Consider the following 57671-nt stretch of genomic DNA (forward strand, 5'->3'; position numbering starts at 1 on the left):
TGATCAGAACGACAAGAGCCGTGTAACGGGAGACTGTTAAGCACGGTTCTGTGAGGGCCGGGGGGTGAGATTCCCCCCGGCTACTCGGCGATGGGTCGATGACCGGCCGCTGGCGGTTCATCTCCGATCATCGTGACCTGTACGGAGTACAGCGGCTGTGCCGAGTGCTGAGCGTGTCGGCCTCCTGCGTCAGTACTTCCCGAAGGGAACCGACCTCAGCAGGCACACTCGTGGCGACCTCGATGCTGTCGCCACAGCACTCAACAGCCGCCCTCGTAAGACCCTGGGATGGAGGACACCCGCCGAAGTCTTCAACGAGCAGCTACTGTTGATCCAGCAGGGTGCTGTTGTTGCAACGACTGGTTGAACCTGGGCAGTACACGGACGCGGCGTTCGCCGAGGTCTGCCGGGCGCACGGGATTCGGCGCTCGATGGGCCGGGTCGGCTCCAGCTACGACAACGCCCTCGCCGAGTCGTTCTTCGCCACTCTCAAGCGCGAACTGCTCTACGGTTCACGCTGGCTGAGCCGACCCCAGGCCCGAACCGCGGTCTTCTCCTGGATGGCCTGGTACAACCGAAGGCGACGCCACTCCGCCCTCGGCTACCGAAGCCCTGTCGACTACGAACGACAGCACGCCACCAGCGTCGATAGCCTGGACCTGGTGGCATAGCAGGCAAGTGTCTACGAAATAGGGCAAAGCCCGGACCATCGGCGGGCCGGCCCCGTACTGGCAGAGCTACCAGTACAACCTGCTCGGCGACCGCACCCAGACGGTCCGGCACGACGTCGGTGGCGACACCTACCGCGACGTGACCCAGACCAGCGTCTACCCGGGCAACGGCACCGCCCAGGCCGCGAAGCCGAACGCGGTCACCAGCGTCACCTCCCGCACCGGGCAGCCCACCACCACGATCACGTCGGCCATGGCCGGTGCCGGCGGCGTGAAGCTGTGCCTGGACGTCCGCAACGGCCTGACGGCCGACGGCACCGCCGTCGAGACGACCAACTGCAACGGCAGCCCGGCCCAGCGCTGGACCCGGCCCGGCGACGGCACCGTGCGGGCGCTCGGCAAGTGCATGCGACCCGCCGCCGGTCTCGTCGGCTGGGGCATCGAGCTCGCCACCTGCGACGGCAGCGACAACCAGAAGTGGCAGGACGGAGCCGACGGTGCCCTCGTGCAGAGCGCCTCCTCGCTCTGCCTGGACATCCCGGGGTGGAACGGCAACCTCGGCGTCCAGCTGGCGCTGTACTACTGCAACGGCGCCAACGCGGCCAACCAGCACTGGTCCTCCAGCGCCAATGCGCCCAGCGGCCCGTCCTACACCAGCACCCTGACCCCGCAGTACGACGCGCAGGGGAACACCACCAGCCGCACCACCACCGCCACCACCACCCTTCCGTCCGCCGTCGCGACCGGGTCCACCCCGCTCTGCCTCGACGCCGTGGGTGGCCGCAGTGACAACGGCACCGCGGTGCAGACCTGGGCCTGCCACGATGGAGCAGCGCAGCAGTGGACGGTCGGACAGGATGGCACGCTGCGGGTGCTCGGGGCCTGCCTGCGTCCGGCCGGGGGCAACATCGGGTCCGGCTCACAGCTCGAACTGTGGGCATGCAACGGGGCCGATGCCAGCCAGCAGTGGCGCACCGGTACCGACGGTGCACTGATCAACGTGGCGTCCAGCCTGTGCGTGGACATCCCGTGGGCCAACAGCAGCCCCGGAACCCGGGTGATGCTCTTCACATGCAACCAGGGCCCTAACCAGAAGTGGGGTCCAGCGGGCACCCAGTCCACCGCCGGCGCGACCCAGACCTTCACCTACAACGACGAAGGCCGCACCGAGACCGTCACCAACCCCATGAGGGCGGGCAGCAGCACCTCGCGGTACCTGTACGACTCGAACGGTGAACTGCTCATCCAGCGTGGCCCCGAGGGCACCATCCTCTACCTGTTCGGCGGCACCGAACAACTCACCCTCTCGCCCGACGGCACCATCGTCACCGGAAAGCGCTACTACTCCAACCCTGACGGCACCACCGCTGTCCGTGACAGTAACGGGAGCCTCACCTACGAGCTGACCAACCCCCAGAACACCTCGACCCTGTAGATCGACAGCGCCACCAAGAGCGTCACCCGGCGAGCCTTCGATCCCTACGGCAGCGCCCGAGGAACCGTCCCCACCTCGTGGGCCGACAACCGGGGCTACCTCGGCAAGCCTGTCGACAGCGGCAGCGGGTTGAACTTGCTGGGCGCACGCAACTACGACCCGTCCCTGGGGCGCTTCCTCACCGTCGATCCGATCTTCCAGGCCGGTGACCCCAACGAGATGGGGGGGCTACACCTACAGCGGAAACAACCCCGTCACAAGGAGCGATCCGTCGGGCCTGTGTGACTGGTGCGATGCGATAGCCGGGGGAATCGACTCGATTCTCTGCTTGGAGGGTTGCGCAACCGGCTACCTTCCGCCGAAGGGCCAGGGAGAATCCGCTCTACGGTGGCGGCCGATGAACGAGCGCGTCGAAGTGGTCATGCAGGATGGGGCAGCCGAGACCTGGACTCTCGGTGCCTCGGAAGATCCGCCGTGGACCGTCACGCTGACAACGGAATCCGGTGTCACGTACACGGGTGAGGGCGATGACCTGTTCCAGGCGCTACAGGAGGTGCGACGCCCGCTTGACGACCAGATGATCCGGTTGTGCTGCAATGGCGCTCGACGTAACGCCCATACCTCCGGCGCGACCAGTCGGCAAGGCGGATTCATGGTGTACCTGAACCACCGTTGGCGGCCGGCAACGATCCGTGACCTGGTGTACGTGTTCGGGCCTGCACAGCCCGAGGATGTCGCTACTGTCGAGGAGCAGGAACACTTCTGGAGGGATTTCATTGAGCGACGGTCGCCGGCTTGGCTGGTCGTACTCAACCCGGTCCGATGGTTCTACTACGCCACTCGCTCCTGGCAAGGGTTCGGCCGCCGGGGGCGCATGCCCATGGGCTGACGCTCCCGCTCGCGGTGTCGCTGACCGGCGGCAACCGAAACGACGTCGCGGAGTCGTTGGCGTTCACGGTCTGCACGCCGGGCCACCTCTCGAGCCTGGTGGACGAGATCGGAACTGTCCCCGGACACGGGCTGGTCATCGCCAAGTCGTGTGACATCGACGAGATCATCGCCACCGTCGACAGGATGGTGCTGCGGCAGACCGGGGAGGACTGGCGCGCTGTCGCCAAGAACCTCGGGGGAATCGGCATCATGGAGTTCGACGATCCGATCTTCTGATGACCTGATAGATACCTGGATTCGTCTCCGTGCCTTCGGAACATGACCGGTCACCATCGAGCGGGGCCGCCACCACCAAGGTGGCGGCCCCGCTGTCCTGCCGGCGCACTGCGGGAACTTCGGTAACAGCCACCGCCATACCCCTTCCGCACAAGGAGAAAGCATGCCCAAGGACATCGCCACGGTCTGCCTGGACGCGACGGCCGCCGACGATGTGACGGCCGCCCTCACCGAGGCCCTCGCCCCCTTCGCGCACGACGCCCAGCCGGTGGACGGCCGCTGGCAGGGTGAATGGGACTGGTGGCATGTCTACGGGGGCGACGGTGAGCGGGGCCTGGCCGTCCGCCCGGGCCATGAGAACGACCCGCGACTGATCCGCAGCCCCATCTGGTTGGACGGCTCCCCGCGCCCGGCGCAGCCCGCGCACCGGTGCGACGGCGGACCCCGAGGAGTCCTCGACCTCGACACCGAGCGCACGGCCGCCGCCGTTGCCGCTGCCCGGGAGTGGGACACCTGGTCCGAGTTCGCCGCGCGGTTCCCGCCCGCCCAGCCCCTCCAGGCGAAGTCCGAACGCAGCCCGTCCGGCGCCCCCGCGATCGGCTTGCCCTATCAGGAGTTCAGGGAACAACCGCTCATGCGGGCTCTGGCCGCCTGGCGGCAGTCCGACCCGAACGTCCCCGCATGGGCGAAGCACTCGGATCCCGTCGAGTACTTCGGCGAGAGCCGCGAACAGTACGCGCACCGAGCCGCCGTACGGGCCGAGACCACGAACGTCCTGGTCACCCTCGACGGCCGGTGGACCGATTGCTTCGAGTACGCCCCCACGCCGGAGGAACCGAACGCGGCCTACGCGTACTTCGACTTCGCGGACCGGTACCTCCGCGAACTGCCGGACGACGCCTTTATTGTCCGCGTCCGATTCCATTCGTGACACCGAGCGCCACCTGAGCGGGGCCGTCACCACCATGGTGGCGGCCCCGCTGTCATGCCGGCGCGTCGACGGTGTCCTGTCGGCGGTGACAGCGGTCTGTTCGTGCGCTGTCCGCGCGCTGTCCGTGTGTTGCAAGTGGCTTGCCGCAGGCTGGGGTTGAGACAGAGCAACCCATGGGAGGTCACCATGTCGAACAGCATCCGATCGCACTCCGCGGCGCGCACCACCTCCGTCCTGGTCTCCGGGGCCGGGATCGCCGGCACGGCCCTGGCGTACTGGCTGAACCGGTACGGGTTCCGCGTCACCGTCGTGGAGCGGGCGCCCTCGCTGCGGGGTGGCGGGCAGGCGGTGGACGTCCGGGGCAGTGCGCTGGCGGTGGTCGAGCGGATGGGGCTGCTGGGGGAGGCGAGGGCCCGCCGGACCGGGCTGCTCGGGATGTCCGCGGTGGACGCGGAGGGCCGGGAGCTGCGCCGCAGCACGGAGTGGACGGCCACCGGCGGGCCGATCGGCGGTCCGGAGGTGGAGATCCTGCGCGACGAGCTCGCCGAGCTGATCGCCGGAGCGGAGAGGAGCGGCACGGCAGCAGCCGGGCCCGGGGTCGAGTACCGCTTCGACGACTCGATCGACACCCTGGTGCAGCACCCGGAGGGCGTCGACGTCCGGTTCCGCAGCGGCGTCGAGCGGTCCTTCGACCTGGTGGTCGGCGCCGACGGCCTGCACTCGAACACCCGCCGGCTGGTCTTCGGCCCCGAGGCGGACTACCTGCACCCCATCGGTACCTACCTGGCCGGCTGGAGCGCGCCCAACCACCTCGGGCTCGACCGCTGGGAGATCGCCCACCGGAGCGACGACGACCCGAACTGGTTCAGCCTGGTGATGACCGTCCGCGACAACAGCGAACTGCGGGTCTTCGTCGGCTTCCACAGCGACGAGCCGCTCGACGACATGCTGCCGCGCGACCCGGCCCGGCAGCGCCGGCTGGTGGCCGAGCGCTCCGCCCACGCGCGCTGGGAGCTGCCGCGCCTCCTCCGGGCGTTGGAGGAGACCGACGCCTTCCACTACGACGTCATCGCCCAGATCCGGATGGCGAGTTGGTCCAAGGGCCGGGTCGTGCTGCTCGGCGACGCCGGGTACTGCTGCTCCCCGGCCACCGGCCAGGGCACCAGTGTGGCGCTGACCGCCGCCTACGTCCTGGCGGGTGAGCTGCACGCGGCCGACGGCGACCACCGCACGGCCTACCCCGCCTACGAGCGGCGGCTGCGCGACCACGTGGCCGCCAACCAGGCGATCCTCGAACTGACCGGGGACCGGAAGGCCCGGTCCGAGACCGCCGAGAACCTCGGACAGGTCGACCCGGCGCTGGAGGCGGCCTTCCGGGCGGCCCTCGACTTCGACCTGCCGGACTACTGACCGGCGAGGCGGGCCTCGCCGGTCAGGGCCTGGGGCGAGCGCGCCCCGGGCCCTACCGGGCGGCCGCCGGGGAGAGCTCCGCGGCGAGCCGGCGCAGCTCGGGCCCGTACTCGGGGTTGGCCAGCGCGGCGGCGAACTGGGCGCGCAGGTAAGCGGCGGGGTTGCCGGTGTCGTACCAGGTGCCGGCGATGACCTGCCCGTACACCGCCCGCCGGGCCGCGTAGGCGTTGATGGCGTCGGTCAGGTAGACCTCGTCCTCGGGCTTCTCGTGCCACCGGAGGGTGAGTTCGCGCAGTTCGTCGACGATGCCGGGGGTGATCACGTAGCCGCCGATCGCCGCGTACGAGGAGGGCGCGTCGGCCGGCTTCGGCTTCTCGACCAGGCCGGTGATCCGCAGCGAGCCGCCGCCCAGGTCCTCCTTCACCACCGGCACGCCGTAGCGGTAGGAGTCCTCGGGAGCCATCGGCATCAGCGCGAGCACCGGCGCGTTGGTCTGTTCGTACGCCCGGATCAGCTGCTGTGCGCGGGGGATCTCCGCCACGAAGACGTCGTCGGGCCAGAGCACCAGGCAGGGCTCGTCGCCGAAGTGGCGGGCGGCGTTCAGCACCGGGGTGCCGTTGCCGTACGGACCGTGCTGGTAGAGGTAGCTGATGTGGCCCTTGCGGGACAGCTCGCCGACCTCCTCGACCGCCGCGGCGAAGGCCGCCTTGCCGTCCCGGCGCAGCTGCTCGACCAGGACGGGGTTGGGGCGGAAGTGCTCCTGGATCAGGCCCTTGTCGCCGTTCACGACGATGGTGATGTCGGTGATGCCGCTCTCGACCAGCTCACGCACGGTGTGCTCGATCACCGGCTTGTCGCCGACCGGCAGCATCTCCTTCGGCGTGGCCTTGGTCAGCGGCAGGAGGCGGGAGCCGAGGCCCGCGGCGGGGATGACGGCTCGGCGGATCGTCCTGGGGGCCATGTGACGCCCTCTCGTTCGGCGGTGGAGCTGCGCCGGGGTGACGCGGCGGCACCGCCGACGCTACCAAGATCCGACGTGGCGTCGAGTGGATCGGCGGCGTACGGGAGTTGGCCCCGCGGCGGCCGTAGGGCGTCGCGCCGCACCGGAGTCCCGTCGTCCGCGTTGCGCTGCCCCCGCCCCAGGGTGTAAATACCCGTTACTTTGTAACGGTCCATCATGGGAGCCGGAGGGGAAGTTGACACTGGATCTGCGGCGACAGGGGTCGGTCGAGGAGGACATGGTCTTCTTCGCGATGCCGTACGAGGACAAGGAGTTGCCGAACGGCAGGACGGAGAACTTCGACGACCTGTACGAGGGCCACTTCGAGGACTGGATCAGGAATTGGGAGCTGCGCGCCGAGCGTGCCGACAAGGTCCCCGGCACCACCGAGAGCGCGATGGACGTCGCCTGGTCCGGGATCGACCGGGCCGGGATCGTGGTCGCCGACCTCTCCGTCCCGTCGACGTCCGTGGCCATGGAGCTGGCCTGGGCGCTGTGCCTGCGCAAGCGGCTGGTGGTGATCGCGCACAAGGGCGCCCAGGTGCCCAGCAACGCCCTGGGGCAGTTCCGGGTGGTGTGGTACGAGTGGAGCGTGCGGGGCCTGTTCGAGCTGCGCAAGAGCCTGCGGGCGGAGATCGAGGCCCTGCGCCGGCAGCCCCGCGCGCCGGAGATGGACCTGCGGCCGTACACGCCGGAGGACCGCCAGCGCGCCAGGGCCAGGGTGGAGGAGGTCAGCGAGGACCACATCCGGGTCCGTGACCTCCGCAACCCGCGCCGGATCGCCGAGATGCACAAGCGGGACATCGGCTACCACGAGACCATCCCGGACCACATGTCGCAGCGCTTCCACGTCGGTCGGGACTACCCCGGCTTCTTCGTGTACCGGGACAACGTGCTGGTCTTCACCCAGCAGGAGGGCGAGGACCCCTGGGACGGCTGGGAGCGGACCTACCAGCGCGGCGCCGTGTTCACCGCGCGGGTCTACCAGGTGAACAACGCGGGCGTCTGGGTCGAGCTGCCCGGGGGCGGCCGCTCCCGGATGCGGGCGCACGAGGCGGCGGGGCTGAAGGAGAACGACGAGGTGCAGGTGGCGATCCGGTGGATCGACCGGATGCGCCAGCGGATCGAGATCGGTGCCGCGAACCCGCCGGCCGGAACCTCCGTCGCCGCCCCGGCCGTTCCGCTGCCGGCCCTGTCGCTGGACGACTACCCGCGGCCGGGGGAGCGGCAGGGGGCCACCGTCGCCGTCGTCAACGAGTCCTTCGTCCTGGTGAGGCTGGACGACCACCCCGAGGTGCCCACGCTGGCGCTGCTGCACGCGCGGCGCATGCTGCCCGCGCTCCGCGAGGAGCTGGAGGCGGGCCGGCTGACGGAGGGCCGGCGGGTCCTGGTCGACGTCGAGGAGGTCGGCCCCTCGCGGACCAAGCCGGGCCGGGTCGACATCCGGGTGCGCGAGGTCGAGGGCGAACTGCCGCCGGAGGGCGGGTCGGTGGCGGAGGTGCCCGCGTGGTGAGCCCCGGCCAGGCACCGCCCGTCCCGCCGCCCGTCCCGCCGACCACCCCGTCGGCCGTCCCGCCGACCACCTCGTCGGCCGTCCCGCCGCCCGTCCCGACGACCACCCCGCCGCCCGTCCCGCCGACCACCCCGTCGGCCGCCCCGCAGACCGCCCCGCCGAACCCACCGACCCCGCTCGACGCGCGACTGTGGAACGGCCTGGTCGGCGCGCGGGAGTACGAGGCGGGCGAGAAGTACCAGGCGGCCGTCCTGGAGCAGTACAAGCTGTACGTGGAGATGGCGGACCGGGTCAGCGCCCGCCGCAGCCTGACCAACACCTTCTTCCTGACCGTCAACGCCGCCCTGCTGGCCGGGGTCGGCGCGGTCCGGGGCGGCGCGCTGGAGGGGCTGCCGACCTGGGGGCTGGTGGTGGCCGGCCTGGTGGCGGTGGGGCAGTGCGCGGCCTGGTTCCTGCTGATCGCGTCCTACCGGCAGCTCAACCGGGCCAAGTACCGGGTGATCAACGCACTGGAGCAGCGGCTTCCGGCGCGCGCGTACGATGCCGAGTGGGTGGAGCTCGGGGACGGCAAGACGATCCGGCGGTACCTCCCGCTCACGCTGGTCGAGCTGTGGATCCCGGTGCTGTTCCTGCTCTTCTACCTCACCGCCGGTGCCGTGGCGGTGAGCCTGGCCTGACGGCGGGACAGGGGCCGGGCAGGGGCCGGGCAGGGCCGCGACATGCCCGGCCCCGACATCGGTACCGCCCCGACGCCGGGTCAGATCCGGTGGTCGGTAGGATACGACGCATTCGAACGTGCGATCGTCGGGGCCTGGGAAGAGCGGGAAGATGAACACGCTGACGCGACGCGACCGACTCCGTCTCCAGATGTCGGAGGACGTGCGGGCCGTCGCACGGGACATCATCGCGGTGCGCGGGGTGGAGGCCCTGAGTCTCGCCGAGATCGCCCGGCGGGTGCAGGTGACCCCCGCGGCGCTCTACCGGCACTTCGAGAACCTGGCGGACATCGTCCGGCACGCCGCCCGCGACATCGTCGCCGACCTCGCACTGGAACTCCAGGCGGCGGTCGACGCGCAGGCCGAGAGCGACTTCGCGGCCCGGCTGATCGCCCCCACCCGGGTCTTCCGCCACTGGGCGCTCGCCCACCGCGAGGAGTTCAACCTGCTGTTCGGCACGCCGACGGCCACGGCGGCGGACGCCCAGACGGACATGAGCAGCGACTGGGTCCGCCGGCTCTCCGAGGTCTGGGGCCCGGTGTTCGTGCAGCTCTGGAACGCCCGCCCCTACCCGGTGCCGGCCGACGACGAACTGGAGCCGCTGCTGCGGCAGCAGATGGCGGCGTACCGCGCGGCGACCGGAGTGGAGATGCCGCTCGGCGCGGTGGTCGTGATGCTCTCCAGCTGGCGTTCGATCTACGGACAGGTGGCGCTGGAGGTGTTCGCGCACTTCGCGCCCCTGATCGTCGACCAGGAGCCGATGTTCGAGATGCTGATGCGGGACCTGATGGACCGGATGGGCCTGGGGGCGGACTACCGGCCGCCGACCCTCGCCGGAGCGTAGGTCGACGGCCGGCCCGGGTGAGGGATCGGCCGGCCCGCCCGGGAAGGCGCGGCCGCGGGCCGTCAGCCCTTGTTGCCCGCCTTCAGCACCTGCGCCGCCGCCACTCCCGCCGCGCTGAAGCCGTGCCCGCCGCCCTCGACCTCGGCCGCGACGGCGAGGTCGCCGCGGTAGGCGATGAACCAGCTGTTGTTCGCCTGGCCGCCGGCCTCGACGGTGCCGGTCTTGGCGCCGATCTGCCCGGACAGCCCGGCCATCGGGGTGCGGGCGGTGCCCTGGGTGGCGGTCTTGGCCATCATGGCGCGCAGGTCCCGGGCGACGTCGGCGGGGAGCTTGCCGGGCGCCGTCACCCGCTTCACGTCCTCGCGCAGCACGGGCTGGCGGAACGTCCCGCTCTGCACGGTGGCGGCGACCGAGGCCATCGCCAGCGAGTTGGCCTGGATCCGGCCCTGGCCGATGTACTCGGCCGCGGCCTCGTCCTTGTTCCCCGGCGGCGGGATGGTGACGTCCCGGCTCGGGACGCCGATGTGCCACTCCAGACCGAGCCCGAACTGCTCGCGGGCCACCGAGCCCAGCGCGCCGGGCTGGAGCTTCTCCAGACCCTTGTCGATGAAGCCGGTGTTGCAGGAGTGGGAGAAGTCGTCGGCGAGCGTGTAGGACGGGAAGTCGCCGGGCTCGTCGTTGTGCCAGGCGCGCGGGGAGTTGGTGGTGGCCTTGCACGGCACCACGGTGTCCGGGCTCACCCCGGCCTCCAGCAGGGCGGCCGAGGTGATCACCTTCATCGTCGAGCCAGGCGCCTGGCCGCCGGCGATCGCGCGGTTGAAGCCGCCCTGCGGGGCGTACGCCATCGCCAGGATGAAGCCGGTACTCGGCTCGATGGCCACCAGCGAGGCCGGATTGCCGTTCGCCGACTGCTGCTTGACCGCCTCCTCGGCCGCCTGCTGGAGGTCGGCGTCCAGGGTGAGCCTGACCTTCGGGGCGGTCGGCGGGGTCAGCACGAACAGCTGCTCCGGCTCCGCGCCGCCGCCCGCGCCCGAGAGCACCACGGCCCGGCCGGGCGCGGCGGTGCCGCCCTCCGGCGGGGTGATCTGGGGGAGGACGGCGCGCAGCGAGGGGAAGGCGTCGAGCGGCCGGCCCTTGCGGTCGGTGGGCTTGGACACGGCGTTGGGCAGCGCCTTCACCGCGATGGTCCGGCCCGGGGCGAGCTGGGGGTGGATCACCGAGGGCTTCCAGCGCACCACGGGCCGCCCGTCCTGGGACCGGACGAAGCTCAGCACGCTGTCGTACTCCCAGGCGTCCGGGATGCCCTCGAACTCCGCCTTCACCCGGAAGCCGAGGGCCGGCTCGCTCGGGGTGTCGGCCGGCGCGCGGCCCGTCCCGGTCAGCGCGAGCGAGTGGGCGCCCACCTGCTCGTTGAACGTGGCCAGCGCGGCGCGGGCGGTCTCCGGATGGTCCGTCAGGCCGGCTGCGGCGGCGATGTCGCCGCGGCTCCAGGCCGCCAGGAACTCCCTGGCCGCCGCCTCGGCCTGCTCTGCGGTCGGCGGGTCCTGCGGGGCCTTCGCCACGGTGGCGGAGCCCTGGTGGCCGCCGCCGGAGGGGTCGTTGTCCGTCACGGCGTTCAGCACGTTGTAGGCGCCGTAGCCGCCGACCGCCAGCAGGGCGGCGAACACCCCGCCGGCCGTCACCATCACGACCCGGCGCGCGGTCGAGCCGCGCCGGCCCCCACTGCCACCGTCCTCGCCGCGGTCCGGGTCGTCGAGGTTGTCGAGGTCGTACTCGACGTCGTCGTCGGCGAGTTGGTCGTACTCCTGATGACCTTCGTGCCTGTTGTCCCTGTGCTCCTCGAACACGCTTCCGTCCCCCCTGCGATCCTTCGTCTGCTGCGGGCCTGTCCCGTTCGGCGGATCGGCCCGCGGGCCCGAGGCCGGACGAGAGTCCGTTCGGGCGCGGATCAGCCTATGTCGAGACGGGTGGTCGGTCGACAGCCGGGCCGGTCCACCCCATCAATGCGGCGCGGGCCCGGAAGGTTGCACACGTCTTCGGGCCCGTCTCAGCCCAGCACCGCCGGCGTCGGCCCGTCCGGTCGCACCGTGATGCTGTACGCCGCCCCCGCCGGCCGCGAGCAGAACGCCAGGGGCCCCATCGGCAGCAGGAGTTCCAGCAGCGCCGTGGTCTCGCGCAGCGCGAACTGGATGCCCAGGCAGGCGCGGGCGCCCAGGCCGAACGGGAAGTACGCGCCGAGCTGCCCGGGACGGTCCGCGCCGGGGGCGAAGCGGGCCGGGTCGAAGCGCTCCGGGTCGGGCCACAGCGCCGGGTCGCGGTGGGTGAGGTACGGGCAGACCAGCACGTCCGTCCCGGCGGCGACGCGGTGCCCGGCGATGACGTCGTCCTCGACGGCGTGCCGGGGGAGCAGCCAGGCGGAGGGGTAGAGCCGCAGCGTCTCGCTCACCAGCGCCTGCGGATCGGCCGTCCGGGCCCCGGGGTGGCGGTCGAGCAGCAGGAAGAGCCAGGTGAGCGTGGTGGCGGTGGTCTCGTGGCCGGCGACGAGCAGGGTGACCAGCTCGTCGCGGATCAGCCGGTCGGTGTACTCGGGGTACCGCTCGCCCGCCTCGACCAGCACCCGGAGCACTCCGGGCTCCTCGGACGGGCCGGCCGAGCGCGCCGCGTCGATCGCCGCGTGGGCCACCGCGTCGATCCGGGCGAGGTCCCCGGCGACGGCGTCCCGGGCGTCCGCCGCGTCGGTCGGCAGTTTCGGCATCGCGGCCACCACCCGCTCCACCGACCGGAGTTCGTGGTCCGTCCGGTCGTCCAGCGGCAGCCCGGTGAGCGCCCGCCAGACGGTGTCCAGGGCGAAGCGGCGCATCTCCTCGCCGAGGTCGAAGGTCTCCCCGGTGCGCCGGTACCCCTCCCAGCGCTCGGCGGTGCGCTGAGCCGCCGCGGCGATCCGCTGCTCGTAGCGGCGCATCCCGGTGCCGGTGAACTGCGACTGCAGCAGCCGCCGTTGACGCTTCCAGGCGTCCCCGGAGGCGGACAGCACGCCGTCCCCGACCAGCATCCGGGCGCGGTGCGAGCGCTTGACGTACCGGTCCGGATGGCGGCCCAGGACGTGCTGCACGGCGGCCGGGTCCGTGACCAGGACGGTCGGCGTCGGGCCGAGCCGGAAGGCGGCGACGCCACCGACGCCGCGCTGGGTGCGGGCCAGCAGGTCGACGAGCTCGGCCTCTTCGGCCCGCCACTGCTCGACGACCTCGGCGGCCAGTTCCGGTACCGGGCGGGTGTCCGTGCTCACGGGGTGTTTCCTTCCGGTCTGCTGACGGTGCGTCCGTGCCGGACCGACTCTATGTCAGGGCGCCCCGGCCCGGGTTGCGCCGACCGGGCGGCGGGCGGCGGCCCGGGCAGCGCGGCACCCCGCCGCACGGCACCCGCCCGAGTACCGTGCGGCGGGGCCGACCGGCCCTGATCGCTGCGCGGATGGGAGAACGCATGCCCGGGACCCGGCACTTCGGAGGCGGCCCGACCGGCCGAGCGGCCCGGTGGCTGGTGGCCGCCCTGCTCGTACCGGTCCTCGCGGCCTGTGGCGGCGGCTCCGGCAACAACGGCCAGAACGGCAACAGCCAGAACGGCAGCGGGCAGGCCACGAGCCCGCAGCCCGACGACCAGCGGACCAAGGCCCGCGAGACCGAGGCGAGCTTCCAGGAAGCCGGCTCGGTGTCCGCCAGTGCACGGGGCTGGGGCACGAGGGCCGTCGTCACGCTGAAGAGCTCCTCGCCCACCCCGGTCCAGGCCCTCGTCAGCGACGTCACCGACTGCGCGAACAAAGCCGAGCACGCCACCCCGAGCCAGGCCACGACGACCGTGACCTCCGGCGGCAGCGAACCGCTGGTGTTCGCCCTCCCGACGTCGAGCGAGAAGAGTCGACCGATCTGCTACATGGTGGCCATCGGCGGGGAGAGCCGGGAGCTCAAGGCCGAGGGGGAGATCACCGGCACGTCCTCTCCCAGCCCGAGCACGCCCGCCACCGGTGCGACCGGTTCGGGCGGCGAGTCGAAGAGCCCCGGCGGGGTCGAAACCCCGACCCACGGCAACGGGGGGACCGGCACCGGGACCGGGGGCACCCCCTGAGCCCTGGCGGGGAGGACCGGCCCGCCGACGCGGAGGACCGGGCCGCCGAAGCGGGGGAGCGGTCGTCCGATGCCGAGGAGCGGCTGTCCGAAGCCGAGGAGCGGCCGGCCGCGAGCCCGTGGAGCGGCTGGATCAGCACGCTCGCGGGCTGGATCGCCCCGACCACCTTCGTCACCGCGCTGCTCTTCTTCTTCGGCTACGCCTACACCGACGCGCTCTACGGCTACTTCGGCATCGACGCCGCGACGATCGGCTTCTCCACCCAGGAACTGCTCCTGCGCAGTTCCCCGGCGCTCTACCTGCCCGCCGGGGTCGCGCTCAGCGGGGCGCTGGTGGCCGCCCTGGCGTTCCCGCTGGTGTCCGGCGCCGCCCGCCGCGGTGCGGGCGGTTCCCGGGTGCTGCGCCGGGTGTGCGTCGCCGCCGTCCTGCCGGTGGTCGCGCTGCTGACGCTCGGCCTGGCGGCGGGGTTCGAGGTCGTCGCCGCCGGTCCGATGGGCACCCCACTGCTGATCGGCGGCGCCCTGCTGCTCGCCCTCCTGGCGCGGCTGCTGTACGTGCGGGGCACCGACGCACCGTTCCCCGTGGCGGGCGAGCGGGTGGCGCTGGGCGTCACGGTGGCGATCCTCGCGCTGTGCGCGTACTGGGCGGTCGGCAGCTACGCCCAGCAGAAGGGGCAGGCCGACGCCGAAACGCTCTCCCACAACCTCCAGGTGCGGCCGGCCGTCCTGCTCGACACCTCGGAGCGGCTCGCACTGGACTGGCCCGGGGTGCGGGAGACGCCGCTGCCGGACGCGGGGGCCGGGTCGCACTTCCACTACCGCTACGAGGGTCTGCGGCTGCTGGCGCAGTCCGACAACCGGATGTTCCTGATCCCGCGGCGATGGCTCTGGGAGACCGGCAACGTGCTGGTCCTCCCGGTCGACGCCAGTGTCCGGGTGGCCTTCCACGCCGGCTGAGCACGCCCGCTGAGCATGTCGGCTGAGCATGTCGGCTGAGCACGCCGGCCCCCGGACACACGGCTGCGCCGCGGCCCGTCCCCTCGACGGACCGCGGCGCAGCGGCTTCACCGGGTGTCAGAACACCGTGGTCACACCTGCTGCCAGAGCGCGGGCACGATCGGCGGCTCCCAGCCGACCTGGGCGGTGTGGCCCTGGAGGCAGCGATAGCTGACCCCGTTGTAGGTCACCACGTCACCCGCCTGGTAGGTGGTGCCGGGGGTCCAGGTACCGCCCGGGTCGGTCGGGCCGTTGCCCACCACCAGGGAGAAGCTGGTGCTGTGGGTGGCCGAGCCGGTCCCGGTCAGGGTGATGCTGTAGGTACCGGCGGCGGTCGAGGCGGAGGTGGCGACGGTGAGCGTCGCCGAGCCGCCGGACTGCACCGAGGACGGGTTGAAGGAGACCGTCACGCCGGCCGGGGCGCCCGAGGCGGTCAGGTTGACCGTCTGGGCCGAGCCGGAGGTGGTCGCGGTGGCGACCGTCGCGGTGGCGGTCTCACCGGGCTTGACGGTGGCGGTGGTCGGGTTCACCGAGACGGAGAAGTCGTTGGTGGGCGTGCTGCCGCCGACCGAGGTCTTCCAGATGGTGTACGCCACGCCGTCGGCGTTGCGGTTGAGCACCGTCGCGTCGATGTTGGCGGTGGTGTCGCAGGACGAGTGGTAGCAGGAGTCGTAGGAACGGCCCGCGGTGCCGCCCCACTTGGCCGCCTGCGCCGAGGTCTTGGTGTCGCTGGCGCCGGCCGCGTAGCCCGAGGTCGGGATGCCGGCCTGCTGGAAGGAGTAGTCGTCCGAGCGGCCCTGGCCCTCGACGTTCTCCTCCGGCTTGAGGTTCAGCGAGTCCCAGTAGGCCTTCATCGGGGCGGCGGCGGTGGAGTTGAGGTTGTTGATGAAGTAGCCGGCGTTGGTCGAGGCGATCATGTCGAAGTTGTAGTACGCCTTGATCGCGGAGCGCTGGGCGGAGCTCAGCTGGCCGACGTAGGACTGCGAGCCCTGCATGCCCTGCTCCTCGCCGGTCCACCAGGCGAACCGGACGTGCCGGGTCAGGCTGGGGTTCTGCTGGGCGAGCACGAGCGCGTTCTCCAGCAGGGTCGCCGAGCCGGAGCCGTTGTCGTTGATGCCGGGCCCGGCCGAGACGCTGTCCAGGTGGGCGCCGAACATGGTGACCTGGTCGGACGGGCCGCCGGGCCAGTCGGCGATCAGGTTGTTGGACTGGTAGGTGCAGGAGGTGCAGGTCTGCTCGGTGACGCTGTAGCCGGCGGCCTGGAGCTTGCCCTTGATGTACGCCAGCGACTGGCTGTGTCCGGCGCTGCCCGCCCGGCGGTGGCCGCCGTTCTGGTTGGCGATGCTGTTCAGCTGGGACAGGTGGGCCTGGACCTTGGCGACGTCGATGTCGGGCGCGGGCCCGCCGGGGTTGCCCCCGCCGCCGACGGTCAGGCCGTACTGGGCGGTGTGGGTGGTGGCGCCGGCGGTGCCGGTGACGGTGATCTGGTACGTCCCGGCCACGGCGGCCGCGGAGGCGGACAGGGTCAGCGTCGAGGACGAACCGGCCTGCACCGACGACGGGTTGAAGCTCGCGGTGACGCCCGAGGGCAGGCCGGAGGCGGTCAGGCCGACGGTCTGGGCGGTGCCGGAGGTGACGGCGGTGCTCACGGTCGACGAGGTCGAGGCGCCGGGCTGGACGGAGCCGGAGGCCGGGCCGAGCGAGAGCGAGAAGTCGTTGGTGCCGGACGGCGTGCAGGTCGGGTCGCCGCTCTGCGCGGGGACGCTGACGGCGTCCCAGGCGGCCTTGGCCCGGTTGAAGAAGGTGCAGCTCGCGTCCAGGCTCTTCGCCGCCGTCAGGGTGGCGGTGCGGTAGCGCTTGTAGGTCATGCCGCTGGTCTTGAGCAGCATGCCGCCGTAGAAGACCCGGCCGGCGTCCTTGATCCCGATGCCGGTGACGGAGGAGTTGTTGCAGGTGGGGCTGGTGGGCTTGCCGCCGCCGGGGTTGGAGCCCTCGGCGAGCAGGTAGAACCAGTGGTTCAGCGGGCCGGCCGCCGCGTGCTCCTCGGTCTGCGGGATGGACGCCGAGTAGCAGTTGGGGTTGTTGCTCACCAGGGAGGGGTTGTACATGTTGCGGATCGGGCCGTTGCCGACCAGGTTGATCATCTCGCCGACGGTGTAGTCCGGGGAGTCGTAGGGGGCGGGCTCGTTGGCGTAGGCCTCGGTGAGCGCGCCCATGATGTCGCCGGTGGCCTCGCCCAGGCCGGCCTCGTTGTTGGCGCCGCCGGGGGTGTACTGGTCGATGCCGTGGCCGAACTCGTGGCCGACGACGTCGATGGCGGCGATCCACTTGTTGGCCTGGCTGTGGCCGATGGATATCGTCGAGCCGTCCCAGTAGGCGTTGACGTCGCTGAGGCCGACCTTGACCGGCCAGCTGCCGCCGTTGCCGTTGTGCCCGTTGCGACCCAGCCAGTCGCGGAGCATGTCCCATTCCTTCTGGGCCGCGAACATGGCGTCCCCGCAGCCGGTCTCCTTGCTGGAGGCGCTGCCGGTGCCCCAGGAGTCGCTCGACTTGGAGAACACCTGGCCGGTGCCGTAGTCGGAGCAGGACAGGCCGGGCCGGTTGGGGTCGCGCAGCGAGTACGAGCCGCCGGAGCCGGTGGTGCTGATGGTGACCGGGGAGGGCCCGTTCCACTCGCTGTTGACGGTGCCCGCGCGCACGTCGTCGTAGCTGTCGACGACCTCGCCGGTCGCCGCGTCGACGAAGACGTGCAGGCGGCTGGGCGCGGTTTCGGTGCGGCCGGTGAGGACGGTCTCCCAGGCGAGGCGACTGCTGCCGTCCTTGACCCGGACGACCAGGCGGCGGGATTCCACCGAGTCCACGGCGGCCAGCTCGGTGCGGGCGGTCCGCTCCGCCTGGTCGGCGCCGACCTGCGGGGTGACCGAGCCGCCGACGGGGCCGGGGGCGGCCGACTGCAGGGCGCGGACCTTGCCCTGCCCGTCGGCCAGGACCACCGCGTCACCGCCGACCACCGGCAGGCCGCGGTAGCTGCGCTCGTACGCCACCGAGTACAGGCCGCCCACCCACGGGGTGACGGCCTTGCGCTCGTAGGTCTCGTCGGGGCCCTTGGCCAGGGCGTCCAGGCCGGCCGCGGCCGCGGCGTCGGCCGCGTTCACCGCGGCGGCCAGGGCGCTGGGCGGCGTCGGGGAGGGGGCGGGTGCGGCGCCGGCCGGGCCCGCGGTGGCGGCGATCATGCCGGCCAGTACGGTCAGGGTGGTCGCCGTGGTCAGCAACCGGCCTGCGGAAACTCTGCGTTGCATCGAGGCTCCTCGCATGTGGGGGTCCTCGACCGCGGACGACCAGGGCTGGTGGCGCACCGCAGGGCCGCGTCTGGGGGACGGCCGTGCGGGCCGTCCGCGCTCGGGTGCCCGAACCCTCACACGGCGTCATGCCCAGGTCAATGCCTGGTGCGCTCGAGGCAAGGAGTTGGCAAATTCCGTCAAGGCGGCAGGCCCTCCTTCGCGTCAAGCTGGGGTTTTCCTCAAGTGGTTGAGACCACGTCATGTACGGGGCGGGTGTCGATCGAGTACCGTCCTCGTCATCGGAGTCGTCGGAACCACTGGAATCGTCGGCGGGCCGTGCGAGCGGCCGGGGACGACGGGCCCGGGGAGGCAGCCGTGCAGCGCAACCGTGTGGCCCCCGCGGCGGCGGTGCCGGCACCGCCGACCGGCCGGGGCCAGGAGGCCTGGCGGGAGTTCGGCGCCCGGCTTCGGCACTGGCGGCGCCGGGCCGGCCTCACCCAGGCGCAACTCGGCGCCGGGATCGGCTACGACCACACCGCGGTCAGCAAGATCGAGCACGGTGCCCGCCGGGTCACCCCCAGGACCGCCGACCGGATCGACGACCTCCTCGGTGCCGCCGGTGAGTTGAGCGCCGCCTGCCAGCGCGCCGAGAGCGCCGAACTCTGCCACGTCAACGCCTTCTCGCCCGCCCTGCTCCGGCCCCCGCTGCCGGGCGGGGCCCTGTCCGGCCCGCCCGCCCCGCTCCCGGCCCCCGCGCCGTTGCGGCTGCCCGACTACGGTCTGCTCTGCCCGCTGCACGGCGCCGAGGGTTGTCCCGTCCCGGAACCCGGGGAACTCGCCGACCTGCACGCCGAGTTCTGCGCCCCCGAGACGCTCGGCGGCCGGGCCGCCGTCCGCCCGCTGGACGCCGTCACCGTGCACGCCCTGACCGGGCTGCTCGCCGCCCACCTGCGCTCCGGCGAGACCGGCGACCGGCCGGGCCTGGCCGCCGCCGTCGAGCGCACCCTGCGCGCCGTGCTCGCCCGGCTCGCCACCGCCCCCGCCGCGCAGCGCGGCCCGCTGGTCCGGCTGGCCGCCGAGCACGCCCACGCGGCCGGTGCGCTGCGGATGCAGGACGGCCGCAACGCCACCGCGATGGCCAGCTACGACCGCGCCCTCACCTGGGCCGGACTGGCCGCGGACCAGGCCACCCAGGTCGGCACGCTGAGCGACATGAGCATCCTGGCCCGGCTGGACGGGGACCCGGTCGCCGCCCTCGGCTACGCCCGCGAGATCGAGCAGGTCGCGCCGGGCCGGCACTGGGCCGGGGCGATGGGACGGATCAGCCGGGCCCGGGCGTACGCGCTCACCGGTGACGTGCGGGCGACCGTCCGGCAGATCGGCCTGGCCCGGGCGCACCTGGACCACATCGGCGCGCAAGACGAGGTCGACGTGCCCTGGCTCTCCATCGCCTCGATGCGGATGCGGGTCGAGTCCGCCGCGGCCGCCGCGCTGCGCGACCTCGCCGCGGCCACCGACGACCCCCGGCTGGCCCGCCGGGCGCTGGACGCCACCGAGACCGCACTCGGTCTGCTCGGTCCGGACCAACTTCCGTCCAGCCGCCTCCTCTTCATCGTCCGGGCGGCGGACTGCCACGTCTGCGCGCACGACCCGACGACGGCCGTCGACCTGCTCGGCCCGGCCCTGGAGGCGACCGGCGCGACGGCTCTGCCCGCGCTGGTCGAGTACGAACTGCGCGGTCTGCGCGATCGTCTCGCGGCGCACGCGCCCCGTGCCGCACACCGGTTGGCGGAGCCGGCCCGCTCCTGACCCGGCGGCGCTCCGTGGGCCCCCGGCGGCGACCGTCGTCCGATATGGCCGGATCGGGCGCCGCGCGCGGCGGCGCGAGAGGGGGCGCACCAGCGCCCGGCATCCTGCACAGCGGTCCTGTCACACCGTCAACTCCCGCTCGTTCTCGAAAATGAGCCCCTTTCGCGCCGTACAAACGTCAACTTCGTGAGCGTATAGTCCGCCGATCGGGTCATTCATGGAGTTAACACGTCGAATGACTGTCACGGCGCGTGTCTGCCGCTAGAGTCTCTGACGTTTCCAGTCGTTAGTCCGCGAAGAACGGGGGGCGCGTGGTGTCAGCCATTGCCCGCCGGCTCGCCCATCCGCTACTGCTCCTGGGTGTGCTGTGCACGGCCGTCGCAACCCTGCACTTCCACTGGGCGCCGGACCGGGTCTCCCCGCTCTTCCTGGTCGCCGTCCTCGGATATCTGGCGGTCCTGGAGCGGGTGATCCCGTACCGGACCGACTGGCACCCGAGTCGACGTGAACTCGGCTGGTACAGCGTCTACTTCGTGCTGAGCATGGTCGGCGGGGCGCTGGCCCAGGGGCTGGTGGCGACGCTGGTGGAGATGCTCGGCCCGGCCCATCCGGCGCTGCCGTTCGCGATGGAGATCCCACTCGCGCTGCTGGTCGGCTCGCTCGGCGACTACCTCGTGCACCGCTGGTCCCACCGCAACCGGTGGCTCTGGCGGCTGCACGGGGTGCACCACGTCCCGGACAAGGTGAACGTCGCTAACAACGGCGTGAATCATTTCCTGGACGTGTTCGTCGCGCAGTCCGTGGTCCAACTTTCGCTGGCGCTGATCGGATTCTCGCCGGATTCAGTGTTCGTGGTCGGAATATTCGTCCTGGCTCAGGGGTATTTCGTCCACGCCAACATCGAAGTCCGCATCGGCCCGCTCGGCCACGTCCTGGCCGGGCCGGAACTCCACCGCCTGCACCACAGCACCGACCTCGCCGAAGCCGGCCACTACGCCTCCGACCTCTCGCTCTGGGACCACGTGTTCGGGAGCTTCACCTGGCGGCCCGGCAGAGTGCCGAAGGCCGTCGGCCTCACCGACCCGGCCGCCTTCCCCACCACCGGTGAACTCGGCGCCACCATGCTGCACCCCTGGCGCCGGGCGAAGACCACCGAGCAGTCCGTCTGAACCCGGCCCCCGAGAGGCCGCTCCCACTTGCCCGTGTCCCCGGCGCCACGCCGTCACCCCCGGATTGGATCATGACCTCCTCGCCCTTCGCCGCGCCCCGCGAACGCATCGCGATCACCGGTATCGGCTGCCGCCTGCCGGGACACGCCAACGACCACCGCTCCTACTGGCGCAACCTGATCGAGGGCCGGGACTGTCTCGCCGAGACGCCCGCCGACCGCTACGACACCGGAACACTGGGCAGTCGGGACCGGGCCAAGCCGGGACGGCTGATCGGCGGCCGGGGCGGCTACATCGACGGCTTCGACACCTTCGACCCCGACTTCTTCGGGATCAGCCCGCGCGAGGCCGAACACATGGACCCGCAGCAGCGCAAGCTCCTGGAGGTCAGCTGGGAGGCCCTGGAGGACGGCGGGCTGCGCCCCGGCGAGCTGGCCGGCCGGGAAGTCGGCGTCTACATGGGCGCCTTCACCCTCGACTGGAAGATCCTCCAGTTCGCCGACCTCGACTTCGCCACCATCGCGGCGCACACCGCCACCGGCACCATGATGACGATGGTGTCCAACCGGATCTCGCACTGCTTCGACTTCCGCGGGCCCAGCGTCTCGATCGACACCGCCTGCAGCTCCTCGCTGGTCGCGGTCCACCTCGCCTGCCAGAGCCTGCTCCGCGGCGAGACCGAACTCGCCCTGGCCGGCGGGGCGTTGCTGCATATGGCGCCGCAGTACACGATCGCCGAGACCAAGGGCGGCTTCCTCTCCGCGGACGGCCGCTCGCGCGCCTTCGACGCCTCCGCCGACGGCTACGTCCGGGCCGAGGGCGTCGGCGTGGTCGTGCTCAAGCGGCTCTCCGACGCGCTGCGCGACGGGGACCCTGTGCACGCCGTCATCCTCGGCACCGGCGTCAACCAGGACGGCCGCACCAACGGCATCACCGTCCCCAGCGCCGACGCCCAGGTCACCCTGATCGAGCGGGTCTGCGCCGAGGCCGGGGTGGAACCCGGCAGCCTCCAGTACGTCGAGGCCCACGGCACCTCCACCCCGGTCGGCGACCCGATCGAGGCCGCTGCCCTCGGCCGGGTGCTCGGCATCGGCCGGCGCGCCGGGGACCGCTGCTACGTCGGCTCGGTCAAGACCAACATCGGGCACACCGAGGCGGCGGCCGGCGTCGCCGGGCTGATCAAGACCGCGCTCGCGATCAAGCACCGCCGCATCCCGCCGCACCTCAACCTGGAGCGGCCCAACCCCGGCATCGACCTGGACGCGCTGCCGTTCGAGATCCCGACCGCCCCGACGGACTGGCCCGAGCACCGCGGCCCGGCCCGCGCCGGCGTCAACTCCTTCGGCTTCGGCGGCACCAACGCCCACGTCCTGCTGGAGGAGCCGCCGCGGCCCGCCCCCGCCGCGCCGACGGCCGATCCGGCCCGCACGGTCCTGCCGCTGAGCACCAAGGACACCGCCGGACTGCCCGAACTGGCCGCCGCCGTACGGCAGGAGCTCGCCGACGGGGCGCCCCTGGCCGACCTCGGCCACACCCTGGCGCACCGCCGCCAGCACCTCCCCGAGCGGCTCGGGGTGGTCTACTCCACCCGGGAGGACCTGGACGAGGCACTGGCCGCGTACGGGCGCGGCGAGGAGCACCCCCGGGTGGTCCAGGGCCGCGCCCGGGAGCGCGGGCAGCGCCGACTGGCCTGGGTGTTCACCGGCATGGGCCCGCAGTGGTGGGGGATGGGCCGGGGGCTGTACGAGCACGAGCCGGTCTACCGGGAGGCCGTGCAGGCCGTCGACCGGGAGATCCGCGCGCAGGCCGACTGGTCGCTGCTGACCGAGCTGGGCCGTGACGAGGCGGACTCCCGGATGGCCGAGACCTGGCTGGCCCAGCCCGCCAACTTCGCCGTCCAGGTGGGACTTTCGGCGCTCTGGCGGAGCCACGGCCTGCGCCCCGACGCGGTGGTCGGGCACAGCACCGGCGAGGTCGCCGCGTTCCACGAGGCCGGGGTGTACGACCTGGCCGACGCCGTGCGGGTGGTGCTCGCCCGCAGCCGGCTCCAGCAGCGCCTGGCCGGCACCGGCACCATGCTCGCGGTCGGCCTGCCGGAGGCCGAGGCGGAGCGCCGGATCCGCCCGTACCGCTCCGAGGTCTCGCTCGGCGCGGTCAACAGCCCCTCCGCGGTGACCCTGGCCGGGGACGCCGAGGCGCTGGGCGCACTGGCCGAGGAACTGCGGCAGCAGGGCGTCTTCGCCCGCCTGCTGGACGTCGAAGTCCCGTACCACAGCGTGCGGATGGACCCGATCCGGGACGAGCTGGTGGCCGCGCTCGCCGCCATCAAGCCGCAGGAGGCGCGGCTGCCGCTCTACCTGACCGCCCGCGAGGGCCTCGCCCGCGGGCCGGAGCTGGACGGCGAGTACTGGTGGCAGAACGTCCGCAACCCGGTCCGCTTCCGGGCCGCCGTCGAGCGGATGGCCGAGGACGGGCACCGGCTGTTCCTGGAGCTCGGCCCGCACCCGGTGCTCGGCCACGCGATCCGCGAGTGCGCGGAGCAGGCGCACACCGTGCCGTCGATCCGCCGGCAGCAGGACGAGCCCGAGCGCCTCGCCCGCAGCCTCGCCGAACTGCACACCCTCGGCGTCGAGTTGAGCTGGGACGCGCTGCACCCGGCCGGCCGCCCGGTGCCGCTGCCGGCCTACCCGTGGCGGCGCGACCGCTACTGGGTGGAGCCCAAGCCGGTCGAGCAGGTCCGGCTCGGGCAGCTCGACCACCCGCTGCTCGGCCGCCGCACCGCGAGCGCCCAGCCCGGCTGGACCAGCGCGCTCGACCCCGAGCGGTTGCCCTACCTGACCGACCACCGGATCGAGGGCCAGGTGGTCTTCCCGGCCGCCGGATACCTGGAGATGGCCGCCCAGGCCGTCCGCACCCTGACCGGCGGCACCGAGGTGACGCTGGCCGAGGTCGAGCTGAACCGGGCCCTGTTCCTCTCCGAGAGCGAGCCCGTCCCCGTCCAGCTCGGCTACGCACCGGAGGACGCCCGCTTCACCGTCGCCTCCACCCCGGCCGGCGGCGAGCCGAGCGTGCACGCGAGCGGCCGGGTGCGCACCGGCCAGCGCCGCTCCTACGGGCCCGCGCTGGACGTGGACGCCCTGCGCACCCGGGGTCGGCACCTCGACGGCCCGGACTGCTACCGGCGGCTGGCCGGGCGCGGCTACGACTACGGGCCCGCGTTCCAGGCCATCGCCGAGGTGTGGACGGGCCCCGGCGAGGCGCTGGCCCGGGTCAGGCCTCCGGCGCAGCTCGGTGCGGACGCGGCCGACCACCACCTGCACCCGGTGCTGCTGGACGGCTGCTTCCAGACCCTGCTGGCCACCCGGCTGGAGACGCCCGAGGACGGCAGCGTCCGGCTCCCGGTCTCGATCGAGGAGGTCCGGCTCGACGAGATCGGCGACCGCCCGCTCTGGGTGCACGCCACCGTCACCCGGGACAGCGGCGAGGAGCTCGTCGGCGACCTCGCGTTGTACACCGAGGACGGCACCCCGGTCGGCAGGGTCACCGGCTTCCGGGTGGCCGACGTCGCCCAGGCCCCGGCCTCCGTCGGGCTCGCCACGATCGACGGCTGGCTCACCGAGGTCGGCTGGGTCGAAGCCGCCCGCCCGGCCGCCGACGAGGCCCCCGGAGACCTGCTGCTCTTCGCCGACGAGGGCGGCCTCGGCGAGCGGCTCGCCGCACTGGCCGCCGCTCGCGGCGCCCGCTGCCACCTGGTCCGGCCCGGCGACGAGTACCGGCACGGCGAGGGGCACTCGACCGTCCGGCCCGACTCCGCCGAGGACGTCCGGCGGCTGTTCGCCGACCTCGACCCAGGCTTCGGCACCGTCGTCCACCTCTGGAACCTCGACCAGCCCGCCCTGGCCACCGCCGGCGCCGACCGGCTCGGCCCGCTCGCCACCCTCGGCGCCTACTCCCTGATCACCCTCGCCCAGGCCCTGCCCGCCGCCCGCCCCGAGGGCCGGCTGCACATCGTCACCCGGGGCACCCAGCCCGCCGCCCCCGGCGACCGGGTCGAGCCGCTCGGCGCCCCCGCCTGGGGCATCGGCCGGGTGCTGTGGCAGCAGGAGCTGGTCGCCCAGCGCGGCACCCTGATCGACCTCGACCCGGCCGTCGACGCCGCCGACCAGGCCGAGGTGCTGCTCACCGAACTCGCCGCCCGGGACGAGCAGGAGATCGCCCTGCGGGCCGGCGCCCGGCTCACCAGCAGGCTGCGGCAGGCCGAGGGCCTCACCCGCCCGCTGCCGCCCGTCCTGCGCCCCGACGGCAGCTACCTGGTCACCGGCGCCTTCGGTGCCCTCGGCCGGCTGCTCTGCCGCACCCTCGTGCGGCGCGGCGCCCGGCGGCTGATCCTGGTCGGCCGCACCGCCCTGCCCGAGCGCTCCGCGTGGGCCTACACCGACCCGGACACCCCCGCCGGCGAGCGGATCGCCTTCCTGCGCGAACTCCAGGCGCTCGGCGCCGAACCCCTGCTCGCCCAGGTCGACGTCACCGACGAGACCGCCCTCGCGGACTGGCTCGCCGACTACCGGCAGCGCCAACTCCCGCCCATCCGAGGCGTGTTCCACCTCGCCGGGCAGGTCAAGGACACCCTGCTCGCCCAGATGGACCGGCCGGCCTTCGACGCCGGCTACGCCCCCAAGGTGATCGGCGGCCACCTGCTGCACCGGCTGCTGCGCGACGAACCGCTCGACCACTTCGTGCTGTTCGCCTCCGTCGCCTCGCTGCTCACCACCGCGGGGCAGACCAACTACGCGGCCGGCAACGCCTTCCTGGACGCCCTGGCCCACCACCGCAGGGCCGAGGGGCTGCCAGGGCTCAGCCTGGACTGGGGTCCGTGGGCCACCGGCATGATCGAGGAGCTGGGCCTGGTCGCCCACTACCGCGACGCCCGCGGCATGAGCTCCCTGCCGCCGGACGCCGGAACGGCCGTCCTGGAGCGCGTCCTCGGCCAGGACCGCGCCCAGCTGCTGGTCGCCACCGTGGTCGACTGGCCGACCTTCCTCGCCTGGTACCCGGCGCCGCCGCCACTGGTCGCCGACCTGGCGGCGAGCGCCGCCGAGCAGGCCCCGGCCGAGACCGGCGGCTTCCTCGACGCCTACCGCGCGGCCGGCCCCCAGGCCCGCCGGGAACTGGCCACCGAACGGTTCACCGCCGCCGCGGCGGCCGTGCTGCGGATCGGCGCCGAGCGGATCGACGAGGAGACCAGGCCCGGCGCGCACGGCCTGGACTCGCTGCTCGCGATGGAGCTGCGCGCCCGGGTGCACGGCGAACTGGGCGTCGCCCTGCCGGTGGTGGCCCTGCTCAGCAACGGAACCGTCGGCGACCTGGTGGACCTGCTCACCGAAGGGCTGGCCGAGCGGCTCGCCGCCGACGGCGGCCCGGCCGAGGCCGAGGTGGAGCTGTACACCGACGAGTCCCGCTTCCCGCTCACCCACAACCAGCAGGCGCTCTGGTTCCTGCGGCTGCTGCACCCGGACGGCTTCGCGTACAACATCGGCGGCGCCGTCGAGGTCCGCGCCGAACTCGACCCGGAGCTGATGTTCGAGGCCTTCCGCCACCTCGTGGCCCGGCACCCCGAGCTGCGCGCGGCCTTCACCGCGGAGCAGGGCCGGCCGGTCCAGCGCATCCGGGCGGAGGTCGGGGCCGACACCGGGCTGTTCGACGTCGAGGGCCGGCCGTGGGAGGAGATCCACGACCTGATCGTCCGCGAGTACCGGCGGCCGTACGACCTCGCCGAGGACCCGCTGGTGCGGCTGCGGCTGTTCCGGCGCGGCCCGGACCGCTGGGTGCTGATGAAGGCCGTCCACCACATCGTCTCGGACGCGATCTCCACCTTCACCTTCATCGAGGAGCTGTTCGAGGTCTACGAGGCGCTGCGGCAGGGCCGCACCCCGGACCTGCCCCCGGTGCCCGCCCGCTACCTGGACTTCCTCAACCGCCAGAACCGCTTCCTGGCCGGCCCCGAGGCCCGGCGGATGCTCGACTACTGGCGCGGCCACCTGCCGGCCGAGATGCCGGTGCTGGCACTGCCCACCGACCGGCCGCGCCCGCCCGTCCAGACCCACAACGGCGCCTCCGAGTTCTTCCGACTGGACGCCGAACTCACCGCCCGGGTCCACGAGTTGGCCCGCGCCAACGGCGCCACCCCGTTCATGGTGCTGCTCGGCGCCTACTACCTGCTGCTGAACCGGTGGTCCGGGCAGCAGGACATCGTGGTCGGCAGCCCGGTCACCGGCCGCACCCAGGAGGAGTTCGCCTCCGTCTACGGCTACTTCGTCAACCCGCTGCCGCTGCACGTGAGCCTGGCCGGGGAGCCGACCGTGGCCGAGCTGCTGGCCCGGGTGCGGGAGAGTGTGCTCGGCGGGCTGGACAACCAGGAGTACCCCTTCCCGCTGCTGGTCGAGCAGCTGGGCCTCCAGCACGACCCGAGCCGTTCCGCGGTGTTCCAGGCGATGTTCATCCTGCTCACCCACAAGGTCGCCGTGGAGCGCTTCGGCTACCGCCTGAACTACATCGAACTCCCCGAGGAAGAGGGCCAGTTCGATCTCACACTGTCCGCCTACGAGGACCGTGCGGACGGCTGCTTCCACTGCGTCTTCAAGTACAACTCCGACCTCTTCGACCCCGCCACCGTCCAGCGGCTGGCCGAGCACTACCGCAACCTGCTGGACGCCATGACCCGCGCCGCCGAGAGCGAGCCGGTCGGTCGGCTGCGGATGCTGGGGCAGGCGGAACGGCGGCGGATCCTCACCGCCTTCAGCGGCGCCGAGCGCCGGATCGAGCACGGCACCCCGGTTCCGGAGCTGATCGCCAAGGCCGCCGCCGAGCGGCCGGGGGCCGTCGCGGTGGTCGCGCCCGGCCGGGACGGCGTCCGCAGGCTGACCTACGCCGAACTGGAACGGCAGGCCCAGCGCACCGCCGTACGGCTGCGCGAACTCGGCGTCGGCGAGGGCTCGGTGGTCGCGGTCTGCCTGGACAAGTCACCCGAGCTGATCACCACCCTGCTGGGGATCTGGCGGGCCGGCGCCGCCTACCTCCCGCTCGACCCCGGGCACCCGGGCGACCGGCTCGCCCACCAGGTGGCGGACGCCGGAGCGGCGCTGGTGGTGGTCGACCAGCGGCGCCCGCTCGCGGCCGAACTGCCCGCCGAACCGGTCACCCTGGAGGCCCTGGACCGGCCCGTGCTGGGGGGCGCCGTGCCGCTGCCCGCCGCCGACCCGGACCGGGCCGCCTACCTGATCCACACCTCGGGCTCCACCGGCCGCCCGAAGGGGGTCCGGGTCGACCACCGCAACCTGGCCGCCGTCACCGCCGGCTGGCGTGCCGAGTACCGGCTCGACACCGACGTGCGGGTGCACCTCCAGATGGCCGGCACCGCCTTCGACGTCTTCTCCGGCGACTTCGCCCGGGCGCTCAGCACCGGCGGCACCCTCGTCCTGGTCGACCGCGAGCTGCTCTTCGACACCGCCCGGCTCTACCGGGTTATGCGCGAGGAGGCCGTGGACGGCGGCGAGTTCGTGCCCGCCGTGGCCCGCGCGCTGCTGGCCCACTGCGAGCGCGAGGGCCTGACGCTGGACTTCCTGCGGCTGCTGATCGTCGGCTCCGACTCCTGGAAGGCCGCCGAGCACCAGCGGGTGCGCGCCCTCTGCGGTCCGCACACCCGGCTGGTCAACTCCTACGGGCTGACCGAGGCCAGCGTCGACAGCACCTACTACGAGGGCGCGACCGACGGGCTGGAGCCCGGCCGGATGGTGCCGATCGGCCGGCCGTTCCCGAACAGCGCGGTGTACGTCCTGGACCCGTACGGCGAGCCCGTCCCGGTGGGCGTGCCCGGCGAGCTGTGGATCGGCGGCGCGGGCGTCGCGGTCGGCTACCCCAACGACCCGGAGCAGACCGCCCGGCGCTTCCGCACCCTGGACTTCGACGGAACGCCCGTACGGCTCTACCGCACCGGTGACCTCGGCCACTGGGACACCGCCGGCACCGTGCACCTGCTCGGCCGGATCGACAACCAGGTCAAGGTCCGCGGCCACCGGATCGAGCTGGGCGAGATCGAGGCCCACCTCACCGCCCGCCCGGAGCTCGCCCAGGCCTGCGTGGCGGTCCGCCAGGACGCCAGGGGCGAGGCCGTTCTCGCCGCCTACGTGGTGCCCGCCGAGGGCACCGTGCTGGACCGCCGCGAACTGCGCCGCCACCTGGCCGAGCACCTGCCCACCGTGATGATCCCCTCCTACCTCACCGAGCTGCCCGCCCTGCCGCTCACCCCGAACGGCAAGGTGGACCTCGCGGCCCTGCCCGAGCCGAAGGCCGACACCGCGGGCGCCCAGCACGAACCGCCCGTCACGCTCTACGAGACGAGGGTCGCCGAGCACTGGCAGAACCTGCTCGGACTGGACGAGGTCGGCCTCCAGCACGACTTCTTCGAACTCGGCGGCAGCTCGATCCGGCTCATCGAGCTGATCCACCACCTCCAGAGCGAGTTCAACATCAGCATCCCGGTGGGCCAGCTGTTCAAGGTCACCACCCTGCACGGAATGGCCCGCACCGTGGAGCAGATCATCACCGGCGAGCTGGCCGGCGGCGAGGCCTACCTCTGGTTCAACGCCGGGGCGCCCGAGGACCGTACGGTCTTCTGCTTCCCGCCGGCCGGCGGCCACGGGCTGGTCTACCGGCAGCTCGCCGCGCACCTGCCGGAGCACCGGATCGCCTCCTTCAACTACCTGACCGGCGACGACAAGACCGCCCGCTACGCGGACCTGGTCGAGCAACTGCACGCCGACGGGCCGTACGTCCTGCTCGGCTACTCGCTCGGCGGCAACCTCGCCTTCGAGGTCGCCAAGGAGCTGGAGCGGCGTGGACGCACCGTGGCCTCGGTGCTGCTGCTGGACGCCTACCGGGTCACCGAGGCCTTCGACCTCGGCGAGGAGCACTTGGCCGTCTTCGAACGCGAACTCCACGAGCACCTGCACCGGCACACCGGCTCCCGGATCGTCGCCCAGGAGACCCTCGAACAGGCCAGGGACTACCTGGAGTTCAGCAGCCGAACCCCCAACGCCGGGACGGTGAAGGCCCAGTTGGACGTGGTCTGCGAGCAGGAACGGCTCTCCGTGCACCTGGGCGGCGAACCGGGCTCCTGGCACGGCGCCTCCACCACGGGCACCGCGGTGTACGTCGGGCACGGCGTCCACGCCGAGATGCTCGACGGGGAGTTCGCCGCCCGCAACGCCGAACTGGCGGGCGCCATCCTGGCCGGAGGCAGCACCGATGGCCTCGGCTGACCGCGGACCGGACTGGTCCGACCGGGAGCGGGCCGACGGCGGCCCGCCCAGGGTCATCGTGATCGGGGCCGGCCTGGCCGGCCTCGCCACCGGCTGCTACGCGCAGATGAGCGGCCTGGAGACCCGGATCTTCGAGAAACACGTGCTGCCCGGCGGCTGCTGCACCGCGTGGTCCCGGCACGGCTACCTGTTCGACTACTGCATCGACTGGCTGATCGGCACCGCCGAGGGCACCGGAGCCTACCAGGTCTGGAGCGAACTCGGCGCCCTGGACGGCAAGTCGGTGACCCTCTTCGACACCTTCAACCGCGTCGTCGACGAACACGGCCGGGCCGTCACCTTCTACGGCGATCCGGACCGGCTGGAGGCCCACCTGCTGGACCTCGCGCCCGGCGACGCCAAGCCGATCCGGGAGTTCTGCCGGGACCTGCGCCGCTACGCCGCGATCGAGCTGCCCTGGGACCTCACCCCGCCGCAGCTGCGCACCACGGCGGAACGGCTGCGCACCCTGCGCACCGTGCTGCCCGCCTTCCGCCTGTTCTGGCGCACCGCGACCACCCCGATGAGCGGCTTCGCGGAGCGCTTCCAGGACCCGCTGCTGCGGCGGGCCTTCCCCAACATGTTCCTCCAGGAGCCCGCCGGCTTCCCGCTGCTGCCGTACCTCTACACCCTGGCGGCCGCCCACAACGGCAACGCCGGCTTCCCGCAGGGCGGTTCGCTCGGCCTGGCCCGATCGGTGGAGGAGCGCTACACCTCGCTCGGCGGGGTGATCGGCTACCGCCGCCGGGTGGAGCGCGTCCTGGTCGAGGACGGGCGCGCGATCGGGGTGGAACTCAAGGACGGATCACGGCACTTCGCCGACCACGTGGTGGCCGCCTGCGACGGCCCGACGGTGCTCGACCGGCTGCTGGAGGGCCGCTACTCCAGCCCCGCCACCGAGAAGCTGTACGGCGAACTGCTGGACAAGCCGGGCAACCTGTACCCGTCCGTGGTCTCCGCCTTCGTCGGCATCGACGGCCCGCTGCCCGAGGGCGAGCCGCACAGCACCACCTACCTGCTGACGCCCGAGGACGGCGAGCGGCTGCCCGGCTCGCTCCAGCGCAGCCTGGTGGTGCAACTGCGCTCCTCCTACGCGGACGGCTTCGCGCCGCCGGGCAAGTCGGTGCTGCACTGCACCTACTTCAGCGACTACCGCTCCTGGAAGGACCTGCGGACCGGCGACCGCCGGGCCTATCGGGCGCGCAAGCAGGAAGTCGCCGCGTTCGTCCGGGAGTTCCTGGAGCGGACGTACCCCGAGCTCGGCCGGCGGATCGAACTCGTGGACGTGGCATCGCCGGTGACCACCGAGCGGTTCACCGGGAACACCTACGGCAGCATCCTCGCCTGGCAGGCGTTCTCCGAGGCCGAGGACGCCGCCAACCGGCTGGTCAACCGGGACCGGATGCGGCTGCCCGGGCTGAGCGGCTTCTCCATGGCGGGCCAGTGGACCTCGCTCGGGGGGCTGATCCGGGCGGCCACCAGCGGGCGGTTCGCCGCGCAGTACCTGTGCGAGGAGCTCGGCCGGCCGTTCCGGGCCTGGCCGAGCGACAACCGGGAACCCTGGCACCCGGGCAAGTGGGGCCGCCTGCCGCAACTCGGCCGGGCCACCGTGGGACTGCCGGGCCGGGGAGCGGCGGACGCGGGAGCGGCGGGGGCCGAAGTGGCGGAAGTGGGAGTTGCGGAGTGAGCGGGACGACGACCGACGGCCGGCGGAGCGTGGTCATCATCGGCGGAGGACTCGGCGGCCTGTCCACCGGCTGCTACGCGCAGATGAACGGCTACCGCACCCGGATCCTGGAGATGCACGAGATCCCCGGCGGCTGCTGCACCGGCTGGGACCGCGGCGAGTTCACCTTCGACTGCTGCGTCAGCTGGCTGCTGGGCAGCGGCCCGGGCAACGAGATGCACCAGATCTGGCTCGAACTCGGCGCACTGCAGGGCAAGCGGATGCGCAACTTCGACGTCTTCAACGTGGTGCGCACCCGGGACGGCCGGGCGGTCTACTTCTACTCCGACCCGGACCGGCTGGAGGCCCACCTGCTGGACCTCGCCCCCGAGGACGCCCGGCAGATCCGGCAGTTCTGCGCCGGACTGCGCAAGTTCCGCCTGGCCCTGGCCCGTTACCCCTTCCTCAAGCCGGTCGGGCTGATGGGCCGGTGGGAGCGGATGCGGATGCTGGCCTCCTTCCTGCCGTACTTCAACGTGATCCGGCGCTCGATCACGGTGCTGATGAGCGACTACTCGGCGCGGTTCAGGAGCCCGCTGCTGCGGGAGGCGTTCAACTTCATCCTGTACGAGAAGCACCCCAACTTCCCGGTGCTGCCCAACTACTTCCAACTCGCCTGCCACGCCGGGCAGTCGGCCGGGGTGCCGGAGGGCGGCTCGCTGGGGCTGGCCAACTCGATCGAGCAGCGCTACCGGCGGCTGGGCGGCGAGATCACGTACAACACCAAGGTGGCGGAGGTCCTGGTCGAGGACGACCGCGCGGTGGGGGTGCGGCTGAGCGACGGCCGGGAGGTGCGGGCGGACATCGTGGTGGCCGCCTGCGACGGCCGGACCACCATGATGGACCTGCTCAAGGGCCGCTACCTGAGCGACACCTACCGCCGGCTGTACACCCAGACCATCACCGAACCGGGCATGGTCTTCCCCGGCTACGTGACCGTCTTCCTCGGCCTGCGCAGACCCTTCCCGGCGGGGGACCCGTGCACCACCTACCTGTTGGAGGACGAGGTCGCCGAGCGGCTCACCGGCATCCGGCACCCGAGCATCAACGTCCAGTTCCGCAGCCGCCACTACCCGGAGCTGTCGCCGGCCGACACCACCGTGGTGTACGCCAGCTACTTCTGCGACATCGAGCCCTGGCGGGAGCTGAGCACCGGGCCGGAGCAGGAGCCCAGGGTGCGGCGCGGCGAGGAGTTGCACACCCTGCCGGTCGGCCGGGGGCGGGAGTACCAGCGGGAGAAGCGCCGGGTGCGCGACGCCATCGTCGAGTTCCTGGACGGCCACCACCCCGGGCTCCGGCAGGCGGTGGCCGTCAAGGACGTCTCCACCCCGCTCACCCAGGTCCGCTACACCGGCAACTACAACGGCACGGTGCTGGGTTGGCAGCCCTTCGTGGAGAGCGGCGAGACCCTGGAGGAGGAGATCAAGCGCAACGGACCGGGGCTGCCCGGCCTGGCGAACTTCTACCTCTCCGGGGTCTGGGCGACCACCGGCGGGCTGATCCGGGCGGCGGCGGCCGGCCGGCACGTCGTCCAGTTCATCTGCCGCGACGACGGCAGGCCCTTCACCGCCGAGGTGGACGACAGCGCCCCGCTGCCCACCCTGCTCATCGAACCGGTCGGCCCCGCCGACCGGCAGTTTGGAGTCACCTCGTGAGATTCGAGAAGTGGGTCGTCCAGGAGCACGAGGACGGCGTGCCGGACGTCGAGCGGGTGTACCGGAAGGTCGTGGAGGAGGTGGACGTCCGGCTCGCCGCGGACGAGATGCTGCTGCGCACCCGGTACGTGTCGGTCGACCCGTACCTCCAGGGCATCGCGCTGGACACGCCGATCGGCGACCACATGGGCGCGGACTCGATCATGGAGGTGCTGGAGGCCGGGCCGGCCGCGCGCTTCGCGGTCGGCGACCTGGTGCAGGGCTTCGGCGGCTGGCGCAGCCACCTGATCAGCGACGGGGAGCCCCGGCTCTGGCAGACCGGGACCTTCCCGATGGTCTTCCCGGCCTTCCGCCGGCTGGACCCGGCCGACTACGACGAGGCCCTGCCGCTGTCCACCGCGCTCGGCGTGCTGGGCGGGCCGGGGATGACGGCCTGGGGGACGGTCGAGAAGTTCCTCGATGTGCGGCCCGGGTCCACGGTGCTGGTCAGCGGGGCGTCCGGGGCGGTCGGTTCGCTGGTCGGGCAGTTGGCCAAGCACCGGGGCGCGCGGGTGATCGGTACCACGGCGACGCCGGAGAAGGTCGAGTGGCTGTGGCAGCTGGGCTTCGACGGGGTGCTGCTGTACCACGACGGTGACGCGCCGGAGCAGGTGGAGAAGGAGCTGGCGGCGCTCGCGCCGGACGGCATCGACCGCTACTTCGACAGCCTCGGCGGGACGCTGACCGACGTGGTCTTCGGCATGCTCGCGGTGGAGAGCAGGGTCGCCGTCTGCTGGCAGTGGGGATGCCAGGTCGGCGGGGACTGGTCGGGACCCCGGCTGCTGCCGATGATCATGTTCCCGCGCGCCACGATCCGCGGCATCTTCTCGCTGGAGTGGTTCACCGAGGAGAACTGGGCCGCGCTGCGGCGGGACCTCGGGCCGCTGGTCCGCAGCGGTCGGCTGACGTACCGGCAGACCGTGCACCAGGGGTTCGACAGCATCCCGGGGGCCTACCGCGGCCTCTACCTCGACCGTTCGGCCAACCGGGGGAAGGTGCTGGTCGAGCTCTGAGCGGAGCGGACGCGCGTTCGGGCCCTTCGGCGGATCCGCCGAAGGGCCCTGGCACGTGGTCAGTTCAGGGTGAACCAGGTGCTGCGGGACTTCTTCCACTCGGGGTGGGTGAGGTCCTTGGCGGCGGTGGCGTCGCCGTAGAGGTCGGCGGAGCCGTCGTCGGTGATCAGCTGGGCGCGGGCGCCCGGGGCGTCCAGGTCCGGCACGTCCGCGATCGCCTCCCAGGCGCCGTAGTCGCTGGTCGGCAGGTCGATCAGCTTGGTCGGCTGCGAGCCCGGCTGCCCGTTCCAGCGGTAGAGCGCGTACGGGGCGGAGTTGTCCTCGGCGGCCCAGGAGCCGGCCGCGATCAGGTACTGGCCGAGGTCGTTGCGGCGGATGTCGCGGACGGACAGCCCGCCGAGGTCCAGCTCGATCGCGTCGCCGAAGGTCGCGTGCGCGGCCGAACCGTTCAGCAGGGACGGGAGGTTGGTGACCGGGACGAGCAGCGCCCGGCCGCCGGTGACGGCCGGGGTGAGCGGCGCGCGGAAGCCGACGTAGGCGGTGCTGGTGCTGCCGGGGGCGAACTCCAGGCCCTCGACGTTGAACCCGTCGATCTGCTTGGGCACCTGGCCGTCGGCGGCGCCGGCCGCGAAGCCGTAGCGCTTGCCGTGGGCGTTGTCCCAGGTGATCAGGTCGTCGCGCAGGCCGTGGTACGAACCGGCCAGGGAGAGCTGGGTGTCGGCGCCGGAGCCGGTGATGGTGGTGGCGAAGACGGTGTGCCGGTCGGGCTTGACCACGCCGTCCTTGTTGTTGCCGAGCGAGCCCGTCCAGTAGATGGTGTTGCCGACCCGGGTGGCGGCCTCGATGTCGATCTCCTTGGAGACGCCGAGGGCCGAGCTGAAGTCCCAGGTGCGGATCGGCGCACCGGAGTTGTCGCGGTCGTACAGGCGCAGGGTGTTGGACTCGTCGTCGCCGACCACGAGGTAGCCGCCGCCCGCGTCCACGGCGGCCGAGGCGTCGCTGGAGCCGGTCAGGTAGCGGCTGGTGGCGGAGAACTGGACGGCGGGGGAGGCGGCGTAGTGCAGGGTGCGGGTGGCGCTCTTGCCGCCGAGGCCGGTGACCTTGATGGTGAGGTCGGCGTAGCCGATGCCCTGGGCGGCCACCGCCAGGGTGCGGGTGCCGCCGGTGCCGCTCACCGTGACGTCTCCGGTGCGGGCCACGGCGCTGCGGGTGGTGGCGGAGGCGGCGACGGTCAGTGCCGAGGCGGAGGCGCCGGACTGGGCGACCGTCACCGTCACGGTCGGGTCGCCGGTGGCGCCGACCGCGCCGGACAGGTACCCGGCCGAGAAGGTGATCGTCGGGGTGCCGTACGTGACCGCGCCGGCCGGGAGGGCGGGCAGGGCGAGCACGGGCACCGCCGCGACGGCGACGGCGAGCGGCAGCAGACGGCGGAGGGAACGCGACACGGTGGCTACCCTTCGGCAGGTGGGGGGGAGTTGACGGAGGGTGCAAGCCTGGTGGCGTTCGGCGAACACCGACCCTACGGCGACCCTACGAGTGTGGGCGGGCGGACGAACAGCAGGCCTCGCGGCGGTGGAGGGCCGGGCCTCAGCCGGTGAGGCCGGCCGCGCGCAGACGGCGGCCGACCGCGTCCCAGTCGGGGGCGACCGGCTCGGTGCGGTGGGTGCCGACGCCCAGGTCCTTGAAGCCGCTGGAGGTCGACACGCAGACCACCGGGCCCTCGGAGAGGTCCGGTGCGCCGAGGCTGCGCAGCCCGGCCAGGCCGGCGGCCGAGGACAGCTCGGTCCACAGTCCGGCCCTGGTCAACTCCCCCTGGGCTGCGGTGAGTTGCGCGTCGTCGAGGGTCAGCGCCCGGCCGCCGCTCGCCCGGACGGCGAGCACTCCCCGGTAGCCGCTGACCGGGGAGGTGATCGAGTACGCGGCGCTCGGACCGACCGTCACATGGGCGGCCGGCAGGCCCTCGGCGATCGCCCGGGCCAGCGGCCCGGAGGCCGCCGTCTCGCAGGAGTGGACGCGCGGCACCCGGTCGGTCAGGCCCAGCCGCCGCAGCTCGGCGAAGCCCTTCCAGACGCCGAACAGCAGCTCGCCGTAGCCGGTCGGGACGAACACCGCGCTCGGCACGCCGACATCCTGGAAGATCTCGTAGGCCACCGTCTTGTAGCCCTCGGGCCCGTACGCGTGACCGGTGTGGGTGGTGGTCAGGTTGCTGACCGGGTGCAGGCCCAGCCGCTCGACCGTCTGGCGCAGCAGCGGCCAGCGGGCCTCCCACGGCACCGGGAGCACCACCGCGCCGTACGCGTTGAGGAAGGCGTCGACGTTCGGCGGCAGGTCCGGGCCGGTGAACACCACGCAGGGCAGTCCGGCGCGGGCGGCGTAGGCGGCCGCCGAGGCGCCGTGGTTGCCGGAGGAGGCGACCGCGATGCCCGGCGCGCCGACGCCCACGGCAGCGCTGGTGGTGCAGCGGTTCAGCCGGTCCTTGTGGCTCCAGGTGGGGTTGCGGGACTCGTCCTTGACGTACACCCCGGGTTCGAGCTCCACCAGCGGGGTGGAGCCCTCGCCCAGGCCCGGGGCGAGCAGCGGTGGCAGCAGCGGGGCCCAGCGCTCCAGGCCGCGGCGCGCCGGGGTGCCGTTCGTCGGGGCGCTGTTCGGCGGGGCGCTGTTCGGCGGGGCGGTGTCGAACAGGGCGGCGGGGTCGGCCTTCTCGTAGGCGTAGTCGACCTCGACGGGGTAGGAGACGTCCTTGGTGCCGGTGCGCGGACAGCCGGCGGTGAGCGGGGGCCAGAGCGGGTAGTCGAGGGCGGGGTCGCCGAGGGAACGCTGGCCGGTCGCGAGGGAGTCTTCTGTCGGCATGCCAGGAGACTAGCCGGGCGGCCGTGGTGCGGTCCGGCGGTTCCGCGGTTCGATGGTGCGCGGTTCGGTGGTTCAGGCGCCCTGGCGGATCGCCGAGATGTCGAACTCCAGGACGACCTTGTCACCGACCAGGACGCCGCCGCCCTCCAGGGCCGCGTTCCAGGTGACGCCGTAGTCCTTGCGGCTGATGGTGACCGAGCCCTCCAGGCCCACCCGGAGGTTGCCGTACGGGTCGACGGCGTTGCCGGTGTACTCGAAGTCGATGGTGACCGGGCGGGTGGTGTCCTTGATGGTGAGGTCGCCGGTGACCCGGTAGTCGCTGTCGGAGCGGGCCTCGACCGCGGTGGAGCGGAAGGTGATGTCGGGGTAGGTCGGCGCGTCCAGGAAGTCGTTGGTGCGCAGGTGCTGGTCGCGCTGCTCCACGCCGGTGTCGATGCTCTCGGTCTTGATCACCACCTGGACGGAGGAGCGGGACGGCTCCTTCCCGTCGAGGTGGGCCGTGCCCTCGAACTGGTGGAACGCGCCGCGGACCTTGGTCACCATGGCGTGCCGGGCGACGAAGCCGATCCGGGTGTGGGTGGGGTCGAGGACGTAGTCGCCGGTGAGCTCGGAGAGGGGGGTGGTCATGGTCGGCATGCCTCCTGGTGCGGAGCCCGGGTCTCGGCTCGGGGGTGGTCGGGGCGGTCCCCGGACCACGCTAGGGGCAGTTCCGGCGGCCCGCGCGCCGGGCTGGGCCTAAGCGGGGGACGGGGTGGGAAGGCTCGCGGGGTACGTCGGAGGGCGGAAGGGCGAGGGGGCCTGGATGGACAGCGGGATACGGGCGATCGTCGACGCGGTCGAGGAGGCGCGGCGGCAGCTGAGGGAGAACGCGCTGCCGAAGGCGCGGGACAGCAGCCGGGAGAAGGTGCCGGAGAAGGAGGAGGCGGCGCTGATGGGGGCGGTCGCCGGGTTGATGGAGGCCGCCGTCGATCTGATCGCCGCCGCCTCGGACCGGATGACCACGGGCGACAGCCGCAAGGCCTATGTCCGGGTGGTCGACCGGTTGCGGGACCATCCCAGGTACTTGCGGGAGGACACGGCGACGATCGAGAAGCGGGTGGGCGGACCGGAGTGACCGGTGGCCGATGCCCCGGAGCGGGGCACCGGCCGCGGCGGTTCAGCGGTGGCTGGGGAACTGCACCACCTGCTGGTAGGTGGGGCGGTTCTGCCAGGTGGTCTTGGCGTCCGTCACGCCGCCCAGCGGGCGCTGGATGATCGTGTCGGCGCACCACTGGTCGCCGGCCGCGCAGTCCGCGTCGCCCGGGTAGACCTGGGCGGCGGTCCGGGCGGCGGCCTGCTTCAGGGTGTTCAGCAGGACGGTCCGGCAGGCCGCGAGGTCGCCCCCGCCGCAGAACGGGCGGGCGAGCGGGCCGGACACCCGGTCGCCGAGGACGGCGCGCAGGTCCTTGTCCAGGTAGCTCCACCAGCCGTACTGGAAGGCCGAACCCTTGTGCGGAATGGCCTCGTTGGCGCTCACCGGGCCGCCGGCGGCGCCGGTCTGGCCGCCCGAGGGGGACTCGTTGATCTGGAGGGCGCCGGTCAGTGCGCCGAACAGCGGGTCGCCGAGGCCCGGTCGCATGACGCCGTCGGCGACCAGCGGCCACCAGGCGTCCATCACCCGGATCGCGGTGGCGTCCGCGTAGCTGTGGCTGCCCGGTGAAGTCTCCTTCCGCTGGGCGCCGTTGGCGAGCCAGGCCTCCAGCTGCTGCAGGGCGGTGAGGGCGGCCTGGTCGGTGACGGGCGCGCCGCGCAGCACGCGGATCAGGTCGGGCAGCACGTCCTCGGCCCGCAGGTCGGCCAGGGCGGCGCTCTCCATGGCCTGGGTGAGCGAGACCCGGCTCGCCTTGCCGCCGTTGCCGAGCAGGGACTTGACCCGGTCGTCCAGCAGGTTGCCGCGGTGCACCGAGCCGTTGCCGAAGCCGGCCGAGGTGTAGCCGTTCGCCTGCTTGTTGTTCCAGGAGATGTAGTAGTCCTGGTTGACGGACTGCGGGTGCTCGGCCGCCGGGGTGTACCGGGCGGTGTTGGCGGCGGGGTCGAAGTCGGCCCACTCGTAGGCCGGTTGGGCCTGGACGGGGAGTCCCGGGTCCACCCCGGGGGCGCGGACCGGGTTGCTGCCGGAGTTGTAGTAGGCGATGTCCCGCGAGTCGGCGTAGAACCAGTTGAAGGTGTAGTTGATGTCCTGCGCCGCCTGCTGGAAGCCCGCGGCGTCGCGCACCGCGGCGGGGTCGTTCAGCTCCTGGAAGCCGATGATGGAGTCGGCCTCGTGCCGGTAGGTGGAGCGCAGCGAGGTGAAGGCGACGGGTGCGCCGCCGACCGTGCCGCGGGCGCTCACCAGGCCGTACCTGGAGCGGTACATCACCAGGGTGTAGGAGCCGGCGGGGGTGGAGTCGGCGGTCGTCGGGTTCCAGGCGTTCTTGCGTTCCAGCCGGTCGAAGGGCAGGCACTGGCCGTGCCAGAGGTAGGAGTTGGCGGCGGTGGTGACCGGCGAGCCGTCGGTGGTGCAGAGCGGGACGGCGTAGGTGTCGGTGATGTCCTGCCCGGCGGAGGTCGCGCTCCAGGCGTAGTCCTGGCCGCGGCCGAGCTGGACGTAGAAGCTCAGGCCGGCGAAGGCGGCGCCGCGGGCGCTGATCCCGGGGCCCTGGATCTCCTCCAGCATCAGCAGCTGCGGGGCGAAGTAGCCGGTCTGGGGGCCGAACACGGCCACCGGGTGGCCGTCGTCGGTGCGGGCGCCGGAGACCAGCAGGGCGTTGGACATGCCGTGCTTGGCGGTCAGCAGGTTCCCGGGCAGGACGCCGTTCGCCCTGGTGGTGAGCGAGTTCGCGGATCCGGTGGCGTCGTAGACCACCCGCTCGGGCACCACCGAGCCGGGGTCGGGCAGTGCCGCGCCCTGCGGCTGGTCCGGGACGGTCGCGTACGGGAAGCTCTGGCCGTCGTGCAGGGTCTGGACGGCCTCCGGGTCGTCCGCCTCGCGCAGTGACTTCCAGACCGCGTCCCCGGCGTCCTTGCCGTAGCGGGCCTCGGCAGCCGACTTGACCTGGGCGGAGGCCAGTTCGCCCCCGCCGCCGGAGCCGAACAGCGCGCCGACCACGGAGGCGAGGGCGACCAGGTCGGTCAGCTTGAAGGGCTCGATCGAACCGGCGTTGGTGATCGGGTCGATGTGCCCGGTGAGGTCGTACTCGCCCGGGAAGGTGCGGGCGTTGTAGGACTCCTTGGCGTACTGGTTGATGCCGTCGAGGTAGGCGTTGGCGTCGGTGAGCGCCTGGGTGGCCCGGCCGCCGCGGGCGGCGATGGCGTCGATCTGCTGCTGGAGCTCCGCCTCGGTGTACGGCGCGGCCTGCCAGAAGGTCTGCTCCAGTTGGCGGTTGGCGGCGGCGCCGCCCGCGAAGCCGGACAGCTGGCCGCGGCCGACGTGCCGGAAGAGGTCCATCACCCAGAGCCGGTCCTGGGCGGCGGCGTAGCCCGCGCCGAACTCGGTGCCGTAGCGGGTGGTGCCGGTGATGTGCGGGACGCCGGTGGCCTTGTCGCGCACGATGGTGACGTCCGGTCGCGGACTGGTGGAACTGGCCACCTGGTCGGCGGGGACGCCGAAGGAGGCGTCGTTGAAGAAGTCGCGCAGCTTGGCCTCGGTCAGGCCGGGGTAGCCGGAGGCCAGGGCGGCGTACGGACCGAGCTGGTCGTCGGTGTGCGCGGGGCGGGTGCCGAAGGCCCGGTTGAGCAGGATGTCGGCGAGGGTGGCGTTGCCGTTCTCGCCGGGCGGCAGGATGTCGGAGCAGCGGCCGCCGCAGTAGTCGTTGGCGGCGGCCGTCGTCGCGGAGGTGGGTGCGGCGGTGGCGGTGGGGGTGGTGGTCAGGGCGGCGGTGACGAGCAGGGCCGAGGCGAGGGCGGCGGCCGGGAGTCGGAGGGAGCGGGCGTGGGGGCGTTGGCGTTGGCGTGAACGCAAGGCGGACTCCTCCGTCGAAGTCTCACGGAACAGTCGACGGTAGGGGCGCTACTGGCCGGTTGGCTAGTGGCGTGCATGCCATTTCCGGTGCGGGGAGGCGAAGTTGAGGGGTGCGGTGGTCCGCGGGGCGTGCGACCCGGGTCGGGATCGGGCTGCCGCCGGGCAGTAGCCTGGCCGCTTCGTTGACGTGGGAAGCAGGGCGGGGCGTTGGGCGAGAGTGGGTCCGTGCGGGCATTGGCGCGGGTGGTGTGGCGGCGCAAGGAGCTGGTGCTGCTGCCCGGGATCGCGACCGCGGTGGTGGGCGGGCTGGTGTGGGGGCTGGTCCGGGCGGAGCTATGGACCGGCGGGAGCGTGGCGCTGGGAGCGGCGGGGGCGGTGGTGATCGCCGCGGCCGCCACTTTCGGCAGCGCCGTGACGCTCCTCGCGGCGGACGACGCGCTGTGCGGGCGGCCGGCGGGGATCGGTTCCTGCTGGACCCGGGCGGCGCGGCGGTTGCCGGCGATCGCGGGCTGGATGCCGGTCGGGGCCCTGGGGGTCGTCGGGGCGCTGCTGCTGGTGGGGATGGGGTGGTCGTCGGCGAACTACCTGGTGCTGCCGGCGCTCGTGCTCGACGGGGCGGGGATGCGGGAGGCGCGGCGGAACTCGCGGGCGGCCTACCGGCGGGACCGCGGGAGGTTCGTCCGGGGGTCGAGCCGGATGACGATGCCCGTCCAGGTGGCGCTGGTGCCGTGCCTGGTGGCCTTCGGCATGGGGCTCACCGTGAGGGACCGGGGACTCGGGGCGCTGCTGACGGCCGGGGCGGCGCTGTGCCTGGGCGCGGCCGTGACGGTGACGGCGAGTCTGTACGGGGTCTTCCGGGCCGCGTTGTACCGCGATTCGGTCGTCGAGGCGGCGACCGAGGCGGTGCGCCCGGCGCTGCGGGTCACGGAGGTGCGGTAGCCGCGGGAAGAAGGCGGCGCCGCACCTGCCGGGCTCAGTCCGGAGGTGCGGCGCCGGGTCGGTGGCGCGCCGGGGCAGGGCTTGCGTCAGGGTCAGGGCTTGAGCACCAGGCGGATCGGGTTGCCCTCCTTGCGCTCCAGCGCCTCGACCGCGCGGGCGGCCTCGGCCAGCGGGAAGGTGCCGCTCACCGAGCGGGAGAACTCCAGCCGGCCGCCGCGGACCAGGTTGACCAGGTCGACGACGTCCTGGCCGTCCGAGCCGTAGTGGCCGCGGATCTGCTGGCGCAGGTAGCTGACCCGGGTGCCGTTGGTGACGGTCAGCGGCTTGTCGGTGAGGCCGACCAGCACCAGGCGGCCGTGCTCGCCGAGGGTGGCCATGGCCTGCTCGCGCACCGGGGCGACCCCGGCGAAGTCGAAGGCGGCGGTCAGCGGGCGGCCGCCGGTGGCCTCGCGGAGCAGTCCGGCGAACCCGGGGTCGGCCGGGTCGAGGGCGGCGTCGGCGCCGAAGGCCAGGGCGCGTTCGCGGGCGGCCGGCAGCGGGTCGACGGCGACGATCGGGAAGGCGCCGATGGACCGCAGCAGCTGCACGCCGTGGGCGCCCAGCCCGCCGACGCCCCAGACGCCGACCGCCTCGGCCGGGCGCACGGCGCCGGTGGTGGTGATGGCGGCCCAGGGGGTGGAGACCGCGTCGGGGATGAAGCAGGCCTGCTCGAAGGGGAGTTCGTCCGGGATCGGCACCAGGGTGGTGGCGGTGGCGAGCGCGTACTCGGCCCAGCCGCCGTCGTAGTCCACGCCGCGGGTGTGCACGGCGCCGTCGCGGGTCTCGCCGGCCTGCAGCAGCACCCGGTCGCCGACGGCCGCGGTCGTCACGCCCTCGCCGAGGGCGTGCACGGTGCCCGCGACCTCGTGGCCGAGGGTGACCTTGTCGCCCTTGAGGTAGAGCGGCTTGAGCATGCCCTCGATCAGGTGGACGTCCGAGAGGCAGACGCCGGCGGCCTCCACCTTGATCAGCACCTCGCCCGGACCCGGGACCGGGACGGGGACCTCCTCCACGGCGAAGGCGCCCTTCGCGACGTCGAGCCGGCCGGCGAGCATCGTGGCGGTCATCGGGACTTCCCTTCTCGCGGGGGCGGCGGATCGGGGGAGTGCCCGCCACCCCGGAAGTTACTTGTTATCCGACAAGCAAGTTCACACTAGCATGGTGTTATGTCTACGCACGATGAGGACGGAAGCGGCCGGACCGGGACGCTTCGGGAGGCGCCGGCCCGCCGCACCCAGGCCGAACGGCGGGCCCGGGCCGAGTCCGCGCTGATCGCCGCCGCCGCCCGACTGATCGCCGAGCACGGCAGCACCGGGGTCACGCTCGCCAGGGTGGGGGAGGAGGCGGGCTTCAGTCGTGGGCTGGCCACCCACTACTTCGGCTCCAAGGCCGCGCTGCTCGCCCGGCTCCAGGAGGCGGCGCTGGCCGAGGCGGTGGCGGCGGCCGCGCCGGAGCGAAGCGGGGCGGGGGCGGTGGACGAGCTGTGCGGATTCGCGCGCGGCTGCCTGGAGGGCGTGCGCAATCCGACCGACCTGGGCCGGGCCTTCGTGGTGCTGGGGGCCGAGGCGCTCGCCGGGGCCTCGGAGCTGACCGCCGCGGTGGCCGAGCTGGACGCCAGGACCCGGGCGTGGACGGCCGAGGTGGTCGGACAGGGGCAGCGGGACGGGGAGCTGAGCCCCGTGGTGGACCCGGGGGCCTTCGCACTGGCCTTCGTCGGGCTGCTGAAGGGGCTGGTGGTGCAGGCCGCGGCCGCCCCGGCGGCCTTCGACGTGGGGGTGGCGGTCGCGGAGTCCGAGCGGTGGATCCGGCTCGCGCTCACGGCGGGCTGACGGAGTGTCGTCGGGTCGTGGGCCGTCGGGCGGCGGACCCGGGGCCCGCGGCCGGCCGGGGTGACGTCAGGCCCGCCGGGCGGTCGAACTCCGGCGCGCGGGAGGCGATATGCGCACCCGCTCGGTGACGGGCGCCTGCTCGAGGTCGTCCAGCTGGGCGAGGACGGTGGCGCGCAGGTCGTCGTCGTCCTCGAAGTGGTGGTCGTTGAAGAGGGTGTGGCCGGACCACATCAGATTGGCGCAGACCCGGGGCGGCACCTTGCCGGTCTGGGCGCCCATGCCGACCAGGGCGACGGAGCGGATGGAGCCCGGCCGCAGCCGGTTCTGCCGGTGGACGGCCTGGAAGGCGGCGGCGCAGGCCAGGGCCACGTTCAACGTCTCGCTGACGTTCTGCGAGGAGGCCTGCATCGTCGGGGCCGAGATCAGGAACCCGGGGTTGACGGCGCCGGACGGGACGCAGACCGCGCTGCCGACCGGGAGGTGGCCGGCGTACCGCTCGCGGATCGCCTTCTGGACCCGCAGCTGGATGCCCGCGCCGAGGTGGCGCTTGATCGCCGCGTCCGTCCCGCCGTCCATCCGGCCTTGGGAGTTGGTGGGGCTGACCCAGGCGTCGACCTTCGCGGTGAGGATGGAGGCGTGCCGGATCTCGACCCCGGGGACGTCGGCGAAGGCCGCCCGCCAGGACTCCACGACCGACGCGTTGAGGTCGGTCAGCACCACCTTGAGCGGCGACTGGGTGCGGTCGGTGGCCATGCGGGGCTCCTGTCGGTCGGGTGTGGCCTGCGGGCCGGTTCCTTGATGACACCGACGACGCTAGCGCCCGGGACTGACAATCCGTCCGGTCCCGTCCGCGCCGGTCGGGGGCCGGCCGGTGGGCCGGTCGGGGCGGCCGGGATTGTCAGACCCTGCTGGTAGGACTGTGCTGTCCGCCAGGGAAGCTGACGGGCCATCACCTGCCGTTCGTCTGTCATTCGTACGGTCCCGACCAGCCGGAGTCGCACCACCATGAGCGCCGTCGACACCCCCGCCACCCAGCCCGACCCGAACGACCCGCTCGCCCTCGCGGAGCTCTTCACCGGCGGCGGCGAGCCGTGGCTGCCGCTGCTGAAGCCGGTCATCGAGGCGCAGCCGGGCGCGGCCTCGTTCATCGGCCCCGGTCGCGGTCCGGAGGTCGTCCCGGTCCGCGAGCTGACCTTCCAGGCGCTCAAGCCGCACGCGCCGCACAAGTGGAAGGTCGTCGTCTTCGGCCAGAACCCGTACCCGAGGCCGGAGAGCGCCACCGGCATCGCGATGTTCGACAACACCTTCCACGACTGGAAGGACAGCCAGTTCGGCCGGGTGATCAGCATCCGCTGCCTCATCAAGGCCGCGGCGATGTGGAAGTACGGCATTCCCAAGAAGACGCCGATCGCCGACATACGGGCGCTGCTGAAGAAGCGGGAGACGGTCCAGCCGCCGGAGTGGTTCCAGGCCATGCTCACCCAGGGCGTGCTGCTGCTGAACGCGGCGCTCACCGCGAGCAGCGACGGCGCGATGGGGCCGGACCAGCACACCGCGTTCTGGCGGCCGGTCGCCGAGCGGATCGTGGAGGAGATCCTCCGTGCCAAGCAGCAGGCCGCCGAGGAGGACCGCTACGTGGTCTTCGCCTGGTGGGGCGCGCACGCGCGCAGCCTGAAGAACGTCGTGCTGCGGCTGCAGGAGAAGTACCCCGAGGTCGAGGTCCGGCACATCGACCACGCCAACCCGGCGGCCCAGGGCGACATCTTCTGCGACGGCGAGCACTTCGCCACGGTGAACGCCGCGCTCGCCTCGCTCGGCGCCGACGAGGTCGACTGGCTGCCCAGCACCGGGTGGAACGCCGCGGCGGCGCAGGGCGGCGGGGCGGACGACGGGGTCGCCGAGCGGATGGGCGCCTTCATCGCCTCCACCATGGAGCTGCACCAGCTCTACCTGGACCGGCTCGCCGGAGTGAAGGACGAGGGCCTCGTCCTGCCCGCCATCACCGGGGTGTTCGACGCTCCGCCGGCGGGCTTCCGGGAGGCGGTGTCGCCGGTCGCCGAGCTGCTGCGCGGCCTGGACCGGCACGTCTCGCTGTCGCACGACTTCGGCAAGCGGCGGGCGGACGAGGGGGTCGCCGGCCTGTCCGCCGACGAGATCGCCGCGCTCTACCTCTACACCTGCGAGTCCGCGTTCTACCGGGAGATCAACGCGGTGCTGCGCTCGCCGGACCGCGGCCGGCTGGTGCCGTACCTGCCGTACCTGCGGCTGCTGTTCGCGGCGGTGTCGCGGCTGCCCGTCCGGACGGCGCCACTGTGGCGAGGGGTGTCGCTGGACCTGCGGCGGCAGTACCCGCTCGGGAAGACGGTGACGTGGTGGGGCGTGTCCTCCTGCACCTCCAAGCTCGGGGTGGCGCAGTCCTTCCTGGGGAGCCGGGGCAAGCGGACGCTCTTCGAGGTGCGCCCGGTGCGGGCCGCCGGCATCCAGAACTTCTCGGCGTTCACCGGCGAGGAGGAGTTCATCCTGCTGCCCGGCACGCAGCTGGAGGTCACGGACGTCCGGGTCGAGCGCGGCGGTCTGTGCACGGTGACGCTGACCGAGCTGGAGGAGGCGCCCCTGGTGTCCTGAGGTGTCAGGGCCGGACCCGCTCCCGTCCAGTGACCAAGTCAGTATCTTTACTTGGTTAAGTTATGCTGGACGTCGAGCGGCGGATGGGCCCGTGGTGCAGGAAGGGACGCGAACGATGACCTCGGAAACCGGGAACCTCGGCGGCGAACTGGAACGGGAGCGGGCCTACGTCGAGGTCTGCCGGGAGGCGACGGCCCGGCAGGTCGAGGACGCGGACTTCCAGGTCGTCGCCGCGGAGGACGTCTCCGGCGACGGCGCCAGCGCGGAGGCGCTCGGCCGGTACCTGCGCACCCGCGCCAAGCGGATGAAGGAGCTGCCGCAGAGCCCGTCGTTCTTCGGCCGCCTGGACTTCGCCGACACCGCGGAGGCCGGGGACCACCGGCGGCAGCGCTACTACGTCGGCCGTCGGAGGATCTCCGAGGACCCGACGGTGCCGCCGTTGGTGGTCGACTGGCGGGCCCCGGTCTCCCGGGCGTTCTACCAGGCGAGCGCCCACACCCCGCTCGGGCTCGCGCGGCGCCGCCGGTTCGGCTGGGCGCCCTGGAGCCTGGGCGCGCCGGAGGAGCTGACCGGGCTGGAGGACGAACCCCTCGGCGGGCCCGGCGGGCCCGGCGGAGTCGGCTCGGCGGACGGCGGTGCGCCGGGGATCCGGGAGGGCGGCGCGGACGGCATCCTGGCCACCGAGATCGAACGGCCCCGCACCGGCCCGATGCGGGACATCGTCGCCACCATCCAGCCCGAGCAGGACGCGCTGGTGCGGGGCGGCCTGGGCGAGTCGGTGTGCGTGCAGGGCGCGCCCGGCAGCGGCAAGACCGCCGTCGGGCTGCACCGCGCCGCGTACCTGCTCTACACCTTCCCGCAGCGGATCCAGCGCGGCGGCCTGCTGGTCATCGGCCCCAACCGGACCTTCCTGCGCTACATCGCCGAGGTGCTCCCCGCGCTCGGCGAGATCGACGTGGGCCAGTGCACCGTGGAGGACCTGGTCGCCACCCGGCCGGTCACCTCGGTGGACGACGAGCGGGCCGCCGCCGTCAAACAGGACGGGCGGATGGCGACGGTGCTGCGCCGGGCGCTGTACGGCCGGATCCGGGCGGCGGCCGCGGAGCCGCTGGTCGTCCCGGACGGCTCCTACCGGTGGCGGGTGCCCCCGGAGCAGCTCGACCGGGCCGTCGCCGAACTGCGCGAGCAGGCGCCGCCGTACGCCGTCGGCCGGGAGAGCCTGCGCACCCGGGTGGTGGCGATGCTCCAGGACCAGGCCGAGCGCCGGACGGGCGTGCGGTCCGGCGCCTGGACGCGGAAGGTCGGCCGCTGCAAGCCGGTCGCGGCCTTCCTGGAGACCGCCTGGCCCCGGCTGCGGCCGGAGACCGTGGTCGCCGCCCTGCTGGGCGACCCGGCGGTGCTGGCCGAGGCCGCCGACGGGGTGCTCGGCCCCGGGGAGCAGGTGGCGATCCTGTGGCGCCGGCCGCCGCGTTCGGAGCGGAGCGCCGCGTGGTCCGAGCACGACCTGATGCTCCTGGACGAGGTGGCCGGTCTGATCGAGCGCCCGGCCGGCTTCGGCCACGTCGTGGTGGACGAGGCCCAGGACCTCTCCCCGATGCAGTGCCGGGCGATCGCCCGCAGGAGCGCCTTCGGCTCCCTGACCGTCCTCGGCGACCTCGCCCAGGCGACCGCCCCGTGGGCCGCCCGCAGCTGGTCCGAGCAGCTCGCCCACCTGGGCAAGCCGCAGGCCGCGGTGGTGCCGCTGACCACCGGCTTCCGCGTCCCCGCCGCCGTGACGGAGCTCGCCAACACCCTGCTGGGCGCGCTGGACGTGGACGTGCCGCCGGCCGTGTCGCTGCGCCGGGACGGTGAGCTGACGGTGCGGCGGGTGTCCGACGGCGGCCTGGACGCGGCGGCCGTCGCGGCGGTGCGGGCCGCGCTGGAGCGCGAGGGCTCGATCGCGGTGATCGCGGCCGACGGCGCGGCGGCGCGGACCGCCGAGGCGCTGCTCGCCGCGGGCATCCCGACCGGGGCGGCCGAACAGGTCGGCACCACGGCGCGGGTGACGGTGCTGCCGGCCTCCCTGGTGAAGGGGCTGGAGTACGACCACGTGGTGGTGCTGGAGCCGGCCGCCATCGTGGAGGCCGAGCCGCGCGGTCTGCACCGGCTGTACGTGGTGGTGACCAGGGCGGTCTCCCGGCTGGACGTCCTGCATGCCCGGCCGCTGCCCGCGCCGTTGGGCGGGTGACGGCAGGGCGGGTGACGGCAGGGCCGGGAGCGCGGGTGGGTGCGGGATCGCGCCAAATGCGGTGCCGCTCCGGGCAATTCGGAAAAGCGGCCGCCGAACTGCCGGGCGCCCGGGAGGATTTCCGTATGCCTACGATCATCAGACTGGCGGGAGCCGGTTTTGCCGCAGCCCTGTCCCTGACCGCCGCCGCGACTCCGGCGGGGGCGACCGACCTCCCGGGCGAAGCGCGCACCGCCACCGTCATCAGCCAGCGGGTGGTCCTCACCCAGGCCGGGAACTACCCCACCGAGCAGAACCGGTACGGCGTCTTCTCGGTGTCCTGGCGCGCGTTCGGCACCGAGGACCTCGCCGGGCCGACCCACTTCACCGTCGACCTGCCGCCGGGCGTGACCACCGGCGGCGCGATGTTCTACTCCACGCCGAACGACTACACCTTCACGGAGACCGTCTCGCCCGACGGCCGTCACCTGGAGGCCGTCCTGTCCGGCAACCGCCGCTCCGGGACCGAGGAGTTCATGAAGATCCCGGTCGTCGCTGAGGGGGCCGGACCGGTCACCGGCGCGGTCACCGCGCGGGTGGCCAACGCCAACGACACGATCCCGACCGGGCACGTCTCCACCTACCTGCTCGGCATCGGCCTGCTGCCGCCGCTGATCGGCTCGCAGCCGCGGATCGACGACGTCAGCGCCACCACGGGACCGGGCGCGGGCGGTACCCCCGTGACCGTCACCGGCGTCGGCATGGAGGGCGCGATGGTGCTGGTCGGCGGCGTCCCGGCGCCCGGCACCTGCACCGACACCGCCTGCACGGTGACCACGCCCGGCGGCTCGGGCAGCGTCGCCGTCACGGTGGTCGGACCGGGTGGGAAGGTCACGGCCCCGGCGGCCTTCGACTACACCGGCGCCCCGCCGCCGCCCCCGCCGGCTCCCTCGCTCTCCGGCCTGAACACGCCCTCGGGTCCGGTCGGCGGCGGCACCGCGGTCATCGTGACCGGCGACGACCTGGCCGGCGGCACGGTCTCCTTCGGCGGCCGGCCCGCCACCCGGCACTCCTGCGGCCCGCGGCTGTGCACCGCCACCGCACCGGCGGCCGACCAGCCGGGGCCGGTGGACGTCACGGTGACCACGGCGGGCGGCACCAGCGGCCCGGTGGCGTTCACCTACGCGCCGTAGCGCGGCTCACCGCCGCCGGGCCGGATCCGGAGACCGGACCGGACCCGGCGGCCGGACCGGCCCCGGAAGCCAGGGCGAGCAGCGCCCCGGCAACCGGGGCCGGCCGTTTCCGTGACCACCATCGACCGCAGGACGCCACTACTGTCGGAATCCATCACATGCGAAACAAGTGATTTGAAAAATTCTTCAAGTTCATACATGCTGTCGTGCCGTTGAACCGGTGGAAGGCGCGTCCGGGCGCCGTCGGACGCAGGAAGGGGCGGTCGTGAGCGCGGCAATCGGCGAACAGCGGCCGCCCGCCCGGCGGTCGGAGGCGGGCGCGGAATGAGTCTCGCCACCGTCGTGGGCGACCGGGTGCGGGCCGTCCTGCCCACCCGGGCGATCCTCGCCACCATGGGCCGCGCCCCGCGCAGGGACCTGCTCGCCGGCCTCACGGTGGCGATCGTGGCGCTGCCGCTGGCCCTGGGCTTCGGCATCTCCTCCGGTGCCGGCGCCGAGGCCGGACTGGCCACCGCCGTCGTGGCCGGGGCGCTGGCCGCCGTCTTCGGCGGCTCCGACCTCCAGGTGTCCGGGCCGACCGGCGCCATGACCGTGGTCCTCGTCCCGATCGTCGCCCGCTACGGCACCGACGGCGTGCTGACCGTCGGCCTGCTCGCCGGGGTGCTCCTGGTGGTCCTCGCCCTGGTCCGGGCCGGGCGCTGGATGGTGTACGTGCCGGTGCCCGTGGTGGAGGGCTTCACCGTCGGCATCGCCGGGGTCATCGCCCTCCAGCAGGTGCCCGGCGCGCTCGGGGTGCGCAAGCCCGAGGGCGACAACCCGGCCGTGGTCGCGGCCCGGGCGGTGCGCGACTTCGCCGCCGCGCCCCACTGGGCCTCCGTCGGCGTGGCGCTCGCCGTCGCCGCCGTGATGCTGGTCGGCGTACGGCTGCGGCCCGCGCTGCCGTTCTCGCTGATCGCCGTCGTCGCCGCGACCGTCACCGCCGAACTGGCCGGCCTGCCCGTCGCCACCATCGGCCACCTGCCCGGCGGGCTGCCGGCGCCCTCGCTCGGCTTCGTGGACCTCTCCGCCGTCCCCGCGCTGCTGCCCTCCGCGTTCGCCGTCGCCGCGCTGGCCGCGCTGGAGTCCCTGATGTCCGCGACGGCCGCCGACGCGATGAGCGTGTCGGGCCGGCACGACAGCGACCGCGAGCTGTTCGGCCAAGGGCTGGCGAACCTGGCGGCCCCGCTGTTCGGCGGCGTCGCCGCGACCGGCGCGATCGCCCGTACCGCCGTCAACGTGCGGTCGGGTGCCGCCTCCCGGCTCGCCGCCCTGGTGCACGCCGGGGTGCTCGCCGTGATCGTCTTCGCCGCCGCGCCGCTGGTCGCGGGGATCCCGCTGGCGGCGCTGGCCGGGGTGCTGATCGCCACCGCCGTCCGGATGGTCGAGGTCGGCTCGCTGCGGGCGCTGGCCCGCACCGGGCGCGGCGAGGCCGCCGTGCTGGCCCTGACGGCCGTCGCCACCCTGGCCTTCGACCTGGTCACCGCCGTGGTGGTCGGTGTGCTGGTCTCCGGCGCCCTGGCGCTCGCCGCCGTCGCCCGGGCGGCCCGGGTGGAACAGGTCCCGCTGCTCGCCGAGCCTCCCGAGGCCTCAGAACGGGAGGTGCCCGGGCCCCGGCCCGACCGCGGCGACCACGGCGAGGAGGAGCGGGCGCTGCTCGCCGAGCACATCGTCGCCTACCGGATCGACGGGCCGCTGCTGTTCGCGGCCGCCCACCGCTTCCTGCTCGAACTCACCGAGTCCGCCGAGGTCGAGGTCGCGATCCTGCGGATGTCGCGGGTCAGCGCGATCGACGCCAGCGGCGCGACCGTCCTCGGCGACGCCATCTCCGCGCTCCGACGGCGCGGCACCCTGGTGCTGGTCTCCGGCGTGCGGGACGAACACCACCGCCCGCTGGACGCCCTCGGCGTGCTGGACGGGCTGCGCGCCGACGGGCACGTCTTCGCCACGACCCCCGAGGCCATCGCCCACGCCCGCACCCACCTGCGCGAGCGGTCGGCCGCCGCCGACCACGACCGCACGGCCCCCGCCGACCGCGACCGCGCGGCCGCCGGTGCCGGTGCCCACCGGCGCCGGAACCCCCGCTGACCTCCTCACCCGTCCCGCAGGCCACCCCCGAACACCCTGGATAATCTGAACTCATGAGCGACAACCTCCCCCCGTGCCCGCAGTGCTCCAGCGAGTACACCTATGAGATGAACGCCCTCATGGTCTGCCCCGAGTGCGCCCACGAGTGGGTGCCCGGCGGTGGCGACCAGGCCGGAGCGCCGGCCGGCGAGCGTGTGATCAAGGACGCCGTCGGCAACGTGCTGAACGACGGCGACACCGTCACGGTGGTCAAGGCGCTCAAGGTCAAGGGCAGCGTCTCCGGCATCAAGGCCGGCACCAAGGTGCGCAACATCCGGCTGGTGGACGGTGTCGACGGGCATGACATCGACTGCCGGATCGAGGGCTTCGGTGCGATGCAGCTCAAGTCCAGCGTGGTCAAGAAGGCCTGACCCGCGCGCCTGAACGGCCGCGCCCCGCCGAGGAGATCGGCGGGGCGCGGCCGTTTCGTCGTCCGGGGGCCTCCGCAAGGGGCGGGGGTGGAGCCGTCGCCCGATTTAGTTATATGCTCACAATGATTACAACAACACAAATAATCAGGGAGCGTTCGTCATGCCCGATGCCGCTCGACCGCGGCCCTGGCTCGTGCTCGCCATCTGCTGCATGAGCCTGCTGATCGTCAGCCTCGACAACACCATCCTGAACGTGGCCCTGCCCGCCATCCGGCGCGACCTGGACACCTCGGTGTCCGGACTGCAATGGACGATCGACGCCTACACCCTGGTACTGGCGAGCCTGCTGATGCTCTCCGGCTCCACCGCCGACCGGATCGGCCGCCGCCGGGTGTTCCGGATCGGGCTGGTGGTGTTCACCGGGGCCTCCCTGCTGTGCAGCCTCGCCCCCGGGCTCGGCTGGCTGATCGCCGCCCGGATGCTGCAGGCGGTCGGCGGCTCGATGCTGAACCCCGTCGCCATGTCGATCATCAGCAACACCTTCACCGACTCCCGGCAGCGCGCCCGCGCCATCGGCGTCTGGAGCGCCGTGGTGGGCATCAGCATGGCCGCCGGGCCGATCATCGGCGGCGCGCTGGTCGAGTCGGCCGGCTGGCGGGCGATCTTCTGGATCAACGTCCCGATCGGCCTGGCCGCACTCTTCCTCACCACCCGCTACGTGCCGGAGTCGCGGGCGGCCCGCACCCGCCGGGTGGACCCGATCGGCCAGCTGCTGGTCATCGTGCTGCTCGCCGCCCTCACCTACGCGATCATCGAGTCGCCGGAGCGCGGCTGGACCTCACCCCTGGTGCTCGGCTGCGCCGCGGCCGCGCTGGCCGCCCTGCTGGGCCTGCTCTGGTACGAACCCCGGCGCACCGACCCGCTGATCGACCTGCGGTTCTTCCGCTCCGCACCGTTCTCCGGCGCCACCGTGATCGCGGTCGCCGCCTTCGCCGGCCTCGGCGGCTTCCTGTTCCTCAGCTCCCTGTACCTCCAGGACGTCCGGGGTGTCGACCCGCTGCACGCCGGGCTGTTCATGCTGCCGATGGCCGTCATGTCGCTGCTCACCGCGCCGCTGTCCGGCCGGATGGTGGCCACCCGGGGGCCGCGCACGCCGCTGCTGCTGGCCGGGACGACGCTCACCGCGAGCGCCGTGCTCCAGGCGGTCGGCTACTCCGAGCACCTGCCGACCGGGCTGCTGGTCGTCGCCTTCCTGCTCTTCGGCACCGGCTTCGGCCTGGTCAACGCGCCCATCACCAACACCGCCGTCTCCGGGATGCCCCGCTCGCAGGCCGGGGTGGCGGCGGCCGTGGCCTCCACCAGCCGGCAGGTCGGCCAGTCCCTGGGCGTCGCGGTGACCGGCGCCCTGATGGCCGGGACCGCCCTGGCGGACCCGGCGGCCTTCACCGGGGCCGCGCGGACGGCCTGGTGGATCATCGCCGGCTGCGGGGCGGCCGTGCTGGTCACCGGTACGCTCACTTCCGGCCGCTGGGCCCGGGCGACGGCCGAGCGCGCGGCGCGACGGCTCGCCGAGCAGGAGCCGGCCGAGGGAACCGAGGAGACGAAGGAGACGGTGGACGCCTGATGGAGCGCCTTGACACCGGCGGGCACCCCAAGGGGAGCGGGGCCGACGCCGCCACGGCGGCCCGGGTCTGGCAGGGGATGTACGCGCTCGTGCTGGAGCGCCACGACCGCCGCAAGACCGTCGCCGACGCCCTGGGCATGAGCTTCAGCCGGGTCAGGGCGCTGCGCCGGCTCGCCGCCGGCCCGATCACCCTGCGGGAGCTGGCCGAGCGGCTGACCGCCGACCCGCCGTACACCACCGTCATCGTGGACGACCTGGTGCGGCGGGGGCTCGCCGAACGCATCACCAACCCGGCCGACCGGCGCTCCAAGCTGGTCCACCTCACCGAGGAGGGCGAGGCGAAGGCGTCGCTCGCCACCGCGATCCTCAGCACCCCGCCGGACGCGCTGCTCGGGCTGCCGCCGGAGGACCTGCGCGCGCTCGACCGGGTACTGGCGAAGCTGCTGGACTGAGGCCGCGGCCGGCTCACCTCCTGACCCGGTCATCGGTCAGCGGTGAGCCGTCAGCCGCGTGCCGCGCCTCGCGTGCCGTCAGCCGTCCGAGCGCCGGAGCAGGTAGGTGTCCATGATCCAGCCCTTGCGCTCCCGGGCCCGCTCGCGCAGTTCACGGATCCGCGGGGCCGCCTCGGCGAGCGGCCCGGAGTCGAGCACCTCGTCGGGGGTGCCGAGGTAGGCGCCGTAGTGGATCTCCAGCCCCTCGGGGTCGATCTCGGTGAAGGCGGCCCGGCCGTCGAGCATCACCACCACGTCGTCCACCCCCTCGGGGAAGCCCTCCGCCAGGCGGCGGCCGGTGGTGATCTGCACCGGGCGGCCGACCCTGGTCAGCGTGGTGCGGTGCCGGGCGGCGAGCGCGGAGACGCTGCTGATGCCAGGGACGACCTGGTACTCGAACGGCGCGCCGCCCCGGGTGGACACGTCGTCCACCACGGCGATGACGCTGTCGTAGAGGGCCGGGTCGCCCCAGACCAGGAACGCGCCGCTCTCGCCCGGGCCGAGGTGCTCGGCGAGCAGCTGCTCGACCAGGTCGGCGCGGCGGACGCGCCAGTCGTCCACGGCGGCCGCGTGCGCCGGGGTCGTGCGGTCCCGCTCGGCGTCCGGCACCTCGACCACGCGGTGCCCGGGCCGTCCGTGCTCGGCCAGCATCCGGCGGCGCAGCGCGATCAGGTCCTGCCGTTCCTCGCTCTTGTCGAGGATGAAGAAGACGTCGGTACGACCGATCGCCTTGACCGCTTGCAGGGTGAGGTGGTCCGGGTCGCCCGCACCGATGCCGATGACGAAGATGTGCCGCATGGGGGACATTCTGCCGTCCGCCCCGGCGTACGGGCCCGGGGGCCGTACGTGGCCGACCGAAGCGGTGGGCGGTGGCTGTGAGCTGCGCGGATGGACGTAAGCTGGCGGGGCAGCTGGTTCGCCCCGCCCGCCGGGCGGGGTGTCGTCACGAGGGAACCCGGCGGGAGTCCGGGACCGCCCGCAGCGGCGAGCGGCAACGACCGCCGTCCTGTGCGCCGGGCCCGGCAACGGGTCCGGGGAGCGACGACCGGTGGGTGTCCGTCCCGGTTCGGCCGGGAGGGCGCGCCCACGAGTCCGAAGACCTGCCGCTGCCCGCGTGCCGTGGTGGCTCGCGGCCCACCACGACCCCGAGGGCGGGCCGATGGTGCGGGTGGGCCGTATACGGACGGCTGCCCGCTCCTCGGCGTGCCCGAGGTGCGCGACCTCACGAAGGAGAGTTCCGTGCAGCGGAACGCCGACCACGATTTCCACGGCGCCATGACGGGCGGGCCGTCGCTGTGACCAGTCCCGCTGTCCTCTCCCGCACCCCGGCCGACTCGGCGGTCACCCTCGCCCACATTATGAGCGACCACGACACCAACCTCTACGGTTCGGTGCACGGCGGCGTGATGATGAAGCTGATCGACGACGCGGCTGCCGCCGCCGCGGGTCGGCACGCCGGTGTTCCCGCGGTCACGGTCTCGGTCCGGGGGATGTCGTTCCTCGCGCCCGTCCGGGCGGGAGACCTCCTCACCGTCCGCGCCCGGGTCGGCCGCGTCGGGCGGACCTCGATGGACGTGTCGGTGGAGGTGACCTCGGAGCGGTGGAACCTCGCCGGGCCGGTGACCCGGGTGGCGACGGCGGAGCTGGTCTTCGTGGCGGTCGACTCGGACGGCAGGCCGCACCCGGTACCGGAGCTGGTCTCGGAGGGCGCCCGCGACGAGCAGCGCGCCGACCGCAACGGGCCGGAGCGCGAGTCGGTCGAGTAGCCGCCGCAGCCGCGGCGTCTCACCATGCAGACGGCTTTCGAGATTTCCGCCTCGACGGCGACGCTTTGCCCCTAAGCTGGCGACGCAGCTGGTTCGCCCCGTCCGCCAGGCGGGGTGTCGCAAGAGGGAACCCGGTGGGAATCCGGGACTGCCCCGCAGCGGTGAGTGGGAACGACCGCCGTCATACGCACTGGACCCGGGACGGGTCTGGGAAGCGACGGCCAGTAGGTGTCCGTCCCGGTTTCGGCCGGGTGGGCGTGCCCGCGAGTCCGAAGACCTGCCACTGCCCGTACGCGACCGTTCGCGTGCGGCCATCCGGTGACCTCGTGGGCGGGTCGGCGACCATACCAGGCGGAGCCGTGCACGGGTGCGGGTGTCCGTCCGGTTCGTCATCCCTTCGCGTCCTCGTGCCACCACCGGTGCACTTGAGGATTCAGGCTCGCGAAGGAGAGTCCCTTGACAGCGAAGTCCGCAGCCGCGGCGTCCGTGGCCACCGCGTACGGCTACCCCCGGCAGGGTCGTAACCGTGAACTGAAGAAGGCGATCGAGGGCTACTGGAAGGGCGCGGTCACGGCCGAGGCGCTGCTGTCGACCGCGGCCGACCTGCGCCGGACCAACTGGGCCCAGCTCGCCGAGGCGGGGGTCGGGGAGGTCCCGACCGGTGACTTCTCGTTCTACGACCACGTGCTGGACGCCAGCGTGGCGGTCGGCGCGATCCCGCCGCGGCACCGGGAGGCGGTCGACGCC

At 73.2% G+C, this 57671-nt stretch carries 40 protein-coding genes, 2 pseudogenes and 1 riboswitch (1 of these 43 running past the window's edge); of the genes and pseudogenes, 31 read left to right on the forward strand and 11 right to left on the reverse strand.

Annotated features, from left to right (window positions below; translation table 11 throughout):
- Nucleotides 1-178: 178 nt before the first annotated feature.
- From ACGF0D_RS24655 to ACGF0D_RS24690, 8 genes and pseudogenes are all read left to right on the forward strand, one after another.
- Nucleotides 179-367: pseudogene (locus tag ACGF0D_RS24655) on the forward strand (transposase); the annotation flags it as partial.
- 7 nt (nucleotides 368-374) lie between these two features.
- Nucleotides 375-671, forward strand: a pseudogene (locus tag ACGF0D_RS24660) (integrase core domain-containing protein); the annotation flags it as partial.
- A 139-nt stretch (nucleotides 672-810) separates the two neighbouring features.
- A complete protein-coding gene (locus tag ACGF0D_RS24665; RefSeq protein WP_392919630.1) occupies nucleotides 811-2106 on the forward strand; it encodes a ricin-type beta-trefoil lectin domain protein in 1296 nt (431 codons plus the stop codon).
- Nucleotides 2107-2391, forward strand: coding sequence for an RHS repeat domain-containing protein (locus ACGF0D_RS24670; RefSeq protein WP_392919780.1), 285 nt, complete (start codon nucleotides 2107-2109; stop codon nucleotides 2389-2391).
- A gap of 112 nt (nucleotides 2392-2503) precedes the next feature.
- Nucleotides 2504-2995 carry a hypothetical protein gene (locus ACGF0D_RS24675; protein WP_392919633.1) on the forward strand — a complete coding sequence of 164 codons (492 nt, stop codon included), beginning with the start codon at nucleotides 2504-2506 and terminating at the stop codon, nucleotides 2993-2995.
- 14 nt (nucleotides 2996-3009) lie between these two features.
- Nucleotides 3010-3273, forward strand: a complete 264-nt coding sequence (locus tag ACGF0D_RS24680; protein WP_392919636.1) for an Imm8 family immunity protein — start codon at nucleotides 3010-3012, stop codon at nucleotides 3271-3273.
- A 163-nt stretch (nucleotides 3274-3436) separates the two neighbouring features.
- Nucleotides 3437-4204, forward strand: a complete 768-nt coding sequence (locus ACGF0D_RS24685; protein WP_392919639.1) for a hypothetical protein — start codon at nucleotides 3437-3439, stop codon at nucleotides 4202-4204.
- A gap of 186 nt (nucleotides 4205-4390) precedes the next feature.
- A complete protein-coding gene (locus ACGF0D_RS24690) occupies nucleotides 4391-5614 on the forward strand; it encodes an FAD-dependent monooxygenase (RefSeq protein WP_392919642.1) in 1224 nt (407 codons plus the stop codon).
- A 52-nt stretch (nucleotides 5615-5666) separates the two neighbouring features.
- Here the strand turns inward: ACGF0D_RS24690 and ACGF0D_RS24695 are convergent, their stop codons facing one another.
- Nucleotides 5667-6575, reverse strand: coding sequence for a UTP--glucose-1-phosphate uridylyltransferase (locus ACGF0D_RS24695; RefSeq protein WP_392876775.1), 909 nt, complete (start codon nucleotides 6573-6575; stop codon nucleotides 5667-5669).
- Between the two features lie 235 nt (nucleotides 6576-6810).
- Between ACGF0D_RS24695 and ACGF0D_RS24700 the strand changes: the two genes are divergently transcribed.
- The 3 genes from ACGF0D_RS24700 to ACGF0D_RS24710 all read left to right on the forward strand — a co-directional run bounded on the left by ACGF0D_RS24700 (nucleotide 6811) and on the right by ACGF0D_RS24710 (nucleotide 9687).
- The gene (locus ACGF0D_RS24700) at nucleotides 6811-8127 is read left to right on the forward strand and encodes a hypothetical protein (RefSeq protein WP_392919645.1); all 1317 of its coding nucleotides are present in this window, start codon (nucleotides 6811-6813) and stop codon (nucleotides 8125-8127) included.
- Nucleotides 8124-8804 carry a hypothetical protein gene (locus tag ACGF0D_RS24705; protein WP_392919648.1) on the forward strand — a complete coding sequence of 227 codons (681 nt, stop codon included), beginning with the start codon at nucleotides 8124-8126 and terminating at the stop codon, nucleotides 8802-8804. Before ACGF0D_RS24700 ends, ACGF0D_RS24705 begins: the two co-directional genes overlap by 4 nt.
- Before the next feature lie 151 nt (nucleotides 8805-8955).
- On the forward strand, nucleotides 8956-9687 hold the full coding sequence (locus tag ACGF0D_RS24710; RefSeq protein ID WP_392919651.1) for a TetR/AcrR family transcriptional regulator: 732 nt from the start codon (nucleotides 8956-8958) through the stop codon (nucleotides 9685-9687).
- 62 nt (nucleotides 9688-9749) lie between these two features.
- Here ACGF0D_RS24710 and ACGF0D_RS24715 read toward each other — a convergent pair whose 3' ends face one another.
- Both ACGF0D_RS24715 and ACGF0D_RS24720 read right to left on the reverse strand, forming a co-directional pair.
- Nucleotides 9750-11534 (reverse strand): penicillin-binding transpeptidase domain-containing protein, encoded by a 1785-nt coding sequence (locus tag ACGF0D_RS24715; RefSeq protein WP_392919654.1) that lies wholly within the window; start codon nucleotides 11532-11534, stop codon nucleotides 9750-9752.
- Nucleotides 11535-11734: 200 nt separating this feature from the next.
- The gene (locus ACGF0D_RS24720) at nucleotides 11735-12973 is read right to left on the reverse strand and encodes a cytochrome P450 (protein ID WP_392919657.1); all 1239 of its coding nucleotides are present in this window, start codon (nucleotides 12971-12973) and stop codon (nucleotides 11735-11737) included.
- A 194-nt stretch (nucleotides 12974-13167) separates the two neighbouring features.
- Here ACGF0D_RS24720 and ACGF0D_RS24725 point away from each other — a divergent pair, with 194 nt between their 5' ends.
- Together ACGF0D_RS24725 and ACGF0D_RS24730 are read left to right on the forward strand one after the other, a co-directional pair.
- Nucleotides 13168-13806, forward strand: coding sequence for a hypothetical protein (locus ACGF0D_RS24725; protein WP_392919660.1), 639 nt, complete (start codon nucleotides 13168-13170; stop codon nucleotides 13804-13806).
- Nucleotides 13807-14138: 332 nt separating this feature from the next.
- The gene (locus ACGF0D_RS24730; protein ID WP_392919663.1) at nucleotides 14139-14762 is read left to right on the forward strand and encodes a hypothetical protein; all 624 of its coding nucleotides are present in this window, start codon (nucleotides 14139-14141) and stop codon (nucleotides 14760-14762) included.
- A 131-nt stretch (nucleotides 14763-14893) separates the two neighbouring features.
- Here the strand turns inward: ACGF0D_RS24730 and ACGF0D_RS24735 are convergent, their stop codons facing one another.
- Complete coding sequence (locus ACGF0D_RS24735; RefSeq protein WP_392919666.1) at nucleotides 14894-18100, reverse strand: M28 family peptidase; 3207 nt, start codon at nucleotides 18098-18100, stop codon at nucleotides 14894-14896.
- 357 nt (nucleotides 18101-18457) lie between these two features.
- Between ACGF0D_RS24735 and ACGF0D_RS24740 the strand changes: the two genes are divergently transcribed.
- From ACGF0D_RS24740 to ACGF0D_RS24765, 6 genes are all read left to right on the forward strand, one after another.
- Nucleotides 18458-19891 (forward strand): helix-turn-helix domain-containing protein, encoded by a 1434-nt coding sequence (locus tag ACGF0D_RS24740; protein WP_392919669.1) that lies wholly within the window; start codon nucleotides 18458-18460, stop codon nucleotides 19889-19891.
- A 311-nt stretch (nucleotides 19892-20202) separates the two neighbouring features.
- Nucleotides 20203-21060, forward strand: coding sequence for a sterol desaturase family protein (locus tag ACGF0D_RS24745; RefSeq protein ID WP_392876745.1), 858 nt, complete (start codon nucleotides 20203-20205; stop codon nucleotides 21058-21060).
- A gap of 71 nt (nucleotides 21061-21131) precedes the next feature.
- Nucleotides 21132-30377, forward strand: coding sequence for an amino acid adenylation domain-containing protein (locus ACGF0D_RS24750; RefSeq protein WP_392919672.1), 9246 nt, complete (start codon nucleotides 21132-21134; stop codon nucleotides 30375-30377).
- The gene (locus tag ACGF0D_RS24755) at nucleotides 30364-32103 is read left to right on the forward strand and encodes a phytoene desaturase family protein (protein ID WP_392919675.1); all 1740 of its coding nucleotides are present in this window, start codon (nucleotides 30364-30366) and stop codon (nucleotides 32101-32103) included. The genes ACGF0D_RS24750 and ACGF0D_RS24755 overlap by 14 nt, the downstream gene beginning before the upstream one ends.
- 29 nt (nucleotides 32104-32132) lie before the next feature.
- A complete protein-coding gene (locus ACGF0D_RS24760; protein WP_392876847.1) occupies nucleotides 32133-33797 on the forward strand; it encodes a phytoene desaturase family protein in 1665 nt (554 codons plus the stop codon).
- Complete coding sequence (locus ACGF0D_RS24765) at nucleotides 33794-34849, forward strand: zinc-binding dehydrogenase (protein WP_392876737.1); 1056 nt, start codon at nucleotides 33794-33796, stop codon at nucleotides 34847-34849. Before ACGF0D_RS24760 ends, ACGF0D_RS24765 begins: the two co-directional genes overlap by 4 nt.
- Before the next feature lie 59 nt (nucleotides 34850-34908).
- Here the strand turns inward: ACGF0D_RS24765 and ACGF0D_RS24770 are convergent, their stop codons facing one another.
- The 3 genes from ACGF0D_RS24770 to ACGF0D_RS24780 all read right to left on the reverse strand — a co-directional run bounded on the left by ACGF0D_RS24770 (nucleotide 34909) and on the right by ACGF0D_RS24780 (nucleotide 38326).
- Nucleotides 34909-36294: a hypothetical protein gene (locus ACGF0D_RS24770; protein WP_392919678.1), complete on the reverse strand. Its 1386-nt coding sequence runs from the start codon at nucleotides 36292-36294 to the stop codon at nucleotides 34909-34911.
- Between the two features lie 142 nt (nucleotides 36295-36436).
- Nucleotides 36437-37699 carry a pyridoxal-phosphate dependent enzyme gene (locus ACGF0D_RS24775; protein ID WP_392919681.1) on the reverse strand — a complete coding sequence of 421 codons (1263 nt, stop codon included), beginning with the start codon at nucleotides 37697-37699 and terminating at the stop codon, nucleotides 36437-36439.
- A gap of 72 nt (nucleotides 37700-37771) precedes the next feature.
- The gene (locus tag ACGF0D_RS24780) at nucleotides 37772-38326 is read right to left on the reverse strand and encodes a YceI family protein (protein WP_392919684.1); all 555 of its coding nucleotides are present in this window, start codon (nucleotides 38324-38326) and stop codon (nucleotides 37772-37774) included.
- A 175-nt stretch (nucleotides 38327-38501) separates the two neighbouring features.
- Here ACGF0D_RS24780 and ACGF0D_RS24785 point away from each other — a divergent pair, with 175 nt between their 5' ends.
- Nucleotides 38502-38813, forward strand: coding sequence for a hypothetical protein (locus ACGF0D_RS24785; RefSeq protein ID WP_392919687.1), 312 nt, complete (start codon nucleotides 38502-38504; stop codon nucleotides 38811-38813).
- Between the two features lie 42 nt (nucleotides 38814-38855).
- On the opposite strand, the gene ACGF0D_RS24790 is transcribed toward ACGF0D_RS24785, so the two are convergent.
- Nucleotides 38856-41678 carry a penicillin acylase family protein gene (locus tag ACGF0D_RS24790; protein WP_392919690.1) on the reverse strand — a complete coding sequence of 941 codons (2823 nt, stop codon included), beginning with the start codon at nucleotides 41676-41678 and terminating at the stop codon, nucleotides 38856-38858.
- A 225-nt stretch (nucleotides 41679-41903) separates the two neighbouring features.
- On the opposite strand from ACGF0D_RS24790, the gene ACGF0D_RS24795 reads away from it, so the two are divergent.
- Nucleotides 41904-42617 (forward strand): hypothetical protein, encoded by a 714-nt coding sequence (locus tag ACGF0D_RS24795; RefSeq protein ID WP_392919693.1) that lies wholly within the window; start codon nucleotides 41904-41906, stop codon nucleotides 42615-42617.
- Nucleotides 42618-42709: 92 nt separating this feature from the next.
- Here ACGF0D_RS24795 and ACGF0D_RS24800 read toward each other — a convergent pair whose 3' ends face one another.
- Nucleotides 42710-43723 (reverse strand): zinc-binding dehydrogenase, encoded by a 1014-nt coding sequence (locus tag ACGF0D_RS24800; RefSeq protein WP_392876717.1) that lies wholly within the window; start codon nucleotides 43721-43723, stop codon nucleotides 42710-42712.
- 99 nt (nucleotides 43724-43822) lie between these two features.
- Between ACGF0D_RS24800 and ACGF0D_RS24805 the strand changes: the two genes are divergently transcribed.
- Nucleotides 43823-44485: a TetR/AcrR family transcriptional regulator gene (locus ACGF0D_RS24805; protein ID WP_392919696.1), complete on the forward strand. Its 663-nt coding sequence runs from the start codon at nucleotides 43823-43825 to the stop codon at nucleotides 44483-44485.
- Nucleotides 44486-44551: 66 nt separating this feature from the next.
- Here the strand turns inward: ACGF0D_RS24805 and ACGF0D_RS24810 are convergent, their stop codons facing one another.
- A complete protein-coding gene (locus ACGF0D_RS24810; protein WP_392919699.1) occupies nucleotides 44552-45238 on the reverse strand; it encodes a macro domain-containing protein in 687 nt (228 codons plus the stop codon).
- 252 nt (nucleotides 45239-45490) lie between these two features.
- Here ACGF0D_RS24810 and ACGF0D_RS24815 point away from each other — a divergent pair, with 252 nt between their 5' ends.
- The 7 genes from ACGF0D_RS24815 to ACGF0D_RS24845 all read left to right on the forward strand — a co-directional run bounded on the left by ACGF0D_RS24815 (nucleotide 45491) and on the right by ACGF0D_RS24845 (nucleotide 55119).
- On the forward strand, nucleotides 45491-47110 hold the full coding sequence (locus ACGF0D_RS24815; RefSeq protein ID WP_392919702.1) for an ADP-ribosyltransferase domain-containing protein: 1620 nt from the start codon (nucleotides 45491-45493) through the stop codon (nucleotides 47108-47110).
- Between the two features lie 115 nt (nucleotides 47111-47225).
- Nucleotides 47226-49337, forward strand: coding sequence for a HelD family protein (locus ACGF0D_RS24820; RefSeq protein ID WP_392919705.1), 2112 nt, complete (start codon nucleotides 47226-47228; stop codon nucleotides 49335-49337).
- A 125-nt stretch (nucleotides 49338-49462) separates the two neighbouring features.
- On the forward strand, nucleotides 49463-50509 hold the full coding sequence (locus tag ACGF0D_RS24825; protein ID WP_392919708.1) for an IPT/TIG domain-containing protein: 1047 nt from the start codon (nucleotides 49463-49465) through the stop codon (nucleotides 50507-50509).
- 324 nt (nucleotides 50510-50833) lie between these two features.
- Nucleotides 50834-52633 carry a SulP family inorganic anion transporter gene (locus ACGF0D_RS24830; RefSeq protein ID WP_392919711.1) on the forward strand — a complete coding sequence of 600 codons (1800 nt, stop codon included), beginning with the start codon at nucleotides 50834-50836 and terminating at the stop codon, nucleotides 52631-52633.
- Nucleotides 52634-52686: 53 nt separating this feature from the next.
- Nucleotides 52687-53043 (forward strand): zinc ribbon domain-containing protein YjdM, encoded by a 357-nt coding sequence (locus tag ACGF0D_RS24835; protein WP_392876696.1) that lies wholly within the window; start codon nucleotides 52687-52689, stop codon nucleotides 53041-53043.
- Nucleotides 53044-53203: 160 nt separating this feature from the next.
- The gene (locus ACGF0D_RS24840; protein WP_392919714.1) at nucleotides 53204-54667 is read left to right on the forward strand and encodes an MFS transporter; all 1464 of its coding nucleotides are present in this window, start codon (nucleotides 53204-53206) and stop codon (nucleotides 54665-54667) included.
- A complete protein-coding gene (locus tag ACGF0D_RS24845; RefSeq protein ID WP_392876690.1) occupies nucleotides 54667-55119 on the forward strand; it encodes a MarR family winged helix-turn-helix transcriptional regulator in 453 nt (150 codons plus the stop codon). The genes ACGF0D_RS24840 and ACGF0D_RS24845 overlap by 1 nt, the downstream gene beginning before the upstream one ends.
- A gap of 78 nt (nucleotides 55120-55197) precedes the next feature.
- On the opposite strand, the gene cobF is transcribed toward ACGF0D_RS24845, so the two are convergent.
- The gene (gene cobF, locus ACGF0D_RS24850; RefSeq protein WP_392919716.1) at nucleotides 55198-55956 is read right to left on the reverse strand and encodes a precorrin-6A synthase (deacetylating); all 759 of its coding nucleotides are present in this window, start codon (nucleotides 55954-55956) and stop codon (nucleotides 55198-55200) included.
- Between the two features lie 497 nt (nucleotides 55957-56453).
- Between cobF and ACGF0D_RS24855 the strand changes: the two genes are divergently transcribed.
- Both ACGF0D_RS24855 and metE read left to right on the forward strand, forming a co-directional pair.
- Entirely contained in the window at nucleotides 56454-56924 is a 471-nt protein-coding gene (locus tag ACGF0D_RS24855; RefSeq protein ID WP_392919719.1) for an acyl-CoA thioesterase, read from the forward strand.
- A 72-nt stretch (nucleotides 56925-56996) separates the two neighbouring features.
- Nucleotides 56997-57224, forward strand: a riboswitch (cobalamin riboswitch).
- Between the two features lie 156 nt (nucleotides 57225-57380).
- Nucleotides 57381-57671, forward strand: the 5' portion of a protein-coding gene (metE, locus tag ACGF0D_RS24860) for a 5-methyltetrahydropteroyltriglutamate--homocysteine S-methyltransferase (protein ID WP_392919722.1). It continues 2025 nt past the right edge of the window; 291 of the gene's 2316 nt are visible here — the first part of the coding sequence; its start codon is at nucleotides 57381-57383; the stop codon falls past the right edge of the window.

Source organism: Kitasatospora sp. NPDC048298 (assembly GCF_043201465.1).
GTDB lineage: Bacteria > Actinomycetota > Actinomycetes > Streptomycetales > Streptomycetaceae > Kitasatospora.

Bases quoted from the DNA above. Each gene is read 5' to 3' on its own strand.
- ACGF0D_RS24725 (WP_392919660.1), top strand. From the start codon at position 13,168: ATGCCCGGGACCCGGCACTTCGGAGGCGGCCCGACCGGCCGAGCGGCC.
- ACGF0D_RS24710 (WP_392919651.1), top strand. From the start codon at position 8,956: ATGAACACGCTGACGCGACGCGACCGACTCCGTCTCCAGATGTCGGAG.
- ACGF0D_RS24835 (WP_392876696.1), top strand. From the start codon at position 52,687: ATGAGCGACAACCTCCCCCCGTGCCCGCAGTGCTCCAGCGAGTACACC.
- ACGF0D_RS24775 (WP_392919681.1), bottom strand. From the start codon at position 37,699: ATGCCGACAGAAGACTCCCTCGCGACCGGCCAGCGTTCCCTCGGCGAC.
- ACGF0D_RS24690 (WP_392919642.1), top strand. From the start codon at position 4,391: ATGTCGAACAGCATCCGATCGCACTCCGCGGCGCGCACCACCTCCGTC.
- ACGF0D_RS24830 (WP_392919711.1), top strand. From the start codon at position 50,834: ATGAGTCTCGCCACCGTCGTGGGCGACCGGGTGCGGGCCGTCCTGCCC.
- ACGF0D_RS24675 (WP_392919633.1), top strand. From the start codon at position 2,504: ATGAACGAGCGCGTCGAAGTGGTCATGCAGGATGGGGCAGCCGAGACC.
- ACGF0D_RS24810 (WP_392919699.1), bottom strand. From the start codon at position 45,238: ATGGCCACCGACCGCACCCAGTCGCCGCTCAAGGTGGTGCTGACCGAC.
- ACGF0D_RS24820 (WP_392919705.1), top strand. From the start codon at position 47,226: ATGACCTCGGAAACCGGGAACCTCGGCGGCGAACTGGAACGGGAGCGG.
- ACGF0D_RS24750 (WP_392919672.1), top strand. From the start codon at position 21,132: ATGACCTCCTCGCCCTTCGCCGCGCCCCGCGAACGCATCGCGATCACC.
- ACGF0D_RS24840 (WP_392919714.1), top strand. From the start codon at position 53,204: ATGCCCGATGCCGCTCGACCGCGGCCCTGGCTCGTGCTCGCCATCTGC.
- ACGF0D_RS24755 (WP_392919675.1), top strand. From the start codon at position 30,364: ATGGCCTCGGCTGACCGCGGACCGGACTGGTCCGACCGGGAGCGGGCC.
- ACGF0D_RS24825 (WP_392919708.1), top strand. From the start codon at position 49,463: ATGCCTACGATCATCAGACTGGCGGGAGCCGGTTTTGCCGCAGCCCTG.
- ACGF0D_RS24805 (WP_392919696.1), top strand. From the start codon at position 43,823: ATGTCTACGCACGATGAGGACGGAAGCGGCCGGACCGGGACGCTTCGG.
- ACGF0D_RS24735 (WP_392919666.1), bottom strand. From the start codon at position 18,100: ATGCAACGCAGAGTTTCCGCAGGCCGGTTGCTGACCACGGCGACCACC.
- ACGF0D_RS24845 (WP_392876690.1), top strand. From the start codon at position 54,667: ATGGAGCGCCTTGACACCGGCGGGCACCCCAAGGGGAGCGGGGCCGAC.
- ACGF0D_RS24785 (WP_392919687.1), top strand. From the start codon at position 38,502: ATGGACAGCGGGATACGGGCGATCGTCGACGCGGTCGAGGAGGCGCGG.
- ACGF0D_RS24695 (WP_392876775.1), bottom strand. From the start codon at position 6,575: ATGGCCCCCAGGACGATCCGCCGAGCCGTCATCCCCGCCGCGGGCCTC.
- ACGF0D_RS24815 (WP_392919702.1), top strand. From the start codon at position 45,491: ATGAGCGCCGTCGACACCCCCGCCACCCAGCCCGACCCGAACGACCCG.
- ACGF0D_RS24800 (WP_392876717.1), bottom strand. From the start codon at position 43,723: ATGACCGCCACGATGCTCGCCGGCCGGCTCGACGTCGCGAAGGGCGCC.
- ACGF0D_RS24780 (WP_392919684.1), bottom strand. From the start codon at position 38,326: ATGACCACCCCCCTCTCCGAGCTCACCGGCGACTACGTCCTCGACCCC.
- ACGF0D_RS24685 (WP_392919639.1), top strand. From the start codon at position 3,437: ATGCCCAAGGACATCGCCACGGTCTGCCTGGACGCGACGGCCGCCGAC.
- cobF (WP_392919716.1), bottom strand. From the start codon at position 55,956: ATGCGGCACATCTTCGTCATCGGCATCGGTGCGGGCGACCCGGACCAC.